Source organism: Sediminibacterium sp. GW821-FHT12F12, assembly GCF_058806635.1.
Genome location: NZ_JBXAPW010000003.1, coordinates 502,868 through 547,533, shown reverse-complemented (window position 1 = coordinate 547,533; position 44,666 = coordinate 502,868). Strand labels below are relative to the sequence as shown.

35 protein-coding genes (1 of these 35 cut by a window edge) are annotated in these 44,666 nt (G+C 44.5%); 12 read left to right on the top strand and 23 right to left on the bottom strand.

Annotated elements, in window-relative coordinates; translation table 11 throughout:
- Nucleotides 1–3,158 (top strand): Ig-like domain-containing protein (locus AC1RNB_RS07505; protein WP_493082042.1); only part of this gene is annotated, 3,158 nt, incomplete at its 5' end.
- A gap of 5 nt (nucleotides 3,159–3,163) precedes the next feature.
- Nucleotides 3,164–4,180 carry a PorP/SprF family type IX secretion system membrane protein gene (locus AC1RNB_RS07500; protein WP_493082041.1) on the top strand — a complete coding sequence of 339 codons (1,017 nt, stop codon included), beginning with the start codon at nucleotides 3,164–3,166 and terminating at the stop codon, nucleotides 4,178–4,180.
- A gap of 50 nt (nucleotides 4,181–4,230) precedes the next feature.
- Here AC1RNB_RS07500 and AC1RNB_RS07495 read toward each other — a convergent pair whose 3' ends face one another.
- Nucleotides 4,231–4,521 carry an isoamylase early set domain-containing protein gene (locus AC1RNB_RS07495; protein WP_493082040.1) on the bottom strand — a complete coding sequence of 97 codons (291 nt, stop codon included), beginning with the start codon at nucleotides 4,519–4,521 and terminating at the stop codon, nucleotides 4,231–4,233.
- Between the two features lie 345 nt (nucleotides 4,522–4,866).
- Between AC1RNB_RS07495 and AC1RNB_RS07490 the strand changes: the two genes are divergently transcribed.
- From AC1RNB_RS07490 to AC1RNB_RS07475, 4 genes are all read left to right on the top strand, one after another.
- Nucleotides 4,867–7,617 (top strand): bifunctional YncE family protein/alkaline phosphatase family protein, encoded by a 2,751-nt coding sequence (locus tag AC1RNB_RS07490; RefSeq protein ID WP_493082039.1) that lies wholly within the window; start codon nucleotides 4,867–4,869, stop codon nucleotides 7,615–7,617.
- Nucleotides 7,618–7,714: 97 nt separating this feature from the next.
- Entirely contained in the window at nucleotides 7,715–9,409 is a 1,695-nt protein-coding gene (locus AC1RNB_RS07485; RefSeq protein ID WP_493082038.1) for a GMC oxidoreductase, read from the top strand.
- A gap of 68 nt (nucleotides 9,410–9,477) precedes the next feature.
- Nucleotides 9,478–9,975, top strand: coding sequence for a deoxycytidylate deaminase (locus AC1RNB_RS07480; RefSeq protein ID WP_493082037.1), 498 nt, complete (start codon nucleotides 9,478–9,480; stop codon nucleotides 9,973–9,975).
- Nucleotides 9,976–10,001: 26 nt separating this feature from the next.
- Nucleotides 10,002–10,523 (top strand): RidA family protein, encoded by a 522-nt coding sequence (locus AC1RNB_RS07475; protein WP_493082036.1) that lies wholly within the window; start codon nucleotides 10,002–10,004, stop codon nucleotides 10,521–10,523.
- Nucleotides 10,524–10,552: 29 nt separating this feature from the next.
- On the opposite strand, the gene AC1RNB_RS07470 is transcribed toward AC1RNB_RS07475, so the two are convergent.
- The gene (locus AC1RNB_RS07470; RefSeq protein WP_493082035.1) at nucleotides 10,553–12,754 is read right to left on the bottom strand and encodes a TonB-dependent receptor family protein; all 2,202 of its coding nucleotides are present in this window, start codon (nucleotides 12,752–12,754) and stop codon (nucleotides 10,553–10,555) included.
- 354 nt (nucleotides 12,755–13,108) lie between these two features.
- Here AC1RNB_RS07470 and AC1RNB_RS07465 point away from each other — a divergent pair, with 354 nt between their 5' ends.
- The 3 genes from AC1RNB_RS07465 (at nucleotide 13,109) to AC1RNB_RS07455 (ending at nucleotide 18,797) form a co-directional block, all read left to right on the top strand.
- Nucleotides 13,109–15,265: an alpha-galactosidase gene (locus AC1RNB_RS07465; protein WP_493082034.1), complete on the top strand. Its 2,157-nt coding sequence runs from the start codon at nucleotides 13,109–13,111 to the stop codon at nucleotides 15,263–15,265.
- Nucleotides 15,266–15,429: 164 nt separating this feature from the next.
- Nucleotides 15,430–17,145, top strand: coding sequence for an IlvD/Edd family dehydratase (locus AC1RNB_RS07460; RefSeq protein ID WP_493082033.1), 1,716 nt, complete (start codon nucleotides 15,430–15,432; stop codon nucleotides 17,143–17,145).
- A 278-nt stretch (nucleotides 17,146–17,423) separates the two neighbouring features.
- A complete protein-coding gene (locus tag AC1RNB_RS07455) occupies nucleotides 17,424–18,797 on the top strand; it encodes a tryptophanase (protein WP_493082032.1) in 1,374 nt (457 codons plus the stop codon).
- Here AC1RNB_RS07455 and AC1RNB_RS07450 read toward each other — a convergent pair.
- From AC1RNB_RS07450 to AC1RNB_RS07385, 14 genes are all read right to left on the bottom strand, one after another.
- Nucleotides 18,790–19,599 (bottom strand): CHAD domain-containing protein, encoded by an 810-nt coding sequence (locus tag AC1RNB_RS07450; protein WP_493082031.1) that lies wholly within the window; start codon nucleotides 19,597–19,599, stop codon nucleotides 18,790–18,792. The genes AC1RNB_RS07455 and AC1RNB_RS07450 overlap by 8 nt on opposite strands.
- Nucleotides 19,600–19,785: 186 nt before the next feature.
- A complete protein-coding gene (locus AC1RNB_RS07445) occupies nucleotides 19,786–20,463 on the bottom strand; it encodes a DUF2202 domain-containing protein (protein WP_493082030.1) in 678 nt (225 codons plus the stop codon).
- A 234-nt stretch (nucleotides 20,464–20,697) separates the two neighbouring features.
- Nucleotides 20,698–22,746 (bottom strand): TonB-dependent receptor domain-containing protein, encoded by a 2,049-nt coding sequence (locus AC1RNB_RS07440; RefSeq protein WP_493082029.1) that lies wholly within the window; start codon nucleotides 22,744–22,746, stop codon nucleotides 20,698–20,700.
- 49 nt (nucleotides 22,747–22,795) lie between these two features.
- Entirely contained in the window at nucleotides 22,796–23,164 is a 369-nt protein-coding gene (locus AC1RNB_RS07435; protein WP_493082028.1) for a hypothetical protein, read from the bottom strand.
- A gap of 94 nt (nucleotides 23,165–23,258) precedes the next feature.
- Entirely contained in the window at nucleotides 23,259–24,476 is a 1,218-nt protein-coding gene (locus AC1RNB_RS07430; RefSeq protein ID WP_493082027.1) for an MFS transporter, read from the bottom strand.
- Between the two features lie 27 nt (nucleotides 24,477–24,503).
- Nucleotides 24,504–25,160, bottom strand: a complete 657-nt coding sequence (locus AC1RNB_RS07425; protein WP_493082026.1) for a hypothetical protein — start codon at nucleotides 25,158–25,160, stop codon at nucleotides 24,504–24,506.
- Between the two features lie 108 nt (nucleotides 25,161–25,268).
- Nucleotides 25,269–26,516, bottom strand: a complete 1,248-nt coding sequence (locus AC1RNB_RS07420; protein ID WP_493082025.1) for a BamA/TamA family outer membrane protein — start codon at nucleotides 26,514–26,516, stop codon at nucleotides 25,269–25,271.
- Nucleotides 26,517–26,599: 83 nt separating this feature from the next.
- Nucleotides 26,600–27,718: an ABC transporter permease gene (locus AC1RNB_RS07415; RefSeq protein WP_493082024.1), complete on the bottom strand. Its 1,119-nt coding sequence runs from the start codon at nucleotides 27,716–27,718 to the stop codon at nucleotides 26,600–26,602.
- Complete coding sequence (locus AC1RNB_RS07410; protein ID WP_493082023.1) at nucleotides 27,715–28,821, bottom strand: ABC transporter permease; 1,107 nt, start codon at nucleotides 28,819–28,821, stop codon at nucleotides 27,715–27,717. The genes AC1RNB_RS07415 and AC1RNB_RS07410 overlap by 4 nt, the downstream gene beginning before the upstream one ends.
- Nucleotide 28,822: 1 nt before the next feature.
- Nucleotides 28,823–29,563 (bottom strand): ABC transporter ATP-binding protein, encoded by a 741-nt coding sequence (locus AC1RNB_RS07405; RefSeq protein WP_493082022.1) that lies wholly within the window; start codon nucleotides 29,561–29,563, stop codon nucleotides 28,823–28,825.
- Entirely contained in the window at nucleotides 29,553–30,476 is a 924-nt protein-coding gene (locus AC1RNB_RS07400; protein ID WP_493082021.1) for an ABC transporter ATP-binding protein, read from the bottom strand. Before AC1RNB_RS07400 ends, AC1RNB_RS07405 begins: the two co-directional genes overlap by 11 nt.
- The gene (locus tag AC1RNB_RS07395; protein WP_493082020.1) at nucleotides 30,457–31,386 is read right to left on the bottom strand and encodes an HlyD family secretion protein; all 930 of its coding nucleotides are present in this window, start codon (nucleotides 31,384–31,386) and stop codon (nucleotides 30,457–30,459) included. Before AC1RNB_RS07395 ends, AC1RNB_RS07400 begins: the two co-directional genes overlap by 20 nt.
- Before the next feature lie 4 nt (nucleotides 31,387–31,390).
- Nucleotides 31,391–32,650: a TolC family protein gene (locus tag AC1RNB_RS07390; RefSeq protein WP_493082019.1), complete on the bottom strand. Its 1,260-nt coding sequence runs from the start codon at nucleotides 32,648–32,650 to the stop codon at nucleotides 31,391–31,393.
- 7 nt (nucleotides 32,651–32,657) lie between these two features.
- The gene (locus AC1RNB_RS07385) at nucleotides 32,658–33,266 is read right to left on the bottom strand and encodes a TetR/AcrR family transcriptional regulator (protein WP_493082018.1); all 609 of its coding nucleotides are present in this window, start codon (nucleotides 33,264–33,266) and stop codon (nucleotides 32,658–32,660) included.
- A gap of 141 nt (nucleotides 33,267–33,407) precedes the next feature.
- Here AC1RNB_RS07385 and AC1RNB_RS07380 point away from each other — a divergent pair, with 141 nt between their 5' ends.
- On the top strand, nucleotides 33,408–34,154 hold the full coding sequence (locus AC1RNB_RS07380) for a sulfite exporter TauE/SafE family protein (protein ID WP_493082017.1): 747 nt from the start codon (nucleotides 33,408–33,410) through the stop codon (nucleotides 34,152–34,154).
- A 7-nt stretch (nucleotides 34,155–34,161) separates the two neighbouring features.
- Here the strand turns inward: AC1RNB_RS07380 and AC1RNB_RS07375 are convergent, their stop codons facing one another.
- Complete coding sequence (locus AC1RNB_RS07375) at nucleotides 34,162–34,635, bottom strand: GyrI-like domain-containing protein (RefSeq protein ID WP_493082016.1); 474 nt, start codon at nucleotides 34,633–34,635, stop codon at nucleotides 34,162–34,164.
- Nucleotides 34,636–34,802: 167 nt separating this feature from the next.
- Here AC1RNB_RS07375 and AC1RNB_RS07370 point away from each other — a divergent pair, with 167 nt between their 5' ends.
- Together AC1RNB_RS07370 and AC1RNB_RS07365 are read left to right on the top strand one after the other, a co-directional pair.
- Complete coding sequence (locus AC1RNB_RS07370; protein ID WP_493082015.1) at nucleotides 34,803–37,148, top strand: hypothetical protein; 2,346 nt, start codon at nucleotides 34,803–34,805, stop codon at nucleotides 37,146–37,148.
- 185 nt (nucleotides 37,149–37,333) lie between these two features.
- Entirely contained in the window at nucleotides 37,334–38,485 is a 1,152-nt protein-coding gene (locus AC1RNB_RS07365; RefSeq protein ID WP_493082014.1) for a serine hydrolase domain-containing protein, read from the top strand.
- 81 nt (nucleotides 38,486–38,566) lie between these two features.
- Here the strand turns inward: AC1RNB_RS07365 and AC1RNB_RS07360 are convergent, their stop codons facing one another.
- The 6 genes from AC1RNB_RS07360 to AC1RNB_RS07335 form a co-directional block, all read right to left on the bottom strand.
- Nucleotides 38,567–40,285 (bottom strand): TIGR03768 family metallophosphoesterase, encoded by a 1,719-nt coding sequence (locus AC1RNB_RS07360; RefSeq protein ID WP_493082013.1) that lies wholly within the window; start codon nucleotides 40,283–40,285, stop codon nucleotides 38,567–38,569.
- Between the two features lie 203 nt (nucleotides 40,286–40,488).
- Nucleotides 40,489–41,133, bottom strand: a complete 645-nt coding sequence (locus AC1RNB_RS07355) for a phosphoribosylanthranilate isomerase (protein WP_493082012.1) — start codon at nucleotides 41,131–41,133, stop codon at nucleotides 40,489–40,491.
- Between the two features lie 88 nt (nucleotides 41,134–41,221).
- Entirely contained in the window at nucleotides 41,222–42,217 is a 996-nt protein-coding gene (locus AC1RNB_RS07350) for an aldo/keto reductase (RefSeq protein WP_493082011.1), read from the bottom strand.
- Between the two features lie 82 nt (nucleotides 42,218–42,299).
- On the bottom strand, nucleotides 42,300–43,226 hold the full coding sequence (locus tag AC1RNB_RS07345) for a helix-turn-helix domain-containing protein (RefSeq protein WP_493082010.1): 927 nt from the start codon (nucleotides 43,224–43,226) through the stop codon (nucleotides 42,300–42,302).
- An 8-nt stretch (nucleotides 43,227–43,234) separates the two neighbouring features.
- Entirely contained in the window at nucleotides 43,235–44,002 is a 768-nt protein-coding gene (locus tag AC1RNB_RS07340; RefSeq protein ID WP_493082009.1) for a hypothetical protein, read from the bottom strand.
- 180 nt (nucleotides 44,003–44,182) lie between these two features.
- Nucleotides 44,183–44,666: the final stretch of a hypothetical protein gene (locus AC1RNB_RS07335; protein WP_493082008.1), read on the bottom strand. The gene runs 803 nt beyond the window's last position; 484 of the gene's 1,287 nt are visible here — the last part of the coding sequence; the start codon falls outside the window, past its right edge — the gene reads right to left on this strand; its stop codon occupies nucleotides 44,183–44,185.

The window sequence follows — 44,666 nt, the reverse complement described above, 5'->3', positions numbered from 1 at the left end:
CACCCTGGTCGTCATCAAATACCACTATAGCTACAGTGAGTAATTTAGGTGTTGTGTCTGGTGTTTCAGCAGGTTCGGTTACAATTACCTACCAGAATAACAATGGTTGTCAGCAAACAGCATCTTTTACAGTAAATACAATACCTGTTATAGGAGGAACATTAAGTACTTGTGTTGGATCAACCAGTATATTAACAGGTTCTGGAACAGCAGATGCAACTACACCCTGGTCGTCATCAAATACCACTATAGCTACAGTGAGTAATTTAGGTGTTGTGTCTGGTGTTTCAGCAGGTTCGATTACGATTACCTACCAGAATAACAATGGTTGTCAACAAACGGCTGTAATTGCAGTGAATGCTAAACCTTTAATATCCGGTATATCAAATCTCTGTGCCGGCACTACCACAAATTTAACAGGGTCAGGAACAGCAGCGGCTATTACACCATGGGCCTCCTCAAACAGCGCCATTGCAACAGTTGGTTTAACCGGACTTGTTACAGGAGTGGTTGCCGGTCCGGCTACGATTACCTATACGGATAATAATGGTTGTCAGCAAACGGCGTCAGTGGTAGTGAATGGTTTACCTACGGCTACCATTACTGCCAGTGGGCCTACTGTTTTTTGCGCCGGTGGTTCTGTAAATCTTACAGCATCGGGTGGCCTTACCTATAACTGGAGTACCGGCGTTGGCACATCGATTATTTCCGTGGCCAATAGTGGAACTTTCACGGTTACTGCAACGGATGGAAATGGGTGTAAAGGAACTTCGGCTGCTACTGTTGTTACAGTAAATGCATTGCCCACTGCTACCATTACCGCCAGCGGTCCCACCAGTTTCTGTGCCGGCGGATCAGTTGGTTTAACCGCCAGTGCCGGAGCCGCTTATGTATGGAGTACGGGGGCTACCACACAGTCTATTACAGTAAACAGTACTTCGTCTCCCACGGTAAGCGTAACAGATGTCAATGGTTGTACTAACCTGTCTGCATCCATAAATGTTACGGTAAATGCATTACCCACAGCTACCGTTAGTGCCAGCGGGCCAACCAGTTTCTGTGTGGGTGGGTCGGTTAGTTTAACCGCCAGTGCCGGAGCCGGTTATCTGTGGAGTACGGGTGCCACCACACAAACCATCAGTGTAAGCGGTTCCGGAACGCCATCGGTAAGGGTAACGGGCGCAAATGGTTGTACTGCAACATCTGCACCTGTAACGGTTACGGTAAATCCATTGCCGGTAGCTACCATCAATAATGGCAATGCAGTTTCTTTCTGTGTTGGCGGCACAGCAGATCTGACCGCGAGTGCCGGCAGCAGTTATCTATGGAGCACAGGTGCCACTACCCGAACCATCAGTGTTAGTACTCCGGGAGCAAGATCTGTAACTGTTACAGATGCCAATGGCTGCAGTGCTGTATCAGCTGTTACTAATGTTACGGTAAATGCATTGCCGTTGGCAACCATCAGTGCTGTTGGGGCCACTACTTTTTGCGCAGGTGGGTCGGTTAGTTTAACCGCGAGTGCCGCTGCCACCTATCTGTGGAGTACAGGTGCCACCAGCCGAACCATCAACATGAGTACATCGGGCAATCCAACGGTAACGGTTACAGATATCAATGGGTGCAGTGCTACATCCGCACCTGCCGCAGTAACCGTACATCCCTTACCCAATCTGGTTATTACCCATCCCGCTGCTGTTTGTGCGCCCGGCACGGTTAATCTTACCGCTGCGGCTGTAACAGCAGGCAGTACGGCCGGTACTGTATTCACTTACTTTACCGATGCGGCTACCAGTATTGCTTTTACCTCGCCCACTACTACCGGTGTGGCAGGCACTTATTATATTAAAGGAACCCTGCCAACCGGCTGCAGCAGTTCCGGGGCAGTAACGGTGGTCATTAATAATCCTCCTTCATTAACCACACAGAACCCCACGGCTGTTTGTGCGCCGCAAACAGTCAATCTTAGCTCGCCCGCTATTACACAGGGTAGCGATAATGGGTTGGTATATTCTTATTTTACAGATGCGGCACTTAGTACACCCCTGTTAAATCCCACTGCAGTGGGTAGTTCGGGTGTGTATTATATCAAAGCCAATGCACCCGGTTCGGCCTGCTCTGCTGCTTTGCCGGTAACGGTAACGGTGCATTCCATACCCACCGGAACCCTGCAAACACCGGCGGTGAATTATGTATGCAACGGTTCAACACTGCAACTGAATGCCACGGATGCGTTTGCTTACCAGTGGCTGTTAAACCAGACGCCCATTGCCGGTGCCACCAATGCGGTTTACGAGGCAGGCAGTGCAGGCGTATACTCGGTTCGTTTTATTTCGCAGGAGGGATGTGTGCGCGAAGCCACCAATACCCTGCGGATAGACCAACTGGTAAAACCGGTACTTCGTTTACAATTGAATAGTCGCTGCGTAGCAGCACCGATCAGCTTCAGTAATCTTTCAACCTATGCCAGTTCGGGCGGTGTAAACTGGTTATGGGATTTTGGTGATGGGGCATTGGCCAATACTTTCTCACCCACACATACCTACGCAACTGCCGGAAATTATACTGTTTCGCTCACGGCCAATAATCTATCCTGCCCATCTTTCACAGAAACGATCAGGGCGGCCATTTATATAGATTCTGCCAGGGTGCCGGTAAGATACCCCACTGTAAAAGCGGTGGCAGGAAAAACTTTTCCATTAACTGCCCGATCGCTGGGGGCATTGTACCGCTGGCAGCCGGCAACGGGATTAAACAGTACCAGCATACAATCGCCCATGGCCACACTGAACAACGATATCGAATACACAGTTACCATTACCAACAGTGCCAGTTGCACCACCACCGATACGGTAGCAGTGAAACTGGTATTTGATGGAAATATTTTTGTCGGAAATGGATTTACACCCAATGGCGATGGGGTTAATGACAGGTGTTATCCCATTCTGACAGGGGTTCGTTCATTGGTATATTTCAAGATCTATAACCGCTGGGGTAACCTGGTATTTCAAACCAATGATGCATCGCCACAGAATGGGTGGGACGGAAAATACAATGGCCGCTTACAACCCGTGGGTACCTATACCTGGATTGCAGAAGCGGTAGATGGTAATGGAAATATCATTAAACGAAATGGAAATGTATTGCTCATCAATTAAGTAAAATGAAAAAAAGATCCTGTAATTATTGGTTACTGTTGTTGTTGGCGGGTGTCGCTTTAGTGCGGCCCTCACTGGCACAGGATCCGCATTTCTCGCAATACTTCAGCTCGCCACTCACTTTTAATCCTGCTTTTACCGGGTATTTTGATGGGCAGCACCGGCTGGCACTCAATTACAGGAACCAATGGTCGGGCGTAGGAGATCCCTATATTACAGGAACCGTTTCTTTTGATACTAAGATCATGCAGAACCGGATTGGCCCGAATGATCGCTGGGGTTTGGGTGTACATGCTTTGTATGATAAAACGGCGGGAGGTATTTACCAGAGTAATTATCTCTCTCTGTCAACAGGTTTTCATAAAGGGCTGGATGCAACAGGTGATCAAAGTATTGGGATTGGTATACAGGCTACACTGGCAAGAAGCAGTATTGATTTTGGTAAACTCTATTTCAACAACCAGTTCAACGGTGATAATTTTGACCTGAGTATTCCCAGCGGAGAAACGATGAATAACCGTTCTGTGTCCTATGCAGATCTGAATGCCGGCATACTGTATAATTACAAAGATGAATCAGGTAACCGTTTTACGTTTGGTGCGGCTATGTACCATGTGCTGAAACCTAAACTGAATTATTTCAGTACTACCACCAGTACACTGGCTTCGAGATATACGGTACATGCCAGTGCCACGTTTCCGGTAAACGATCAGGATCAGCTTTTTTTCAGTGCCCACATGATGCAACAGGCGGGTGCCAGTGTTTATACTGCGGGTACAGCTTATGGATTTGCATTGGGTACTACAGAAACGGAATTGTACCTGGGTGCCTGGTTGCGGGCAAAAGATGCCCTGTACCCTTATGTGGGGTTACGTACACCTGCTTACCAGTTAGGACTGAGTTACGATATCACCAGCTCCGACATACAACGTCAGCAAAAAATGGCCGGCAGCCTGGAACTGAGTTTTCAGTACTTTTTTACGGAAGGGATCAGGAAAAAGGGAATACCTTGTTTTTTTTAGTTTGGAGTTGGGAGTTAGGAGTAACAACTTAGTGCTCCACTCCAGACTTCTTACAAGCTGATCACGCTATTGCTGCCGCCATATACATTTGGCTGCTCGCTGTCTGCGGTAGGGTCGTTTACCCAATCTGCGGCGTTAACGCGGTATTTGAATTCGTGTTGTGAATTTTTTGGGAGAGAAACATCTGTGCTGAAACTGCCATCTTTTTTCTTGCTCATGACAATGGCATTTTCCCAATCGCTGTTCAGTCCGAGGATCTCTACTGTTTCAGCGTTTTCAACGGTAAAAGAGAATTTTACTTTACAATAATCTTTGGTCTTGAAGTATGTTTTTTGTATCATTTTCAGGTTTTGTGTCTACCCCTTAATACCTTTTTCGGTAAAAAGTAACCCGCTGAATCCATTAATTCTGTTAAATCCTTTCTATTTCTTATTAATTCTGGTATAAATCTGCTGTAAAGAATATGGTTCAACAAGAGATATCTGCAAAGAAAGCTTATACGCAGGGGCACCTGATAAGAGTGTATGGCTGAAAAAGCACAAAACGGTTTCGGATGGCAGGTAGTTGCTGCCGGAAGTAAGTAACTGGTATTAAATAGCACAGGTAGCTTTTAAAGTAAAAGAAGACAGGTAATTATTCCTTAACAGTAGTTAGATATATTTGAGTCTTCTAACTCCCAACGGTTTATGAAAAGAATATTCCTGGTAAAAGCAATCCCCCAGTTTGTAGTCCTGTTTGTCCTGTGTACGATCTCAGTTCAGGCCCAGCAAACAGTAAATACATTACAGGTTCCCGGCAGAAACGCCTATTCAGCGATCAATGAAAAAGGCGTATCAGTAATACCGAGTGGCCGTTTTTTAACACCTGCCGGTGAACTGATCCGCATTACACACGATCCTTTCGGAATGGCGGTCTCGCCCGATGGCAAAAAAGCAGTAACCCTTCATAACGGCGTGTTTACGATCATAAATCTGGCTGATCTTAACCATACACGGGTTCCCGACTATGACAAAAAAATCAGTTCGCCTTTATCGCATGGCTCTTTTCTCGGCGTGGCTTTTGCACCGGATTCCCGCACGGTTTACCTGAGCGGCGGCGATAACGGGGCTGTTATTGTATATGATATTGAAAAACTGCAGCGTCTGGATTCCATCTCGCTCAACGGAACAGTGGGAAAGATCGATTTTGCAGATAGCTTCACTTCCGATTTATTGCTCAATAACGAAGAACTACTCGTGCTCGATCGTGCCAATTTCCGGATGGTCCGTTATAGTCTCACAGAGAAAAAAATCACGGCTTCTATCCCCGTGGGTCGCCAGCCATTTGGTTTATCCCTGAGTGCCGACAGGAAAATGGCCTTTGTGGCCAATGTGGGCATGTATAGTTACCCGCTTATTACCGGTGCTACCAAAGAGAATTATGATTCGATGGTAATATCACGCCATCCCTATGGCGATAATACCAAAGAATCCATTTACGGAACGGTGATCGATGGTAAAAAAATTCCCGGTGTGGGAAGCCCCTCTTCGCCGGAAGCAATGAGTGTATTCACCGTTGATCTTGGTACCAACCGCGTAATTGATAAATTCAAAACCGGTCACCAGGTAGGCGAAATGATCGAAGACCTGGAAGTGGTGGGTGGTGCCAGTCCTAATTCAATTGCCGTAGGCAACCAGTTTGCCTATGTAACCAATGCCACCAATGATAATATATCGGTAATCGATTATAAAAATCATCGCCTGCTTGGCCATATTCCCATCACCACCGATAAACGCATTGATCGATACCGCGGCCTCCTGCCTTTCGGTATTACACTGAGCAAGGATGAAAAAACTTTGTATGTGGCTCTGCTCGGTTTTAATGCCGTGGCAGTGATTGACGTAAACACCAGGCTCACCAAAGGACTGATACCCACTGCCTGGGGACCCACCAGGGTTCGGTTATCAGCAGATGAAAAAGAGTTGTATGTGATTACCTGTCGCGGACTGGGTGCCGGTCCCAACGGCGGTAAAAATTTTACTGCACCCCCGCAAGGAACCTATGTGGGCGATATACAGCTGGGTAGTTTTCAAAAAATACTCATACCGGGTAAAGAGGCATTGGCTGCTTACACGAAACAATCCATTGCCAACACGTTTCAGTCAGTGGCAGTTACCAGAGAACCTGGCAGTCCCTTGCCTGTTTTACCGGGCGAGGGTACCAGTCCGATCAAATACATTGTATATATCACCAAAGAAAACCGGACCTACGATGAAATGCTGGGCCAGTTGCCCAATGCCAAAGGAGATCCTACATTGGCCAGGTTCGGAGTAGATTGTGAATATACTTTTCCAGATTCGATGCAGGCCGAACTCCGTAACCTGAAAGTATCTCCCAATCACCATAAAGCCGCTAAAGAATTTGCTTTCAGCGATAATTTTTATTGCGATAGTGATGCGTCTATCCATGGACATCACTGGATGATGGGAGTGATCCCGAACGAGTGGGTAGAAACCAACTCAAGTGTAAGTAAAACAGCGAATATTTTTTCCAAAGCGCCCGGTCGCAGATTTCCCGGCTCAACCGGCAGTATGGATCCCGAAGATTTTGCTGAGGCCGGTGGTTTATGGGAGGCATTGGAAAGAAAAAAAGTTTCCTTCTACAATTTCGGCGAAGCCAACGAAACGGCACATGTGCGAGAAGAATGGTACGATACCGCCACCGGAGCCGCACATGGTGTAATGGTACCCATGCAGAAAGCCCTGTACAACAGAACCAGTACCAGTTATCCGGGGTATAATACCAATATACCGGATCAGTACCGCATAGACCAGTTTGAAAAAATCTTCACCCAAAAATGGATCAAAGGAAAAGAGCGGTTGCCCTCCCTGTTAACCATGCAGGTCCCCAATGATCATACTGCCGGCGTAAGGCCGGAAGATGGGTATCCTTACCGCCATTCTTTTGTAGCTGATAATGATCTTGCGCTGGGAAGGATCCTGCATTTCCTCTCCCGCACCCGCTATTGGAAAAATATGCTGGTGATTGTTACTGAAGATGATCCGCAAGGTGGGGTAGACCATATAGATGCGCACCGTTCGCTCTTACTGATGGCCGGACCTTATGTTAAACGCGGCCACGTAAGTAATACGCATGCCAATTTCGGCGCCATCTTAAAAACCATTTACAATATACTGGGTGTACCCTATGTGAACCAGTATGATGCTACGGCTTCTCTGCTACAGGATTTTTTTACGGCTACGCCGGATTATACACTTTATACGCTGGAGAAAAATGATGAAAGGATTTTCCAGGTAGACAAAGCCATGCAGAAATACAACCGTACCATTGATTGGCGCAAGATCCTGAAAGGACCGGAAATGGATAATACAGCCGAACAGAGAGCAGATCATTATAACCAGAAAAAAACGGTGATCAAATCGTCACAAGAACAATAACGGGTAACTCCCGCTTTGGTAAAAACAGGCAGAAAATTCTTTTTGCCTGTTTTTTTTTACCTTGTTGCCAGGAAACGTTTACCACTTCTTTTGGGTTATGCCAGACAATCGGAACAAATACGATGCGATAGTGATCGGCTCAGGTATCAGCGGTGGCTGGGCTGCCAAAGAGTTATGCGAAAAAGGCTTACAGACATTACTGATAGAGCGGGGAAGGAAAGTAGAACATATTAAAGACTATCCCACTGCCAATAAAGCACCCTGGGAATTGCCACACCGGGGAAATGTTACACAGACATTCAGGAAAAAGAATCCGCTGATCACACGTTCGGCTGGTTTTGGAGAGGACAACGCTCATTTTTTCATCGAAGACGCCATACAACCCTACGTACAGGAAAAACCGTTCGACTGGATACGTGGGTATCAACTGGGGGGGAAATCACTTACCTGGGGAAGAGCCTGCCAGCGCTGGAGCGATTATGAATTCACGGGCCCGCAACGTTTTGGATATGGTTTTGACTGGCCCATCCGTTACAAGGATGTGGCCAACTGGTATTCGCATGTAGAACGGTTTATTGGTGTATGTGGCAACAGGGATGGTATTGCATCCATGCCCGATGGCGAGTTTCTGCCACCCTTTGAGCTGAACTGTGTGGAGGAGTACCTGAAAGAAGTATTATACAAAGAGTTTGGCCGGCACCTGGTACATGCCCGCTGGGCGCATATCACAGAACCACAGCCCGTGCATCTGGAACAGGGCAGGGCGCAATGTTTATCGCGGAACCTTTGTATGCGGGGATGTCCGCTGGGAGGTTATTTCAGTTCGGTGTCCTCTACCATACCCTGGGCCTCCAAAACAGGGAACCTTACCATACTGACTGATGCTGTGGTACATTCTATCATCTACGATGAAACCCTGCAGAAAGCCAGATCGGTCCGTGTGATTGATGCTCATACAAAGGAGGTAACCGAATACAGTGCCCGCATCATTTTTGTCAATGCCTCTGCCCTGAATACAAACCTGATCCTGCTGAACTCTGTTTCTGATCGTTTCCCCAATGGACTGGGTAATGATTCCGGTTTACTGGGTAAATATATCTGTCATCATAATTACCGCGCCTATCTCAACGGGCGTATTGATGGTTATCGGGATCGGTATTTCTATGGACGTAATCCAACAGAAACCATTATTGCGAATTACCGTAACCTGGATAAAAAGGATACGGATTTTGCAGGAGGTTATACCACATTCGCAGGTGCCTATCGCGAGAAATTCGATACCACTACCACCAAGGAAACCATTGGTGCTGCTTTTAAAGAAGCCATGCAGGAGCCCGGTGGCTGGCATGTATATGCCTATATGCAGGGAGAAACCATTCCGAAAGCAGAGAACCATGTTCGTTTGAGTAAAGACAAGACCGATCCTTTCGGGATCCCGCAACTGGTTGTATCGGTTGGGTATGATGAGAACGATGATAAAATGGTGAAGGATTTTATAGAGCAGACCACTGCCATGTTCACCAGGGCCGGGGTGTATGACATTGTGGCCAATGACAATCATCAGCCGCCAGGACTGGATATTCACGAAATGGGTGGCTGCCGCATGGGGAAAGACCCTGCCACATCCCTGTTGAACGAGTGGAATCAGTTACATCATTGCCCAAATGTATTTGTAACCGATGGCGCCTGTATGACAAGCACTGGTAACCAGAGCCCTTCTATTCTATACATGGCATTAACCGCAAGAGCGGCTAACCATGCAGCAGCGCTGTTGAAAAAAGGACTTTTGTAAACCATTGAATCTTTCCAGAGAAATATTTTATCCTACATTCGTAACCATCGTTTTTAATACCTGCCATTTTGGAAAAAAGACAAGACTATATCAGCTGGGATGAATATTTTATGGGCGTGGCACTTTTATCGGCCCGCCGCAGTAAAGATCCCAATACACAGGTAGGTGCCTGTATCGTGAATGATAAAAACAAGATCGTGGGGGCGGGTTACAATGGACTGCCCATGGGTTGTGATGATGACCAGTTTCCCTGGGACAAACAGGGTGATTTTCTGGATACCAAGTATCCCTATGTATGTCATGCAGAGTTGAATGCGATCCTGAATAATATCGGTATGGACCTGCGCGGCTGTAAGATCTATACAGCGTTGTTTCCGTGTAATGAATGTACCAAAGCCATTATCCAGTCGGGTATCACTGAAGTGATCTATCTATCGGATAAATATGAGGGTACCGATCCGGCCAAAGCCTCGCGCAGGATGCTGGATACGGCGGGGGTATCTTACCGTAAAGTGAAAGCGACTATTTCGAGTCTGCTGCTCTCTTTCAACGAAGCAGATGTATGATCTCTGCACACAGCTAAACCATCTATATGAAAAAAATATTGTTTGCAAGCCTGCTGCTTTTTATCAGCCAGAATACTTCTGCGCAACACCCGGAAGCCAGACTGAAAGAACTGGGTATTACTCTTCCGGCCGTAGGTACACCTATTGCCAATTATGTAAAATGGGTGCGAACAGGGAATCTCGTTTTTTTATCGGGTCACGGACCGGAGGATAAAACCAAAGGGGGCTATATTACCGGTAAACTGGGGAAAGATCTCAGTATTGAAGAAGGGTATGCAGCGGCACGCCTCACCGGCATCTCCCTGCTTGCGAGCCTGAAAGCGGCCGTGGGCGATCTGTCTAAAGTAAAACGGATCGTAAAAGTATTGGGCATGGTAAACGGTACGGAAAATTTTGCGGATCAACCCAAAGTGATCAATGGTTTCTCCGACCTGATGGTAGCTGTTTTCGGCGATGCCGGTAAACACGCCCGCAGTGCGGTGGGCATGGCATCTTTGCCGATGAATATGGCAGTAGAAATAGAAATGGTAGTAGAGATAGAAAATTAAAAGAGGCCCGGAGGCCTCTTTTTGCAAATTTAGAAAGTAGCACCAACAGAGATAAAAAAGGTTCTGCCATCTCCCGGTAGTACACCTGGTCCCGGATAACCACCGGCACGCCTGGTAAAGTAACGGGTATCAAACAGGTTGTTCAATCCTGTTTTTACAGACAAACTTTTGGAAAATTTATACGAAGCAGTCAGATCTGTTACTGTATAGGCAGGGATCAATCCGTTCTGTGCATTGGCGGTAGGTGTTACCGTATTATTGGCGTCGCTGAAAGTTTCGCTGCTGTAACTTACCTGGCCGGTGAGGAGAAAAGCTTTGTAACCCGCCGTTATACCCAGGCGGAGAATATTTTTTGGTGCATTCTCTACCTGTTTGCCCTTGGTAGCGGCATCTTTGTGATCGTTGCTGTAACGTGCATCTGTATAACTGTAAGAAGCAAATACGAGCAGATCGGTTGTGTTGCTGGGGGCAAATGCTTTTACCGGATTGAACTCCACAAAACCCTCAAAACCTTTGCTGATGCTGTTACCAACGTTGGTAATTAAGCGGTAACTGGCACCGGCTGGTGTAACGGTACCAATCCGGTTCTGGTAAGAGAGATAATATACACTCACATCAAACTGAAGATAACTCTTTATTTTGCCGCGGTAACCCAGGTCAATATTGTATCCTTTGGCATCAGACAGATCAGGATCTACCACATCGGTACTCGGGGGTGCCTGCAGGTTGGCAAACTGGATAGGACGATAAGCCTGTGCATAGTTGGCATAAAACTCGGTTCCCTTGGTAATATGGTATTCACTACCGACACCTGCCAGCCAGAAACTTCTGCTCCGTTGAATGTTCTGCAGTTGTATAGGCGCGCCAGCAGTTGTAAATCCATTGCGTCCGGAAGCACTACCTTCCAGCCACTCGTAACGGATGCCCGGAATCAGTAATAACTGATCGCTGATGCGGAAGATATTCTCTGCAAAAGCCGCCAGGTTCCTGGAATCAAAACGGATATCGGTGGGATAGATATCTGCCACCCGCATATCATAGTTACTGCCCGTTGTTCCCTTACCATTGGATTGACGGAAAGTACTGCCTGTGTACAACCGGATCCCGCCAGAGAAAGTATGGTTCCTGTCAAACAGGGTGTAGTCTGTAATGATCCGGCTTTCCAATGCATAGTTCCTGTATTTATCGCCATTCAGCACACGGTTATTATAATTGCCGGTCGCAGGATTGATACTGTCTTTTACCGTAATAGCTGAAGTGTATCCCACACTGTTCCTGTTGCCGATAGTGGCGAATAGTTTGGTGTTCCAGCGGGTGCTGGCATTGATTTGGTAGTTGGCAATGATGGCAGGGGTGGTCCATGTAATATCAAACCAGTTACGGCTGCGTAAACTTTGGGTGGCATCCTGTGCAAACTGTGCATCAGTTAACCCGCCTGCCTGCTGACTGCGGATATGTGAACGCATGAGTTCGGCAGTGATGGAGAATCTGGGCGTAACATAATAGGTGATGGTGCCAAATCCGGCATCGGTATAATAACGGCTGTTTTCTCTCCATCCGTTACCATTACGATGATCGAAGAAAGTATAGTAGTGCACTTTTCCCTTTTTACCGCCAATGGCATTATAAGAGTTGAATAAACCATTACTACCTACGGTTTGCTGTGTTTCAAATTCAAAGGGTTTGTTGATCTCGCTGCCATTGCGTAGAATATAATTAACCATACCGCCAAACTGTGGACCGTATTGCAGCGAACCCTGACCGCGGATGATCTCTATTCTTTGTACACCCTGCAACTGCGGGTTATAATAGGCTTCAGGATAGCCAAAGGGATCGGCGGCAATATCATATCCATTCTGGCGGATATTGAATTCCCAGCTGCGGTTCGGGCTCAGTCCACGGGCAGCAATACCGATCTGGATCCCGCTGGGATCACTCTCCCAGATATGAATACCCGGCACTTTGGCCAGTACCTGCCGCATATTATTGGTTACTACATTGCCCTGCACATTATCGAGAACTACCAACGAGTTTTTTTTGCCTGCATAAATGGAAGTACCTACGATCTCAGGCATCTGCTGAATATCACTTTTACTGTTGCGGCCAACCACGGTAATATCCGGTAAGTTGTTGATTTTCAGTGTAAAACTATCGGTTTTGCTATTTGAACCACTTTGTGCTGGAAGGAGAGAGGGGAATAAAAAGGAAAAAATAAATATCCTTCGGAACATATCATAGAGTTTAGACCGCGAAGGTATTTTCGCGTATCCGGCCCCTTCTTCTCAATCGGGAAAAACACTTTACGAAAACAGGAAATATAAAACCGAATGGTTCCACAGGTTCATAACAATGTGAACGCAAATGCCCTGAAAACCAACAATCGTTAGTAGATTTACACTTGTAAAAATGGCTTGCCGCCCGGCAGCCATAAGTAAAGCCACCGGTAAAAGAAGGTACTATTGGGGGATATGCTTTTTTTTGAGGTGGTTTTTTGTTGCCCATTCATCTGCATGCTAAAGGCTGATTTTGCAGAAACTTCTTCCCATCCTTTCTTATTTCGTATTTTAAGTAACCAAACACTGCGTATGAAATCTGCCTGCCTGCCATTGCTCGCTTTCTTATTAGTTTGTATAGAAGTGAACGCACAGCCTCCCTTACCGGTAAACGACTGGCTGATCCATCCTGTTACGACAAAAGCAACGGTAAGGGAGCAGGGTAAATACCTGGAACTGGCTAATGGATTGCTTAAACGGGTGTTTTATATGGGCCCCAACCTGGCCTGTATTGATTATACCAATCTTAGCTCCGGTCAGCAATTGCTCAGAAGTATTGAGCCCGAAGCAAAAATCACCATCAATCAGCAAGTGTATGCAGTAGGTGGTTTACAGGGACGTAAAGAAAAAGCCTATCTTGTAAAAGGCAGCGAAACAGAACTTACTGCCGGACCAACAGATTTTATTTTCCGTGATTATACGGTTACTGCAGTAAAACCCTTCATTAACTGGAAACCTGGCACCTGGTTAACCAATTCGCATCAACCAACCGGTAAAGAAATACAATTCACTTTTGTGTCTGCTTTACCTGCCTTGCAAAGCATCAATATAGTGGTACATTATGCGTTGTACGATGGTATTCCACTGATGGCCAAATGGGTGTCTGTACACAACCAAAGCACAAATACAATTGTGGTAAACAGGGTGGTGAATGAAGTGCTCGGACTGGTAGAAGAAGAGAGTGCCGTAGTGGGGTCGCCGGAACAGATGAAAAAACAGCATGGTATTTATGTAGAAACCAATTATGCGTTTAACAATGCCATGCGGTATGATATCAGCGACCAGACCACACATTGGCAAACAGACAGTAACTATACTTCGCAGGTAAATTATAATTACCAGACACCCTGCCTGCTGGAAGTATATCCTGAAAAAGTGACTGGCGTTTCTCTAACACCGGATGGAACTTTTACGTCGGTCAGAACACATGAATTGCTGATGGATAGTTACGACAGGCAGCGGAGAGGTATGATGATCCGTAAAATGTACCGCACCATTGCACCATGGACCACACAGAATCCCGTTTTTATGCATCTCGTCAGTAAAAATGATGAAGAAGTAAAACGTGCCATCGATCAATGCGCCGCTACAGGGTACGAAGCAGTGATACTCAGTTTTGGCAGTCACCTGAACATGGAAGACAGCAGCCGCAACAATATTCTCCGATGGAAAACATTGGCTGAGTATGCCCGTGAGAAAAAAATACTGTTGGGAGGGTATTCTTTATTCAGCAGTCGCCGTATCAGCGATGAAGACGATGTAGTAGATGCAAGAACCGGTAAACCCGGTGGTGCTTTTTTCGGGAATGCGCCTTGTTTTGGCAGTAAATGGGGACTGGCTTACCGCAATAAGATAAAATATTTTTTTGCGCAAACCGGTTTTGCGATCTGGGAAAATGATGGTCCTTATCCAGGAGATATCTGTGCCTCTACCCAGCATCCCGGCCATAGCGGGCTGGAAGATTCGCAGTGGAAACAGATGGAGATACAGAAGGAATTATATCATTGGCTGAATGAAAGGGGGGTGTATATCAATGCGCCCGATTGGTATTTTCTGGACGGCACACATAAGATCGCACTGGGCTACCGCGAAGTGAATTTTTCATTGTCGAGAGACCAACAGAAGATACTCAACCGGCAGAATATCCATGATGGCACTATCGAGAAAACACCTTCGATGGCATGGGGTTTTGTGCCGCTTACCAAATACCAGGGCGGTGGACCGGAAGCCGTGCTGGAACCTTTGAGCGAACACCTTGCCGATTATGAACAACTGATGATGCAGTACTATGGTGCCGGTGTACAGGCCTGTTACCGCGGACCAAGGTTGTATGATACAGAAGCTACCCGTAAAATGGTCAGCAGGGTAATCAACTGGTATAAACAATATAGAAATATTCTCAATGCAGACATCATTCAACTTCGGCGGGCAGATGGCCGCGACTGGGATGGCTGGCTGCATGTTGACCCCGCGGGTAAAGAAAAAGGACTGATGATGCTATTTAATCCCACCCGGGAAACCATTACCCGTAAAATTAAACTGCCTTTGTATTATACAGGATTGTCCACGCAGGTTCGTATAACAGATGCAAAGAAGAAAACCACGCAACTGCCCTTGAACAGGGATTATACGGTTGATATCAGTTTTACCTTATTGCCCGGTGCTTACCAATGGTATGTGCTGGAATAGGAGCATCTTACTAAAGTTGGAACTGTTATCAGAAGCAATTAAACTGAACGAAAAATCTTCTGCTGTTACCTGCTTCCTGTTCCCGAAAATAACTGGTATATTTCGGTGTAAAAAGTGATGTGCCGGTAATGGTACCGGGCATACCGCCTGTACAAAAACGAATCATGAAAGAGCAAGCACTCAGAAGCCGCAACTGGTTTGGCCGCAAAGGCAAAGATGGATTTATCTATCGGGCCTGGATGAAAAACCAGGGTATACCCCAGGATATGTTTGAAGGTAAACCCGTGATCGGGATCTGTAATACATGGAGCGAACTCACACCCTGTAACGCGCATTTCCGCGACCTGGCAGAAGCGGTGAAAAAAGGGGTATTGGAAGCCGGTGGTTTTCCGGTGGAGTTCCCGGTGATGTCGCTTGGCGAAACACTGGTTAAACCCACGGCCATGTTATACCGAAACCTCGTGAGTATGGACGTGGAAGAATCGATCCGCGCCAACCCGGTTGATGGAGTGGTATTGCTTTGTGGCTGCGATAAAACAACCCCCTCGCTGGTAATGGGTGCCTGCAGTGTAGATATTCCTACGCTGGTGATCTCCGGAGGTCCCATGTTAAAAGGACATTGGAAGGGCAAAGATATCGGTACATCAGATGTATGGCGTTTTGATGTGGCGCATAAACTGGGACAGATTACACAGGAAGAATTTGTAGAAGCCGAAGCCTGTATGGCCCGCACACAGGGACATTGCGCCGTAATGGGTACCGCTTCTACCATGGCAGTGATGGTAGAGGCACTGGGTTTGTCTTTGCCCAATAATGCATCTATTCCGGCTGCCGATTCGCGCAGAAAAGTATTGTCGCAACTCTCTGGCAGAAGAATCGTGGAAATGGTGAAAGAGAATCTCACGCTTTCCAAAATACTTACCCGCAAAGCATTCGAAAATGCGATCATGGTGAATGCGGCCATTGGGGGCTCCACCAATTTTGTGATTCACCTGCTCGCTATTGCAGGCAGGATCGGCGTGGAGCTGGATCTGAATGATTTTGATACACACTCACAGGGCATCCCACTGCTCGCCAATATACAGCCCTCGGGAGAGAATTACATGGAAGACCTCTACTATTCGGGAGGATTACCGGCGGTGATCAAAGAAATGAAAACGATCATTCACAACGACGCCCTTACGGTAAATGGTAAAACGATGGGCGATAACTGTAAACAGGCTGAAGTGTATGATAGAAATATTATCAGTACGATGGAAGCTCCCTTCAAACCCGAATCAGGCATTATTGTGGTAAAGGGAAACCTGGCACCCGATGGCGCGGTGATCAAACCTTCTGCGGCGAGTACTTCACTACTGAAACATTCGGGTAAAGCAGTGGTGTTTGAAAATATTGAAGACTACCATGCCCGTATCGAAGATCCTGCTCTCGAGATAGATGCCAACAGTATTATGGTATTAAAGAATGTAGGTCCTAAAGGGTATCCCGGTATGGCCGAAGTGGGTAATATGGCTTTGCCCAAAAAACTGCTGGAGCAGGGGGTAACGGACCTGGTACGCATTTCAGACGGAAGAATGAGCGGTACCGGTTTTGGAACCGTGGTATTACATGTATCTCCGGAAGCTGCGGTGGGTGGCCCGCTGGCATTGGTAGAAAACGGTGATATCATTCATCTCGATGTAAGCAGCCGCAAACTGGAACTGGCAGTTTCTGAAGAGGAACTGGCTAAACGCAAAGCCAACTGGCAACTCAAAGAAAAAATGGAGACCCGTGGATATGTGCACCTGTACCAGACACATGTAGAACAGGCCCACCTCGGCGCCGATATGGATTTTCTGAAAGGAGGCTCCGGCAGCCAGGTTACCCGCGATTCGCATTAACATACTACCATCAGAGGCCAGCCCGCAAACAAAAATTTGCGGGCTGTTTGTTGCCGAAAAACCTGAACTTTGCTGTATGCAAATCTGGAAAAATATTATCAGCCGCCCTTCCTGAATGTACCTTACTGCAGTGTGAGGCCCGCCCTTTTCCACTGCCATCTTCCCAACCATTGATTGATCACCGTTATTGTAATGCCTCTTTTGTGATGTGTTAGAATAGCAACTTCTCTTACCCGTATGGCACTGCCCGCAGGTAAATCACTTCTAAATATATATATATGAAAACGATCATTGAGCCTTTCCGCATCAAATCGGTAGAGCCTGTTTATTTTACAACCGAAGAAGAAAGAAAACTCATTTTAGAAAATGCTTTTTATAATCCCTTTCTCATTCATGCAGACAGGGTATTGATAGACCTCTTAACCGATAGCGGTACCAGTGCCATGAGCAGTAACCAATGGGCCGGTATGATGCAGGGCGATGAGTCTTATGCAGGTAGTACCAGTTTTTTTCGTTTTGAAAAAACAATACAGGATCTCACGGGTTTCCCGCTGGTAATTCCTACGCACCAGGGCAGGGCTGCGGAAAAAATTCTCTTCAGCATACTGGGTGGGAAAGGGAAATATTTTGTGAGTAATACCCTTTTTGATACTACCCGGGCCAATATTGAATACTCAGGTGCAGAAGGGGTAGACCTGGTTTGCGAAGAAGGGAAACATCCATCTATCCCAGCTCCATTTAAGGGGAATATGGATACGTTGGCCCTGCAAAAATTCATCAGCGAAAAAGGGGCAGCGAATATTCCCCTCTGTGTCATTACGATAACCAATAATTCAGGCGGCGGACAACCCGTGAGCATGCAGAATATCAGGGAAGTGAAAGCAATCTGTAAGGCCCATGGCATACCTATGTTTATTGATGCCTGTCGTTTTGCAGAGAATGCCTATTTCATCAAACAACGCGAAGATGGGTATGCCAATACACCTGTTCCGGAAATTGTACGCGAAATGTTTTCTTATGCCGATGGTTGTACCATGAGTGCCAAAAAAGATGCTTTCGCCAATATCGGCGGTTTTCTCGCTATGTACGATGAAACGCTGGCGCAGCAATGCCGTAATATGCTGATCATGACGGAAGGGTTTCCTACCTACGGTGGACTGGCGGGCCGCGATCTGGAAGCCATTGCCATTGGGTTAACCGAAGTAATGGAAGAGCATTACCTGCAATACCGTATCCGCAGCATAGAATATCTCTGCAACAAATTAATGGCAGCAGGTGTGCCGGTAATGCAACCCGCAGGTGGTCATGCGATTTATCTCGATGCCAAAGCTTTTCTGCCGCATATACCGGTTGATCAGTACCCCGGACAGGCATTGGTAGGAGCCCTGTATGTGCATGGTGGTATACGTGGAGTGGAGATAGGTTCCCTGATGTTTGGAAAATATACACCCGATAAAAAACTGATTCCGGCACAGCTGGAACTGGTGCGTCTGGCAATTCCGAGACGGGTATACACACAAAGCCATATCGATTATGTAGCCGAAGTGATCATTGAAGTGTTTCAGCAAAAAGAGAACATCAAAGGCCTCACCATTGTAGAAGAAGCGCCGATGTTACGTCACTTCACCGCTAAACTGAAACCTGTTACGTAGGCGAAGGAACTCTTTTACCGCTAAATCCGGAATGTTGCAGCAGCTTTTCCACTTCTCTGGCACTGCGCTGAATAGTGACCAGGATCTTCCGTAAAGCAATGGCATGCTCTTTTTGTATGTTGGTATCTTTGGGTAAATGAAATTTCATAGACAGCAGCATGATATGCATGTTGATGGCATCATGCCAGTAGCCGATGGCCTCCTGTAACTGGTTGCTGTAAATATAGAGATGACTGAGGCTGGTTGATTTGTTGGTAGGGGTCCAGTTAACCGCATACAGCCATTGTTTAATGTATTTGCGTAGCATATGCCATTCCGGTTCGGCAGGTATTTTCCGTAGGGATTCCTCGATATGATGCTTCAGCTTAGCCGTATATAGATCCGTTACTGACTGTGGGGGTTTTTCTACCAGTGGCCGGCTTTTGACTAATCTGGCAGCTAATTTTTTCCGGATCGCGTGCAGCACTTTCTGTAACGCTTTCGAAATTTCCGGAACAGGGTGTTCGGCTGCACAGGATTTTTGTAACCTGCGTAATTTGTTTTTGCCGAGCCATGCCAATAATAACTGTTGCTCGCGAAGGGAACCTGCTTCCTTGAAAATCAAATCAACAGCTGTTTTGGTTTTTTGGATGGCTGCTTTTCCGTATTCGCTGCGTAAGAACCTGAGGAGGGCTCTGAGTTTTTTTAACTCAACCCGGAATTCGTGTAATCCTTCCTCGCTGACAGATTTTTCAAATACCATCAGGTGCTGGATAATTTTTTTAATCCGTTGGGCATAATATCGTTCCAATTTGCTGTGCATAATGAAACCGGATATACAAGGTACTACTTTTTGAACCTCCATTAAAAGAATTCATGCACGTAAACATGGTATATAAAAGGTGTTTCCAGCAGAAAAGAGGCCGTATTACCCGGCCTCTTTTCTGCTATCTGTTGATAGACAATACTACATAATTACACTATTCTACCACCAATTGTGCACGTACCATTAAAACCCGGTTTCCATCGGACTATTAATGATATTATCAAACTCGCTCTGTGAAATATACTGCGGGGTATAAGTACTGCCGCTTGCTACAATATTTCTGAAATAAGAACGTAGATGATTACGGCTTCCTTTGGTCAGAGAAGCATATACCCACAAAATATCTTTGTTGTCTATGCCTTCGATACTGTTTTCAATATCATATATATCCAGATCTTCTATAGTAGCACCAACTTTATAAGCATCCAGTATACTTTTACTTCCCTGCTGTACCAGCTGATGGTACAAAGACTGAAGTGTTGTATTAACAAACACACCTGGTGCACCTGCAGGATCGGTGATGGCATACCGGTTTAATAAAATCAGAATGGCATCCATATGCGTTTGTTCACTGGCAGAAATATTTGAAAAAACATTTGTGCCCCATTGTGTGTACAAAGCCGTATATACATCTCTTGCCAGTTTTTCTTCTTCGCGGATAAAGAGCAGGCTTTTTCTCTCAGACTCGTTCAGCGAGTCTTTGGGAAAGTTGTAAATCTGCCCACTAATAGTGGCCAGCCCCTGACCATTATTAGTATTGATAGTACCGGGTCCATTTGTGTTTTTTGTGCATGATGCTGTTGAAAGTAACAGCAAAACCCCTGAGAGAAAAAGAACGGGGATCTTATATAGTTTTTTCATATCGCTTTCATTTAAGTAATTTCCTGTATTCCGCCTGCCACGTAAAATTCCTTTACACCCTGCCATTTAACCGTAACATTTGTTACACAATTCCGTAGCTGTACGTATTTGCCGGACTTTAACATTTCGCATGTAAGATGAAACATAAACGAAACTAGGCTGTGACGGATACTAAAAAGGTCAGTATACGATATACTGACCTTTGAGTGTTGCATGTGTATAAAACTGAATAGCCTAAAAATGATAAGAAGCCATTAATACCAGGCTTCTGCCTGGCGAATTGAGTGGTAGCGTAGCATTGATATACCGGCTCAGATGTTCTTTGTAGCTTATATTGAATAAGTTCTGTACAGCCACTGAAACCTGCATTTTTTGTGTGGCACTGATATTCAATCCCAGATCGGTAACTGTAAAAGCGGCTGTTGTTTTTTCACTGAATGCCGCGGAAACCCTGGTTTGCTCAAACGAATGGCGAAGGTTAATATATGCAGAGAGGGTATTTTCAAACAGGGCTGCCGTTAACTTATTTCTGATTTCAAATGGATTGATCTCTGGTAAAGGCTGATCCAGTTCTCTGTTCTGCCCCTTTGTATAGGTTGCGCTGAATTCATTGCGCAAAAACCTGCCCGCCTTCTGTCCCCAGGTAAACTCAAAACCACTGAGGCGTGCATAACTGATATTGATAAACCTTCTCACCCCCGGGGCAGTAGTTACAACCGGTTGTAAAGTTGGGTCAACCACAGCACTGATATAATGCTGAACAGAAGAAACAAACACAGTTGCCTGCAAACTTGTGTGTTGGGTTTTATAAGCCAGTATCAGGTCAAGTTGGGTATTTGCTTCTGGTTTGAGTTGTGCATTTCCCACCACTTCATACGCATCCAGTCCAACGGGTAAATAGTTGATGAATTTTTCAGTAATACTCGCACTTCTCACACCTCTGCCCAACCATATGCCCGCCTGAAATGATGGTGAGAAAATACGGTTAATACCTACACTGATGCTGGGGTTCAGATCAAAACTTTTCAGATCGGTACTCGTTGCGGCGTACTTGGCACTTACAGCGTTGGGTCTTGCATGTACCATATCAAGTCTTGATGAAACAGACAGTTCATATTTGCCGATCTTTTTATCAAGCTGGGCAAAAATGCCGGTTCTTAGCAGAGAAGCCTGTTGCCATAAAGTATCTGTAAAGGTTTTACCTGCCATCATGCCGGTTAACATACTCCTGGTACGTGAGCCATTGGCGTATTCATATTTCAGATCGGCACCCACATATATTGTGCTGTTATTCTTTATAACCTGAAACTCTGTTCTGCCGCCGGAAGTCTGGGTATTGGCAAAAACATGACTTAACATGGTAGCAGCTGTGGGCCTCAGGCCATTCCCCATCTGATGATCTACAACGGAAGTATACAATTGCGAAATCCATTGATTGTACCATCTGCTGGCAGACCGTACCTGGTATTTTCCCTGTATCAACCAGGTGTCATCACTTAACAGATCCATCATCAGAGTGGGAAAAGAAGTATTTCTCGCAAAATTCCTGGTGATAATAACCGAAGCGATCTGGTTCTGCTTTAACAGGTAAGCCGCATTCAGGTTGATGGCACCCCGGCTAAATACAGCTGGTATAAAATTCTTGCTGCCGTCTGTGTAATCCTGTCCGTTGGAATAGGAACCTGCCGCAGACACCTGCAGTTTTTCTCCCCTCCAGCCTACTTGTCCTTCTGTTCTGAACACTTCTCCATTGGATTCTCCACCGATACTGATTCTTCCGAACATTTCTTTTTGCGAACTGAACTGAGGATCAGCCGTTTTAAAATTTACGACGGCTCCTGTAGCAGGCCCATACCTGAAATTATGGGGGCCCTTGCTGATTTCAATTTTCTCTACCTGGTTAATCATTACCTGACTGCTGGGAGGGTCCATGCGGTTAGGGCAGGCTGCATGTGCGGTAAGTCCGCCATCGTTCAGGATACTGACCTGTTCCCATTTAAAACCACGGAATACGGGATCAAATCCAAAATCCCCGCTTTTACGGATCGATGAAAATCCGGGTACCTGCAGCAGTACTTCTCCGGCATCATGTTTTACCCAATCTGCGTGTGTCAGTTTGAGGTATTTATGGGTGGCTTTCCCTTTTAAAGCGTAAACGCTTACGGGACTGAGTGTTTCAACCGTAGAATCGGAAAACGGATGGTAGCTTTGAGCAGTAAGAGGTGTAATAAATAATAGCATAACAAGTACCCCCGCAAAGAGGCTTGCGACATGTAGTTTCATAACATTCATTTAAAAGATAACAGATCTGTTGCAATAAAAAATCAGGAAATCAGGCCTGTTGCGGAGGATGGAAGAGATTGGGAGAAATATCAATGGTTGTATTGATATTTCTGCTGGTAAATGTTATCGTAAAAAGCCTTACCGGTAAACTGATTGAAGCAAAAAAACTTTTGGAGCTGATAATTTCCCAGGAAAAAGCTGTTTTCCTCTCAGGTGTTCCGTCATTGCGTTCTTCTTCTTTATTCAGTTTTTTCTGCAACTGGCAATGACCGTTACATTTTAATGCTGGTTTTGCTTTATTGATACAGTTTTGCAGGTATACCTCGGGGTTAAATCGATAGTCGGCGTAGTACAATAGCTTCGAAAAGTTATTGCCAATAAGCGAAAAAAGAATCAATATAACTGCAAACTGCTTCACTACACCAGGGTAATTTCAATTACAAAATTAAGGTTTGTAACTGAAAGCCATATGACCTGAGTCATGTTTGCTGTCATACTATTACGTTCCATTGTTATAAACCGGACTTGGGATCGGGTGCCGGAACTGTTACTGCTTCATGTGTTTTTATGTTCCCGATCAACAGGAAATACAAAACCACCAAAACAGCAGTTGCAGCGGTTACCATCAGCGCGGCAGAAGAACCAAACCGATACCAGATTACACCGGTAAGCGAACTCGCTATCAGCATACAGATGCTCTGAAAACCTGCAAAAGTGCCGATGGCGGTAGCTGTATCTCTGGCATCTACAATATTGGAGATCCAGGCTTTGGCTACTCCTTCTGTAGCTGCTGCGTAGATACCATAGAGGAAAAATAATCCAAAGAATACATACAGGTCTTTGGTTAAAGACATACCGAGATACATCATCGCAAACAGGGAAAAGCCGGATAACAGAACCGTTTTTAAGCCAATCTTATCTGCAATAATTCCCAATGGATAAGCGAACAAAGCGTAGATAAGATTATAGAAGATATATACCCCTATCACCACCGAGTCATCCTGTACCGATTCTTTCACTTTCAGCAATAAAAAAACATCGGAACTATTGAAGAGTGTAAAAAACAATAAACCGGCCGCTACTTTTTTATAACCCGTCGGACTTCGTTTCCAGTAACTGAGAAACGAGAAAACGGATGATTGTTTGGGAACTGGTTTTACTGCAGTTTCTGGTTTGTCTTTCAGTAACAAAGAAGTGCCCAATGCCAGCAAACCCGGTACAAATGCGATCAGGAAAAGTGTTTTGTATTGTTCAGGGTACCAATACAAATAGAGTAATGCCAGCGAAGGCCCAATAGCGGCGCCCAATGTATCAAGCGACCGGTGGAAGCCAAAGATCCTTCCCTTGGTAGCGGGCGTAGATTCGTCGGATAATAAGGCGTCTCTGGCACCTGTGCGGATTCCTTTTCCGAACCGATCAATGGTTCTCGCAAAAAAGATCCATACCGGGAACACAAACAGCGCCATCATGGGTTTTGAAATAGCGCTGAAAGCATAGCCTACCTGTATAAAAGGTACCCGCTTAAAAGAGCGATCAGATAATTGACCGAAATAGCCCTTGCTCAGCCCGGTAATGGCTTCGGCAAAACCTTCTAGCAGGCCGATCAGAACAACAGAAAACCCGATCGACTGTAAATAGATGGGCATAATGGGGTACAACATTTCACTGGCCACATCGGTGAATAAACTCACCAGCGACAGGATCCAGACTGTACGCGAAATGTTTTTCATGTACCTAAGTTACCGCAAAAGCAGTCATTATGTATGTCTGGCTTTTTTCTCGCTTTTATAGTGCAGCCAAAGAGTAATGCCTACACTGAGTAAAACCACCGTTACCTGAACAAGGCTGAACAGTAGTGAGTGTATATTAAAAACAAGAACCAATAAACTGGAAACGGTACAATACACAAACAAAAAATAACCGGTAATGATCCAGGTGCTCGTGTAAGTAGGATACCTTCTGTTTGGGATCGTATACGTGGTATTATCCCGTAAGAATAAGGGGAGTAATTTTTCCATATCCCAGGCAATGAGCCATAGGTTTGCGAGCATCATCAAGCTGGTAATGACCCAGGTACCACCAAAATTCATTGACAGGGTAATCAGCCAAACATTACTGAGAATGCCGAGAAACATTACTGCTCCCATAGTGGCGAAACGTTGCGACATTAACAGAAAGGCAGCCACTACCTGCACCAGCCCCAGAAAATGCCAGTACATACCGCTTCGGTATAATCCCTCAAAGAAAAAACCGATTGGATCATCGATGGTCAGCAGGGTAAAACGGTTGCCCAGTAGTTTGGTAAGTCCGGAAGGAATGAACGCAAAACCGATCAGATACCGGGTTAACATAGCCAGTACATTCAGGGTACGGTTATTTCTGATCCGGATATAAGTTTGATTGGGGAAAGCCATACAGTTAGTTTAGGATTTGGTAAAACTAACTTTTCTGCAGGATGACTGCTAACAGGTAATCACTTATTACCGCCGTTTATCATTTCAAGGATGAGGGATGGGTTGATATTAGAATACTTCTCCCAGGTTCATAAACAATCCTCTTGATCCACCCTGGCCAAACCCATAATCAAGGGCAATATTAGTATTCGAATGTTTGTTTAATTTGATGCGGATACCCGCGCCGTAACCTGTTTTAAGTCCCTGAATACTTTTGCCCGCCTGTTCCGAAACGGATTGCATATTGGCGAAAATCACGGCACCCAAAAAACCATTCTCAGTGATACCAAAACGGTATTCAGATTCAGCGAACAATAATTTATCGCCCCTGAATCTGCCCTGTATATAACCCCGCCCCGTATTATTATACACATCCGACGCAGTGGCAGGTAAATGCAGATATGGCGGTTTGCCCTGCAGGGTAAGTAAGTTATAGGTCCAGAAAGCCAGTATATTTTTACTTGCCTTAGGGAAGGCAAAATATTTCCGTGCATCTATCACCAGGCTCTGCCAGTGCTGATCGCTTCCCAAAGCGGTAAGGTTATTCCGGTAGATCAGATTCACATAACTACTGCTGGGAACCGGGTTTACCAGGTTTTTACGGGTATCGTACAAAAGGTTTACAGAAATGCCGATAGAAGTAGATGCATTGGTAAAACCATACTGATTAAAACCTGTCAGCGGTTTGTTAAGGGTAGTGGTATCTGTAATATTCCAGTGGTGATCGATGGCCAGTCCCGGACCCACATACAGATCAGGGGCCAGTCTTTTTACGATCGATTGGTGCAGTTTGAGGTAATGATAATCCAGCAGGTCAAAGCGGTTCAGCTCAGTGTTGGCACCGAGACCGAAATCTTTTTGCGGAAAACGGGCGTAAGACCAGTTGGTGTTCAGAATATATTGGTTGTTCTTTAGCCACAGATTAGATACGAGTTGCCCGATGATCTGTTTATTCTGCGTGTATTTCAATTCGCCGGAGAGAGTGGAATTATTGTCTGTTTTTCTTTTGCCGGCTACTACCAGACTGGCATTTAACGAAACGGCCAGCCGGGTAACGAGACTGTACTCAACCGCAGGAATAAACGTAAAGTGTTTGCTTTCGGACGTATCGTTAAAAGACCTTGTTTTACCGGGTTTAAAAACCCGGTAAATACCATCTACAAAATCTACCATCGAGTCTTTCCCGGGTTGTTTGTAAAAAGCGAGGGTGAAAATATTTTTCCGGTGTTTGGGTAAACTATCTGTATACCGGGCATGCGATTCCGTTAATAAAACCGAGAGCAAAGCGATGATAAGTAAGCGAAGTGTCAGGGGCATGAACATTTTATTCTGGTGCTGCAAAGTAACATCCACTTTTTTTCTGCTGCAGAAATTTCTTTACAACCATGTTCTTTCCAATATTAAGATCTTTTGCGGTAGCTAATAACAGCCCAGTAATTAATGGCAATGGCGAAAATAAACATAATGAAAAGTGGTTGTTTTATATCGGACAAACCACTGCCTTTTAAGACTACCCTTCTCATAACTTCAATAAAGTAGGCTACCGGATTAAATTTTGTTACCCACTGCGCCCATTCAGGCATACTGTCGATATTGGTATATAATCCCCCCATCAATACAAATATCATTAGCAGGAAAAACGAGATCAGCATGGCCTGCTGCTGATTTTCAGCGTAGGTGGATATCAGAAGTCCCATACCTAAAATGACCAGCAGGTAAACAGCAGCAAACACATAAATAGTAAAATAGGTACCAAGGGGAATGATTCCATAAAACAGCCAGGCAATAAACAACCCTATTGTAATCACAATTAATCCGAGTATCCAGAAAGGGATAAGTTTGCCAAGAATAAAGTGGATTTTTTTAATAGGTGTTACATTGATCTGCTCAATGGTTCCTATTTCTTTCTCCCGTACTATATTGATGGCAGATAAATTCAGACCTATCATGGTAATCAATAAAACCAGAATGCCGGGTACCATGAAAAATTTATAGTTCATTTTCGGATTATACCAGTTCGAGGATGTTGTTTCAATAATAGGTAATTCATTGAAGCGGCCTGGTGTAAGCAGAGCTATCCTGAAGTCGTTATTATAATTCTGTATAATGGTTCTCAGGTAAGTGGCGCCCAGATTGGCTTTTACGCCGTTGATGGCATTTACTGCCAGAAACAGCGTTGCTTGTTTTTGTGCATACAGGCCTGCTTCAAATCCCTGGGGTAACTCTACAATCAGATCAGCTTTGTCGTTATCAATGCCCGTCATTGCCTGGTTAAAATCACCACTGTAATCAATCAGTTTAAAATAATTGGAAGAAGTGATCTTATGAATAAGTCTGTTTGAGGTAGTACTGTGATCTCTGTCAACAATAGATATATTAATGTTTTTGATCTCATAATCAGCCGCCAGGGGTAAAATAATCAGCTGGATAACGGGCAGGATGAATATTACCCGGATAATGGCAGGATCTCTGAAAATCTGCTTGAATTCTTTTTCTAATATGTATTTTAATGGGTTCATGACAATCTGATATTGAATTTTTTGATAGCCATGGCAAAAAAGAATAGCATCATACCGGTAAGAATCAATACCTCCTTCCAGATCAGTTTAAACCCAAGACCCTTGATCATGACAGATTTCACAATAATGAAATACCATTTTGCAGGAATGATATTGGATATCGTTCTCAGGGGTAAAGGCATGTTCTCAATAGGGAAAATAAAGCCACTGAACATGACAGTAGGTAAAAACATAACGATCAGTGAGATGAACATGGCTGATTTCTGCGAATCTGTAACAGAAGAAATCAACAGACCTAATGAGAGCGAAACAAGAATGAACAGAATGCTGACTGCAAATAATAAAATCAGGCTTCCGTTGATGGGCACATCCAGTACAAAATAACTCAGTAATAAAATAGTAATAATATTAATGATGGATAGTAAAAGATAAGGCACCGCTTTGGCTAAAATAATGATCAGTGGATTTACCGGCGATGCCAAAAGGATTTCCATATTACCCAACTCTTTTTCTCTTACTACGGTTAATGAAGTCATCATTGTGCATACCAGCAGTAGTACCATCGCCATAACGCCGGGCACAAAATTATAAGCACCTTTTAGCTGGGGGTTATACATCATCCGTGTTTCAAGGTCAATGGTATACGGAACTGTATTGAGCTGATTTATTTCTTTCTGAAAGTCTGCGATAATAATAGAAAGGTAGGCGGTAAGTGTAGTGGCTACATTCGGATCGGTGGCATCCGCAATGATCTGTAAACGTGAGTTGTTCTGTGCCAGTATTGTTTTGTCAAAGTCAGAAGGAATAATGAGGGCTACTTTAATACCCCCCCTTTTGAACATTTTTTCAATATCAGCCGTTCGGGTACTTTGATGGTAGAGCTCAAAGTATTTGCTGGCTTCAATTTTCTGAACCAGTTGTACCGAGGCAGCGCCATTAGACTCGTTAACGATGGTAATATGGGCATTTTTAACCTCATTGGAAAGGGCAAAACCGAAAATGATAATCTGGGCCATAGGCATACCCAATAAAATCAAGAGCGTTTTTCTATCCCTGAAAATGTGATAGAATTCTTTGAGGATGAAATGATAGAACTGCTTCATATTATTCGGTCCTTTTGGCTTTTCTGGCTATTTGTAAAAAAACCTGGTCCATACTTTCCGCCTGATATAATTTCTTCAGATTTCCGGGTGTGTCCAGGGCATCTATCTGTCCGTCTACCATAATGGATACCCTATCGCAATATTCTGCTTCATCCATATAATGGGTGGTAACAAATACAGTGATGCCTTTTGCGGTAGCGTCATAAATCATATTCCAGAAATCCCTCCGGGTTATCGGATCAACACCTCCCGTGGGTTCATCCAGAAAAACAATCTGTGGATCATGAAATATGGCTACTGAAAATGCCAGTTTCTGTTTCCAGCCCAGCGGTAATTGTCCTACCAGCTGATCTGCTTCTTTTTCAAGACTCAGCTGCATAAGCAATTCGGCAGTCTTTGTTTTGATAATACCGGGTTTGATACCATAAATACCTGCATAAAAACGGATGTTCTCCCTGATGGTAAGGTCTTCATATAAAGAAAACTTCTGACTCATATAGCCGATATTCTTCTTGATGGATTCATTCTCTTCATATATGTCAAATCCCGCCACCGTAGCCTTCCCACTACTGGGCATTGATAAGCCGCAGAGCATTTTCATAGCAGTTGTTTTTCCGGCACCATTGGCACCAAGGAACCCGAAAATTTCTCCCCTTCCTACCTCAAAACTGATCTCATCCACTGCTTTAAAGCCGTTGAACGTCTTTGATAATTTTTCAACTATGATTGCTTTATTGGTCATGGTCTCTCATTAAATCGATAAAAACATCTTCAATACCCGGGTATATCCGGCTGGCTTCAACACCTTCCGGAAAATGAAGTTCTGTCGATGACTGTCTGATTACTGCATGATGATATTCACCAAAAGGATATACCTGTTCTGCAAAATCCCATTGTTTGGCCTGTAGTAATAAGGCATGCATATCCGGACCCTTGATCCGGTAAATTGTTTTTGAAAATGTATGCGTGATATTGTGCGGGGTGTCGATATTCAGTATGCTGCCTGACTGTATCAATGCTACCTTGTCGCAAAGATTGGCTTCGTCCATATAAGGAGTTGATACCAGGATCGTGATGCCTTCATTTTTTAAACCTTTCAGCATGTCCCAGAATTCTTTACGTGATACAGCATCAACACCAGTAGTAGGCTCATCTAAAAACAGAACAGAGGGGCGATGTATCAGCGCACAGCTTAGTGCTAATTTCTGTTTCATGCCGCCTGACAGTTTACCGGCCCTTCTGTTTTTAAAGGGTTCTATTTGTGCATAGATACCCTTTATCAGATCGTAGTTTTCATCAATGGTTGTTTCAAAAATACTGGCAAAGAAATTCAGATTCTCCTGCACGGTCAGATCGGCGTATAATGAAAACCGCCCCGGCATATAACCGATTCTTTTCCGGATCTCTTTATATCCGCTTATTACATCGAAACCGTCAACCAGGGCCTTACCCTTATCAAATAATAATAGGGAGGTCAATATTCTGAATAAAGTAGTTTTCCCGGCACCGTCGGGGCCAATTAACCCAAACAAAGAACCCTTCTCAACTGCAAAGCTGATATTGTCTAAGGCCTTCACAACAGTTTTACCTGATGTGTAAGACTTGCTTACCGACGAAACAACAATCGATGCCTGATCAGAATAATACTTCTCCATACATGCCGATTTTTAAGTAGCCATCATTTTTTACGAGCACTTTTACCGCATACACGAGGTTGGCCCGCTCGTCTTTCGTTTGTATTGTTTTGGGTGTAAATTCAGCCTTAGATGCAATCGCCGATATGGTTCCGGCATATTCTTTGTATTCTTTCCTTCCCTTATCAATAAAAACTTTTACTTTTTGCCCGATTCTGATCAGGGATAACTGGTCCCCGGTTATGTATATGCGCAGGGTGAGTTCATTTATATTGGCGATTTTATACAATGGTTTACCGGCTGCTGCCATTTCTCCTTCTTTTGCATAGGTGGTTAATACTATGCCGGTTACAGGATTTATCAGTTTTGCTTTATTAATCAGATCCTGTACCTGATCAATTTTTTTATTTACCGGATTGATTTCACTCAAAACGGCCCTGTTCTGATTCTGTACAGTAGCAACCTGAACATTGATTTGTTGTTGTGTAACTTTTATCTGTTTATTAACGGCTTCAATCTGATAATTGATATCATCCAGCTGTTTTCTTGTAGCGGCATCACTTTTCAAAAGATTTTCTATTCTTTCTTTTTCAAATAGCAGGTTTTTCAACAATGCCTGCTGAACCTGTATCTGGTTATTCAATAATATTACCTGAGGCGATACATCTGTCGTTTTTTCATGGATTGATTGCAAACTACCATATAACTGAGCCCGTTGCAGTATGTAACTGACTGAGTCCAGTTGAGCTACTACCTCATCTTTGGCAAGACTGTCACCTTCATTTACTGGAAAGGATAATAGTTTTCCCGGAATCTCGGCAGAAACTATCACTTCTTCTGATTCAAAAACACCTTGTGCATCAAACTCAGAATTGGATTTGCTGCAACCAAGCAGCAACAGTATGAAAAATAGAACAGTAATTTTTTTCATATAATTATTTTTTCCCTTTTAATAATTGGTACACCAGTTTTGATTGAATAAGTTGTATTTCGTGTTGAATCAGTGCCTGTGCAGAAAGATCATATGCATTCACCTCTTTCAGATAATCATTCGTGTTAATGACACCATTGGTAAGCTGTGCCAGTGTAACATTTTTGATCTGCTCTCTGATAGATACGATTTCTTTGTCTGAACCAATCAGTTTTTCCAGTTTAGAAATCTCATCCAGCTGCTGTTTCAGCTGAATATTTGTATTCAGGAGGTAGGTTTCTTTTTGATTCCTGATAAGTCCGGTTTGATTTTGCAGGATTGTTTTTTCTTTTCTGTTTGTATAAAAACCACCCAGCGACCATTGCAGTTTGATACCTGTTAGTGAAAACCAGCTGAATTCATTTTTCAACATATTCAAACCAGGTTTGCCATAACCGCCTTGTAAAAAAGCCCCCATTTTAGGTTTTGTTCTCGCATCAATCAGCCCGGTTTGTTTATCAACACTATTGATCTGGGCGTCAAATAAGGAAACTTCCGGTCGTAAGATCTGGTTGGTTTCGTCTAAGAGAATGATCTTTTCGGGTAATACAAAAACAGCCGAGTCGGTCAGTTTTTCACCAGTCAGTAGTTCGAGCGCATTATACAAGGCCCTTTTTGCCGACAGGATCTCATCTATCCGCTGGTTATTCTGTAGGATCTGTGCCTTAACCTGCAACACATTATTCCGGAATACCACCCCGTTCTTATACAGGGCTTCCACTTTCTGCAGGCCATTATTCAGATCGGTAGCTATGTATTTCATCTGCGTTAAAACCGCATCAGTGTATAAAATACTGCAATAAACCATCGCTACCCGCTCTCTTAATTTGTACAGCTCCACTTCATTTTTCAGCAAGTCTATTTCAGTACCCAGTTGGGAGATTTCTCTGGTTTTTTTATTCAGCCCTCCGTCGTATAGTGTTTGTTGGATTTCTGCAGTGGCTTTGTATTGATCTTTGGAAAGCGGATCGATCTTGAACAGATTATTGGGAATGGTTAATCCGGTAACATCAGATTGGTAAGTAACCTGACCGTTGATGGTAATCTGCGGAAATAGTAGTGTTTTAATATTATCAATGTTCAAAGACGCAGTACTTTTTAATAAATTATGCTGGCGTATCAAAGGATAATTGCTGAGTGCTAAATCCTGCATTTTTTCCAGTGTATACGTTTGTGAGACCCCAATATTGGCAGTCAGCAGAAAAAAAATAATCAGGTAACGCATAACAGGGTTATTTTTTGATTGAATCAATAATAAACTTCGGCACTTCCTGCATTCTTTGCAGCATCAGTTCGTGGTACTGTTCCTTACTAATCTTCATTCCGTACAGGAACATGGGCTTCATCAGAAAGGGGAACACGCACATGCTCAGAATATTCATTACAAGATGTTGTGGGTGGATCGGTTTTATATGTCCCAATTCTACTTCACGTTCTATCTGTTTGCTGAATTTCGGGAAGTCGGGTAGATCGTCTGCAAACATCTTGTGAATGAAAAGCTCAGGCTGTTTGTTAATCTCGCTGATCACAAATACCGGCACAAATGGATTGTCGATTGCCATCTGGATATAGGTTTCACAGATGCTTTCTATTTTCTCGAAAAGCTCCATATCTGAAGCGATCTTATTTTTTAGTATCGGAGAAAATTTCTGCAGTTCTGTAAAAAAAACCTTTTCGAATAAGAGGTTCTTGTTTCTGAAATAATAATGAAGGAGGGCCTTGTTTATACCTGCTTCATCTGCAATCTCCTGCATCGATGCCCCATCCTTCCCTTTTACCGAGAAGATGGTTTTGGCAGCCAATAAAATGGATTCTTCGGAGGATGATTGCTTATTAACCATATAGTTTAACCGTTTGGTTAACAAAAATAGATAATTAACCACACCACAGTCATTTTTTTTTGAATGAGGCCCTTTCCGCAGAAGATTTTAACCGAAATTATTTCGTAACTATTTGATAGATTGTGTATTATAGAATTTGCTATGGTTTCTTTACAGTCCTTATCACACTGGCTTTTGATCCTTCCAGCCGCTTTTATCATCGGCTTGGGTAAAGCAGGCCTGAAAGGCGTGGATATGCTGAGCGTAACCCTGATGGCTTTTGTATTTGGCGGCAAAGCTTCTACAGGCATTGTATTGCCCCTGTTATGTATGGCCGATATTGCTGCCGTGGCTTACTATCACCGGCATGCACAATGGAACCATTTCCGGAAGATCACTCCCTGGATGGTACTGGGGGTATTGCTGGGCGTTTACTTTGGTAAGGATATGGACGAAACCGTATTCCGGAAACTGATGGCAGCGATTATCCTGATCACCATCGCCATTGTATTGGTAATGGAAATGCGCAAGTCGCAGAAAGTGCCCGCGCATCCCTTGTTTGCCATTGGTACCGGTTTGTCTGCGGGTTTTACCACTATGATCGGTAACCTGGCCGGTGCTTTTGCTAATTTATATTTTCTGGCCATGCGCATGACCAAAAACGATTTTATCGGAACAGCCGCCTGGATCTTCCTGTTCATGAACCTGTTCAAACTGCCTTTTCAGGTTTTTTACTGGAAGAATGTTACCCTGCAAAGTTTTCAGGTAGACTTAGTGCTGCTGCCCATGCTGGCCCTCGGCTTTTGGGCCGGGATTGGTATCGTGGGAAAAATCAAAGATACCAGCTACCGAAAACTGGTTATGGTATTAACCCTGCTGGGTTGTGTGCTGATGCTGGTGAAAAGTTAACGTGCAGTTACTGTTTGGCATTTACCGGAATCCAGATCTCTTCTTCCGAATCATCACTTCCCTGTTTGTATTTTTCTCCCAGTAATTCAAAATGTGGCCGGTTGGCTAATGTATAGCCCGAACGTGGCAACCATTCACTGAAAATAAAAGAGAAGATCTCAGTACCCATACCGGTATGCGGGAACACAGCATACAGACCTCCTTCTACCAACAAAACTTCCATGCCCTCCGGAATATGGGCCACTTCGCTTACTTCTACGGCTGCCCATTTGGTAAAGGGTGTATGTGGATCAAAAGCAAGGAAATAATCCGGTGGATAGAGTTGTAAGGAGAACAGATCGGTCCCGGTTTTGTGTGAGATCGTATTTTTTACCGGCATAAACGACTGCCAGAGTTGCCCGGTTGTATTGTCTGCCATAGACATAGTAAGGTGCTTGCCCACCAGTAGTTTCTTGGGCAGCTTAACGATTGTTGGTTCCATGCGATTTTTTGTATGGGTGCTACAATGAATTCTCTGTTATATTATACGAATCAATATCGCAAACTATGATAATATATGAAATAGCCATATATTTGTTTTACCCTCCCCCCGATCACTAAGCATCCAAAGTTTGCCTGTTTCGTTTTATCTATTTAACCTATAGCCCTATGCGTTTTTTACAAGCACGAAAAATGATGCTGGTTGCAGTTCTTTTAGTAACAGTGGCCATGGCTTCTGCACAGCTGCACGAGCGGATTTACATACAATCAGACCGGAATAGTTTTGTAGCGGGAGAAACAATCTGGTTTAAAGTGTACCTGCTGAACTCACTGATGCCCGGAAGTACTTCTACCAACCTGTTGCTGGATCTGGTAGATGAATCCGGCAAGCGGATCAGCAGTGGCAGCCTGCCTATTTTTGGTGCAACCGCTTCGGGCAGTCTTGATCTGCCTTTAACCCTGCCACAAGGAATTTATTTTTTGAGAGTATATACCAACACGAAGCCGGATAAAAACAAGTATTTCTCTGCAACAAGAATACTCTATGTGTTCAACCCTTCCGGTAAAACAGTACCGGTTGCGGCTGAACCTGCTTGTATTTTCCATCCTTCATCGGGTAACCTGGTAGTAGGAATCGCCAATACCATCTATGTAGAAACCCGCGATCCGCTCGGTAAACCTGCCGTTACCGAAGGGAAGGTTGTAAACGCCAAAGGAGAGGAACTGGCCGTATTTACAACTGATGTTAACGGAAGAGGCAAATTTGCACTACTGCCCGGAACAGGCGAAGAATACACGGCCCATGTTCGGTATGCAGGTGGTACCGTTACCAAAGTATCCTTACCGCGCCCCGACGAAACCAAAGTATTACTCTCTGTATGGGAAGCCCCCAAAGCCAGGCAATTCAATGTATTTATACCCGATAACCTGCGCGATGGTGCTGCCATGTCAATCAAAGGATATATGGATGAAAACCTCGTATTCGAGAAAAAGTTTGTTGCCAATACGGCCCAAGTAAATGCCCGTATCTCCGTTGATGAATTGCCTACCGGTTTATTACAGTTAATGGTGGTTAATGCAGGGCAACAAAAACTCGCCGAAGCAGCCAGTCTGATTGTGGCAGACAGTGCATTTGTTCCGGTTGCTTTCACCGCCGATACACTGCGTCTTTCTCCCAACGGAAAAAATGTATTTACGGTAACGATACCCGAGGGTATTGCGGGGAGTTTCTCTGTTTCTATCACAGATAAAGACAAAACCATTTATACCGAAGAGAATAATATTGCTACCGGTTTGCTGCTGAACCAGGATAGTAAAAATCATGCATTCATCAGCAGTGCTAATCTCAGTGCCGGCATACCGAAAGAACAACTGGACCTGCTGATCGGAACAACTGCCTGGCGCGATCAATCGGTGGCAGCAACAGATACGGTGATCAATTACGACTCTGCTTATATCACTATCAAGGGAAAAGTACTGAACAAGGGCAATAACAAACCCCTCAGCAAAGGAGATCTGAGTTTTACCTATACCACCCGCGATTCTGTAACCAATATGCTTCCCGCATCGATTGAAAAAGATGGCAGTTTTGTCTTGCCGCAACTGATATTTGAAGGGAACCAGTTGTTCCGCTATTCGCTGAACGGTGATAAATGGATTGAACTGGCCCTTACAATGGATACCAGCAAACCGGAAGATAGATTCCCCTTACCCTTCCGGGAAAACTATCTTACCGTAAACAGATCATTGTTTGCCGATGAAGAAAAACTGGCTGTGGTAAAAGAAATGCATACCATACTGCTGTCGGATTCCATTTCGTCAACAGGATTACGCGAAGTAACCGTAACGGCGCGGAAAGTGCCGCCCAAACAACAGGTGAACGACAGGTACACATCCGGTATGTTCAGAAGCATGGGTTCAGCCAAAACACTGGACCTGATCAACGATCCACCCAGTCCGGCCTATAATATCCTGGATCAATTGCAGGGACAGATAGCAGGATTAATGATCAGTTCCGGCGGTGGTAATTATACGATACAGGCTAACCGGCAATTATCACTTACTCTCATGCCGGAAGTGCGCCTGTTCCTGAACGAAATGCCTACCACGATCGATTTCCTGAAAGGCATCCGTGCAACGGATGTGGCACTGGTGAAATATTACCCGCCCGGTATGGGAGGGGGCATACCAACCGTGGGCATTGGCGCCGCCTTGGTGGTGTACACCAAAAAGCCAGCTGATGGCGGTACCCAGATAATTGGTGCCATGAGCCAGTTCAAATACCCGGGTTATTTGTTAACCAAAGATTTTGTTAACGATTATCTACAGAAAAATACATTAGGTGTTGGCAGAAGAAATACCGTGTACTGGAACCCGAATCTCTTTCCGGAAGAGGGAAGTAATGTATACAAGATCCGTTTCACCAATTCAGAAACTGCCAAAAAACTGAAACTGGTAATGGAGGGTGTAGCTTCAGATGGCAGGTTACTGCATTTTGAAAAAATACTGGAATAAACATTTCCGCATAAGCAATAATCAGCATGCTACGCCTTTGGATCTTTTCCAAAGGCGTATTGTTTTCTTATATGGATGCTGCATATATTTTAACAAAAACCTCCACTTTTATGATCCTTCCCGAAGAGAATAAAAACTATTGAGGATCTGACTTATCTTACCGTTTATTATTTCAACCGGACCTTATGAAAAGATGTACCTTTTTACTATCTGCTATTACGCTATTGTTTGTATTGATGACAAACCTGTCGGCGCAGGCACAACCCGAAAAAGCAGAAGCTGCCATCAGAACCATCATGGAAGAGACAAAAGTGATGGGGCTTTCGGTTGCTGTGGTGAAAAACAATCAAATCATCTATACGCATTCCTTCGGACTGAAAGACGCGGAAACCAATATACCATTAACAGATGACTGTCTGTTTAGGATCGCTTCTATCTCCAAATCTTTTTCGGCAACCGCTATGATGCAATTGGCAGAAGCCAAAAAACTGTCATTAGAAGAAGACATGAGTAATCTGGTTGGTTTCCCTATCCGGAATCCCAAATATCCTGAAACGGTGATCACGCTCCGCATGGTTTTATCGCACCGTTCTTCTATCAACGATAGCCAGGGGTATTTTACGCTGGATGCCATCAACCCTGCTAAAAATCCCAATTGGGCCAGGTGTTATAATGAGTATGAACCCGGAACCGGTTACCAGTATTGTAACCTCAACTACAATATGGCAGGAACAATTATCGAAAAAATATCCGGCAAAAGATTTGACCAGTATATCAAACACCATATACTGGATCCCCTGGAATTATATGCAGGTTATTGTGTAGACTCGCTCGATCGATCCCGTTTTGCTACCATTTATGAGTACAATGGAGATTCTGCAAAGTTTATCGCTTCGCCGGCTGCGTACGCACCCCGCAGCAAAGAGATTGCCGCCTATACCATGGGATATACCACGCCCGTTTTCTCACCCACAGGCGGAATGAAGATCTCGGCCACAGACCTTGCCCGCTATATGATCATGCACAGCAAACAGGGAAAATACAATGGTAAAAGAATCATTTCCCGGAAAAGTGCGCGCGAGATGCAGACCCCGCTTTCGGACAAAGAGAATTACGGGTTGGCCTTATTAAAAACAGACAAACTGATTGTTGGTAAAACCATGACCGGCCACACCGGTTCTGCCTACGGTTTATACAGTGTTATGTTTTTTCAACCTAAAGAAAAATTCGGTTTTGTGGTGATCAGTAATGGCTGTCATCCGGCGTATTCAGATGGTTTTAATGCGGTGATGCGGAAAACAGTGAATAGCCTCTATGAGGCTTTCATCTCGAAATAACGATGTCGTTCACGCAGTGTTGGCAAAACACAAAAGGATCCTGCTCATAACCAGGATCCTTTTTTATTAAGAAGATGCAGATTATTGAGTAACAGGTGTACCGAGCAATTTTATTTTATGCTGCATATCAGGACTGAGTTTTTTAAGCAGCTCCACATTCACCACCCCTGTTGGCATGGGGTCCTGTACAATTTTAAATAACTGGTTGGCGGCGATGGCGTAAGAGCGGGCCCTGGCCACCAGCGAAGCTTCCGGTGCAATGGGATCTACATCTGCTGCAAATATGGAAATGGTATTATCGCTGTTGCGGATAATCTGAAACGTACGGAACTGTTGCGGATATTCACGCAGGGAAGGTGTTTCTACCTCCCAGAAACCCAATTCGGGTTTTGCAGGATCCGGAGAAGGTTGTGGCGTAACCACACTCAGATGCCTGTGTCCGGAAACCCAGAGAATCAGGTTGGAATAGTTATGAAGTGTAGCCAGCATCTCATCCTCATTTTTATAGGAATCGCGGCTCCAGATCATAGACTGTCCGAGTTGTGTAGATGGATCAATCTTCACTTTGATCGGGATATGTGCCGCAATAATCATCAGTTTGCCTTCGGCCTGTCCTTTATCCAGTTCGGCTACCAACCAGTCGTACCGTTCCTTATCAATATATCCTTTCCCGTAAGCGTCTGTAACAGGTTTATCGGCATTGTTGGTATTATCCAATGCAATCACTTTAATAGGGATATCGGATTTGGGTTCGAATGTATAATTCGCAAATCCGGTGCTGGCCATGGCTGCTGTAAATCCATGCCCTGCCGGCTGACTGGTACTTTTCAGAAATTCTCCGATCACTTCTTTTTTTGCGAGAGGGAACCTGTTTTTATCAGCAGGAACGGTAGGCGGCACGACAAAACTGTTTACCGGTCCGGCGCCAATAATTTCTCCGTTAATGGTTTTGCCGTCAATGGCACCCATGTAAAAACCACGGGTAGCCAGTCCTGCTTTATCGGTAAAAATATTACCGAGCTCTAGTATGGTGCTTCCTGTCATCCGATCACGGACATAAGTATCAGGAGGAAACATGCCCATCCAGATATGATCGTGGTTACCCAGTGTCTGGTACCATTTAATGGATGGATCAAGACCTTCTGCTTTGTATTCATCCTGGTAATCGTTATTGGGACCGGGGTTGGGATCATCTTTTACACCCGAATCAGGATTGATGAATTTCCCATCCATCACATCTATAAACCATCTCAGTTCATTGTACTGCGAACTGTTGATGGCATCCCCGAGTGACAGACCAAAATCAAAAGATTTGGTTTGATGCAACCCATTGATTGTTTTCACCGCTGCATTCAGCATATGTGTGGTGTACAGCATCGAAGGTGAGTAACCGGAAATAATATTCCATTTATATCCATAGTAGATTGCTTCAGCCGGCGATTCTTTGTCTGTGATGTGAATATCGGAAATAGAGAAAAAATGCAGTAGCGAAGCCGCCTGGCTCACATTATCACCGGTATAACCAGCAGGCATCAGATCAAGTCTTTTCTGGTAGGGTACACCGGGTCCATATCCCCAGAAACCAAATCCATACTGTGAGAATTTGGTAACCTCATTCGGACCGATCAGTAAGGGAACAGTATATGTATTGGTTGGTACGATGGTTCTCTCTACCGTGGTGTATACTTTTTCAGTAGCCGGGCTCAGCGTGCCCGTTGATTTTTTGCAGGAGATATTCGCCGACAATAACAAACCTGGTACCAGCAGCAGGTGAACGGGAGAGAAATGTATCGTTCTCATTTTCGTAGTTTTTGGTGGATGAGAAAACGCAGGAAGCCATAAAAAAAGAGCCTGTATAACAGCGGAATATGCAGCTGTTAGTTGTGCACAAAATTACCCCTCTTCAGTGGCTGAAAAGATGATGGAAGTCATGTTTTGAGTAAGCGGAAATCCTTGCTGCTGCTGTGTTCTGTGTACAAACAGGGCAGAAAAATATGGAAAGGTTAAAAGGCAGCGAAAAAACGTTCCAGTTTGGAGGGGTCTAATTTTCCATCGGTTCTTACACTACTGCAGAGATCGATACCGAAAGGGTTTACTTCGTCTACTGCTTTTTTTACATTGTCGGCAGTAATGCCCCCCGCCAGAAATACCGGAACCTTACTCTGTTCCACAATTTTCCTGCTTAAGCCCCAGTTATGCACCCTTCCTGTTCCGCCCAGTTCTTTGATGGTGGCTTTGGGGTTACCGCTGTCGAGTAATAATGCATCTACCGATGCGGCTATGCGGATGGCTTCTTCCACGGAGCTTTCATCTATCACATGTATTACCTGCACCAGTTTAATGGTAGGTAATTCTCTTTTGATCTCTTCATAGGTTCCTTCTGCCAGTTCATCTACGATCTGGATGGTATTGGTAAGCGTTCTTCGGTGATGTGCTATAATAGCCTGCGCAGCTGTTTCGCTGGTTAACATGAAAGTAGCAATGGGTGGTGGCACTGTTCGGGCAATGGCAAGAATCAGCTCATCTGCAATCGGCCCCGGACCGCTGGGCATCCTGGCTACCAGGCCCAGTGCGGATGCACCATGATCTACCGCCATCCGGGCTTCTTCAACAGAACTGATACAGCATATTTTGACTTTTGGGATCATGCTTCAAAAATAGCGCTGTTTCCATTTCTGCCAGAGTTGTTTACAGGAAACTTGTTTTTGAACAGATGACCGGTAAGGCGAAAGCTATTTAACGGCCCACTAATTTCTGCAGTGCTTCTGGATAACGGGCTCCCTGTACGGCAATCCGGGCAGCAGCGGTATTGATCTCTGTCAGATCCGCTTCGCTGAGTTGGATGGCAATCGCACCCAGGTTTTCTTCCAGCCGGTGTAATTTGGTAGTACCTGGGATAGGGGCGATCCACGGTTTTTGCGCCAGCAGCCAGGCCAGTGCAATCTGTGCCGGTGTAACATTCTTTTGCTTCGCGATGCTGTGCAGCAGATCTACCATACCCTGGTTCGCTTTTCTTGCCTCGGCGGCAAAACGCGGAACCACATTACGAAAATCGTTGCTGTCGAACTGCGTATTCTCATCAATCTTACCAGTGAGAAAACCTTTACCCAGCGGACTGAAGGGAACAAAACCAATACCCAGTTCTTCCAGGATAGGAAGGATCTCCTGCTCTGGCTCTCTCCACCAGAGTGAATATTCGCTTTGGAGGGCAGCTACCGGCTGTACGGCATGTGCGCGACGGATGGTTTCTGCGCCGGCTTCGGATAAACCAAAATGTTTTACTTTACCCTCTTTGATCAGATCCTGCACCGTTCCCGCTACGTCTTCAATAGGTACATGGGGATCAACGCGATGCTGGTATAACAGATCGATATGATCGGTTTGTAATCTTTTGAGCGAAGCTTCCGTAACCTTACGAATATTTTCTGGCCGGCTGTTCAGACCTAGTGAAGGTTGCCCCTGTTCAAATCCGAATTTGGTAGCAATCACAACTTCGCTGCGGAAAGAAGCGAAAGCTTCGCCCAATAATTCTTCGTTCAGGTTGGGACCATACGCTTCTGCGGTATCAAAAAAGGTAACGCCGGCGTCAAAAGCTTTTTGTAATAACTGGATCGCGTCTTTTTTATCTGTAGCAGGGCCATAGCCAAAACTGAGTCCCATACATCCAAGGCCCAGGGCCGATACTTCCAGTCCACTCTTGCCTAATTGTCTTTTGGGTAATATCGTATTCATCCTATTTCATTTTATGTACGGCACAAAACTACGGCGGTCTGAAAGCAACTACTAACAAGAATGAAATAACTAACTACGAATTTCAAACAGTTCTGAATTGCAGCGGACTGATAGACACATGCTTCTTAAAGAAATTATTGAAATGGGTGGTTTCTTTGAAGCCAAGCGTGTAAGCTATCTCAGATACTGTCCATGCACTGTGTTTCAGCAGGATCTTGGCTTCCTGTACCAATCTTTCTGCGATCAGTTGTGTAGTGGTTTTCTCCGTAATTTCTTTCACGGCCCTGTTTAAGTGATTCACATGTACATGCAATTGCTGTGCATAATCAGATGCCGTGCGCAGGGTTATCTGTTGGTGGGTATCATCAATAGGAAACTGCCTTTCGAGCAGCTCGAGAAAAAGCGTAGCAATGCGTTGAGAAGCATTCTGCGGTTGTTTATCCAGCTTGGAAGAGGGTTGCAGTTTCATTGCAAAATGGATCAGCTCAAATACGATGGTACGCAGTACATCATACTTATGGATATAATCAGAATTGATCTCTTCGAAAATCCGTTTAAAGGAAACGGTTACTTCGTCTACCTGTTCATCGGTTAATTCAAATATATGGTTGCCGCCGGGCTGGAAAATGGAATACTGGTTCAGGTTGCCAAACTGGTGAAAAAAATGCGTATTGAAAATACAGAACACCCCGCTACGGATAGTATCCCGATGTTCCCACTTATAAGGGATCTGCGGATTGGAAAACGACAAAGCCTGCTGTTGCACCTGAAATACCCTGTCGGCATAATGTACCTGGCTTTGACCCATTACCAGCATGATCTTGTAATAATCCCGGCGTCTATAGGGAATGGATTTTGCATTGTCTCCTCCTACAAAAGGCTCCAGCTTAAAAACATTGAAGTGCCCGATCTCGTTCCGGATATTATCGGGCATCCAGGCAAATTTGTTCTGATAGAATTCTTCTATGGTTTCTACTTTACTCATCTCCCATAAATTTACCGTTTTCATGGCTACACTTATTGTTTCAGGAATTTTTTATGGAAGGAGTAGATAAGACTGAGATTCCAGACAAAATCTTTACTGGCCGTAATACTGGTTTGAATGGTTTTGTTGAACATGGTGGAGATAGAGAATGGAAAATTATTTTTTGCGAGGGTGAGGGCGCCGGTAACAAAATAACCATCCTGCTGATCCATTTGTAAATAATATACCTGGGGACTGAACCGCAGAAAATAGTCTTTGTTGAGACGGATGGCAGAGAAATTACTATTGATGGTAAAAAAGTTGGTAACACCCGTTGTGCCATGATCCAATCCACGCGAATACAGATAATACAGGCCTACCCGTATATTTTTTCCGATCTGATAACTGGGAGCCAGTTCTCCTGCAAAATAGCGGCGGCTTACCATGGTTTCGCGGTAAACACCATTGATCGAGAGTAGCTCACTCCTGAAATTCAGTGCGGGGTGTACGCCGATATTGAATAGAAACTTAGGCGTACGTATCAGTTTATAGCGCCCCCAGAAAATAAAACTCCAGGGTTTTGCTTCCAGCGAGAAACGCAGTTCCGGGTCGAAGCTGAACCGGTTCTTGCCGGTAGAAAGGGTAATGATAGCGGCCGGTTTGCCCAGCGAAAAAGTAGGGATTACCGACATACCGTTATTGGTAACACCAACAGAGCCGGAGAAAAAACTGCTTTTCTGCGCACTGTCTGCAGATTGCGACAAAGCGGAATGCTTACAGCAGAGAAACAGGAAAAACAGGTATACCAATTTTGTTGACATGGCGGCAAGGGTAATGTAATGACAACAAAGGGACGAAATACACTCTTTTCAAGATAACGAAAATCAAATTGATTCGTATATATTTCAAACAATTGTTCATGGTACCCAAGCCTCTTATCTGGAGAGAAGCTTAGAAAGACAGGCTATTGACTGTAGCTCCAGAAAATAGCCTGCCCCGATTTATGCAAAACTGAATAACAGTGGGAAAAGAAAAGTGACCAGCACACTCCAGATGCCATATACCGGAATAAACAGGGCGATACTGTTCTCCAGTTGCTGCACAGTTGCTTTCCCTTTCAGGATTCGGAATAGCTGGTAGGCCACCAGTAACAGGTTTACAAATATCAGGAGATTGGCACCCAATACCGCTGTTCTGTTAGGGGTGATACCAAACTCACTCAGTCGGAAGGCAATAGCAGAGAGGGCAATACCATTTAGTATAATGGTTAACAGTGAAAGACCGAATAAAAAAAGCAGGTTCAGTTTACCGGCTGTGTTTTTGGTAGCTTCTGATACCGAAAACAAAATGATGGCCATCACAGCAATCAGTAATCCATTAAAGAGTAAGAGAAAATTCCTGTCGTTATAAATATTCTTACCGGTATAAATAATGGCTACTAAAAAAACCAGCAGGGTAACAAATACCAGCGGCGTAAAGATCCGG

What these genes read in the sequence shown, in the direction of transcription:
- AC1RNB_RS07500 (WP_493082041.1), top strand. Translation starts at nt 3,164, where the DNA reads ATGAAAAAAAGATCCTGTAATTATTGGTTACTGTTGTTGTTGGCGGGT.
- AC1RNB_RS07495 (WP_493082040.1), bottom strand. Translation starts at nt 4,521, where the DNA reads ATGATACAAAAAACATACTTCAAGACCAAAGATTATTGTAAAGTAAAA.
- AC1RNB_RS07490 (WP_493082039.1), top strand. Translation starts at nt 4,867, where the DNA reads ATGAAAAGAATATTCCTGGTAAAAGCAATCCCCCAGTTTGTAGTCCTG.
- AC1RNB_RS07485 (WP_493082038.1), top strand. Translation starts at nt 7,715, where the DNA reads ATGCCAGACAATCGGAACAAATACGATGCGATAGTGATCGGCTCAGGT.
- AC1RNB_RS07475 (WP_493082036.1), top strand. Translation starts at nt 10,002, where the DNA reads ATGAAAAAAATATTGTTTGCAAGCCTGCTGCTTTTTATCAGCCAGAAT.
- AC1RNB_RS07470 (WP_493082035.1), bottom strand. Translation starts at nt 12,754, where the DNA reads ATGTTCCGAAGGATATTTATTTTTTCCTTTTTATTCCCCTCTCTCCTT.
- AC1RNB_RS07465 (WP_493082034.1), top strand. Translation starts at nt 13,109, where the DNA reads ATGAAATCTGCCTGCCTGCCATTGCTCGCTTTCTTATTAGTTTGTATA.
- AC1RNB_RS07460 (WP_493082033.1), top strand. Translation starts at nt 15,430, where the DNA reads ATGAAAGAGCAAGCACTCAGAAGCCGCAACTGGTTTGGCCGCAAAGGC.
- AC1RNB_RS07455 (WP_493082032.1), top strand. Translation starts at nt 17,424, where the DNA reads ATGAAAACGATCATTGAGCCTTTCCGCATCAAATCGGTAGAGCCTGTT.
- AC1RNB_RS07450 (WP_493082031.1), bottom strand. Translation starts at nt 19,599, where the DNA reads ATGCACAGCAAATTGGAACGATATTATGCCCAACGGATTAAAAAAATT.
- AC1RNB_RS07445 (WP_493082030.1), bottom strand. Translation starts at nt 20,463, where the DNA reads ATGAAAAAACTATATAAGATCCCCGTTCTTTTTCTCTCAGGGGTTTTG.
- AC1RNB_RS07440 (WP_493082029.1), bottom strand. Translation starts at nt 22,746, where the DNA reads ATGAAACTACATGTCGCAAGCCTCTTTGCGGGGGTACTTGTTATGCTA.
- AC1RNB_RS07430 (WP_493082027.1), bottom strand. Translation starts at nt 24,476, where the DNA reads ATGAAAAACATTTCGCGTACAGTCTGGATCCTGTCGCTGGTGAGTTTA.
- AC1RNB_RS07425 (WP_493082026.1), bottom strand. Translation starts at nt 25,160, where the DNA reads ATGGCTTTCCCCAATCAAACTTATATCCGGATCAGAAATAACCGTACC.
- AC1RNB_RS07420 (WP_493082025.1), bottom strand. Translation starts at nt 26,516, where the DNA reads ATGCCCCTGACACTTCGCTTACTTATCATCGCTTTGCTCTCGGTTTTA.
- AC1RNB_RS07415 (WP_493082024.1), bottom strand. Translation starts at nt 27,718, where the DNA reads ATGAACCCATTAAAATACATATTAGAAAAAGAATTCAAGCAGATTTTC.
- AC1RNB_RS07410 (WP_493082023.1), bottom strand. Translation starts at nt 28,821, where the DNA reads ATGAAGCAGTTCTATCATTTCATCCTCAAAGAATTCTATCACATTTTC.
- AC1RNB_RS07405 (WP_493082022.1), bottom strand. Translation starts at nt 29,563, where the DNA reads ATGACCAATAAAGCAATCATAGTTGAAAAATTATCAAAGACGTTCAAC.
- AC1RNB_RS07400 (WP_493082021.1), bottom strand. Translation starts at nt 30,476, where the DNA reads ATGGAGAAGTATTATTCTGATCAGGCATCGATTGTTGTTTCGTCGGTA.
- AC1RNB_RS07395 (WP_493082020.1), bottom strand. Translation starts at nt 31,386, where the DNA reads ATGAAAAAAATTACTGTTCTATTTTTCATACTGTTGCTGCTTGGTTGC.
- AC1RNB_RS07390 (WP_493082019.1), bottom strand. Translation starts at nt 32,650, where the DNA reads ATGCGTTACCTGATTATTTTTTTTCTGCTGACTGCCAATATTGGGGTC.
- AC1RNB_RS07385 (WP_493082018.1), bottom strand. Translation starts at nt 33,266, where the DNA reads ATGGTTAATAAGCAATCATCCTCCGAAGAATCCATTTTATTGGCTGCC.
- AC1RNB_RS07380 (WP_493082017.1), top strand. Translation starts at nt 33,408, where the DNA reads ATGGTTTCTTTACAGTCCTTATCACACTGGCTTTTGATCCTTCCAGCC.
- AC1RNB_RS07375 (WP_493082016.1), bottom strand. Translation starts at nt 34,635, where the DNA reads ATGGAACCAACAATCGTTAAGCTGCCCAAGAAACTACTGGTGGGCAAG.
- AC1RNB_RS07370 (WP_493082015.1), top strand. Translation starts at nt 34,803, where the DNA reads ATGCGTTTTTTACAAGCACGAAAAATGATGCTGGTTGCAGTTCTTTTA.
- AC1RNB_RS07365 (WP_493082014.1), top strand. Translation starts at nt 37,334, where the DNA reads ATGAAAAGATGTACCTTTTTACTATCTGCTATTACGCTATTGTTTGTA.
- AC1RNB_RS07360 (WP_493082013.1), bottom strand. Translation starts at nt 40,285, where the DNA reads ATGAGAACGATACATTTCTCTCCCGTTCACCTGCTGCTGGTACCAGGT.
- AC1RNB_RS07355 (WP_493082012.1), bottom strand. Translation starts at nt 41,133, where the DNA reads ATGATCCCAAAAGTCAAAATATGCTGTATCAGTTCTGTTGAAGAAGCC.
- AC1RNB_RS07350 (WP_493082011.1), bottom strand. Translation starts at nt 42,217, where the DNA reads ATGAATACGATATTACCCAAAAGACAATTAGGCAAGAGTGGACTGGAA.
- AC1RNB_RS07345 (WP_493082010.1), bottom strand. Translation starts at nt 43,226, where the DNA reads ATGAAAACGGTAAATTTATGGGAGATGAGTAAAGTAGAAACCATAGAA.
- AC1RNB_RS07340 (WP_493082009.1), bottom strand. Translation starts at nt 44,002, where the DNA reads ATGTCAACAAAATTGGTATACCTGTTTTTCCTGTTTCTCTGCTGTAAG.